The 57,671-nt window shown below is 35.2% G+C and carries 53 protein-coding genes (2 of these 53 only partly in view); 17 read left to right on the forward strand and 36 right to left on the reverse strand.

Annotated elements, in window-relative coordinates; all coding sequences use genetic code 11:
• Positions 1 to 228, reverse strand: partial view of a Xaa-Pro dipeptidyl-peptidase gene (locus A9D35_RS14015; protein WP_066224017.1) — the beginning only. The gene continues 1,608 nt to the left of window position 1, outside the view; only the first 228 of its 1,836 coding nucleotides appear in the window; it begins with the start codon at positions 226 to 228; its stop codon lies beyond the left edge, outside the window.
• A 185-nt stretch (positions 229 to 413) separates the two neighbouring features.
• On the opposite strand from A9D35_RS14015, the gene dnaG reads away from it, so the two are divergent.
• Positions 414 to 2,369: a DNA primase gene (dnaG, locus tag A9D35_RS14020; protein WP_066224020.1), complete on the forward strand. Its 1,956-nt coding sequence runs from the start codon at positions 414 to 416 to the stop codon at positions 2,367 to 2,369.
• Here the strand turns inward: dnaG and A9D35_RS14025 are convergent.
• Together A9D35_RS14025 and nadE are read right to left on the reverse strand one after the other, a co-directional pair.
• A complete protein-coding gene (locus tag A9D35_RS14025; protein ID WP_066224022.1) occupies positions 2,364 to 2,990 on the reverse strand; it encodes a response regulator transcription factor in 627 nt (208 codons plus the stop codon). The two genes, dnaG and A9D35_RS14025, sit on opposite strands and share 6 nt — an antisense overlap.
• Before the next feature lie 99 nt (positions 2,991 to 3,089).
• Complete coding sequence (nadE, locus tag A9D35_RS14030) at positions 3,090 to 3,878, reverse strand: NAD(+) synthase (RefSeq protein WP_066226117.1); 789 nt, start codon at positions 3,876 to 3,878, stop codon at positions 3,090 to 3,092.
• 91 nt (positions 3,879 to 3,969) lie between these two features.
• On the opposite strand from nadE, the gene gldB reads away from it, so the two are divergent.
• Together gldB and gldC are read left to right on the forward strand one after the other, a co-directional pair.
• Positions 3,970 to 4,935: a gliding motility lipoprotein GldB gene (gldB, locus tag A9D35_RS14035; protein WP_066224023.1), complete on the forward strand. Its 966-nt coding sequence runs from the start codon at positions 3,970 to 3,972 to the stop codon at positions 4,933 to 4,935.
• Complete coding sequence (gene gldC, locus A9D35_RS14040; RefSeq protein ID WP_066224025.1) at positions 4,935 to 5,270, forward strand: gliding motility protein GldC; 336 nt, start codon at positions 4,935 to 4,937, stop codon at positions 5,268 to 5,270. The genes gldB and gldC overlap by 1 nt, the downstream gene beginning before the upstream one ends.
• A gap of 97 nt (positions 5,271 to 5,367) precedes the next feature.
• Here gldC and A9D35_RS14045 read toward each other — a convergent pair whose 3' ends face one another.
• From A9D35_RS14045 to A9D35_RS14130, 17 genes are all read right to left on the reverse strand, one after another.
• Positions 5,368 to 6,261 (reverse strand): phospholipase A, encoded by an 894-nt coding sequence (locus A9D35_RS14045; RefSeq protein ID WP_066224027.1) that lies wholly within the window; start codon positions 6,259 to 6,261, stop codon positions 5,368 to 5,370.
• A gap of 574 nt (positions 6,262 to 6,835) precedes the next feature.
• Complete coding sequence (locus tag A9D35_RS19500) at positions 6,836 to 7,498, reverse strand: DUF3604 domain-containing protein (RefSeq protein WP_083191713.1); 663 nt, start codon at positions 7,496 to 7,498, stop codon at positions 6,836 to 6,838.
• Positions 7,381 to 8,055 (reverse strand): DUF3604 domain-containing protein, encoded by a 675-nt coding sequence (locus A9D35_RS19505; RefSeq protein ID WP_066224031.1) that lies wholly within the window; start codon positions 8,053 to 8,055, stop codon positions 7,381 to 7,383. Before A9D35_RS19505 ends, A9D35_RS19500 begins: the two co-directional genes overlap by 118 nt.
• Positions 8,028 to 8,657, reverse strand: a complete 630-nt coding sequence (locus A9D35_RS19510) for a DUF3604 domain-containing protein (RefSeq protein ID WP_066224034.1) — start codon at positions 8,655 to 8,657, stop codon at positions 8,028 to 8,030. Before A9D35_RS19510 ends, A9D35_RS19505 begins: the two co-directional genes overlap by 28 nt.
• An 81-nt stretch (positions 8,658 to 8,738) precedes the next feature.
• Positions 8,739 to 10,601: a DUF3604 domain-containing protein gene (locus A9D35_RS14070; protein ID WP_066224036.1), complete on the reverse strand. Its 1,863-nt coding sequence runs from the start codon at positions 10,599 to 10,601 to the stop codon at positions 8,739 to 8,741.
• Positions 10,602 to 10,675: 74 nt separating this feature from the next.
• Positions 10,676 to 11,830, reverse strand: coding sequence for a BamA/TamA family outer membrane protein (locus A9D35_RS14075; RefSeq protein ID WP_066224038.1), 1,155 nt, complete (start codon positions 11,828 to 11,830; stop codon positions 10,676 to 10,678).
• A 103-nt stretch (positions 11,831 to 11,933) separates the two neighbouring features.
• A complete protein-coding gene (locus A9D35_RS14080; RefSeq protein WP_218017743.1) occupies positions 11,934 to 12,869 on the reverse strand; it encodes a metal ABC transporter substrate-binding protein in 936 nt (311 codons plus the stop codon).
• 5 nt (positions 12,870 to 12,874) lie between these two features.
• Positions 12,875 to 14,053, reverse strand: a complete 1,179-nt coding sequence (locus tag A9D35_RS14085; protein ID WP_066224042.1) for an ABC transporter permease — start codon at positions 14,051 to 14,053, stop codon at positions 12,875 to 12,877.
• Positions 14,050 to 14,706, reverse strand: a complete 657-nt coding sequence (locus A9D35_RS14090) for an ABC transporter ATP-binding protein (protein ID WP_066224044.1) — start codon at positions 14,704 to 14,706, stop codon at positions 14,050 to 14,052. Before A9D35_RS14090 ends, A9D35_RS14085 begins: the two co-directional genes overlap by 4 nt.
• A complete protein-coding gene (locus A9D35_RS14095) occupies positions 14,703 to 16,874 on the reverse strand; it encodes a hypothetical protein (RefSeq protein ID WP_066224046.1) in 2,172 nt (723 codons plus the stop codon). The genes A9D35_RS14090 and A9D35_RS14095 overlap by 4 nt, the downstream gene beginning before the upstream one ends.
• Positions 16,864 to 17,718 (reverse strand): peptidylprolyl isomerase, encoded by an 855-nt coding sequence (locus A9D35_RS14100; protein WP_066224048.1) that lies wholly within the window; start codon positions 17,716 to 17,718, stop codon positions 16,864 to 16,866. Before A9D35_RS14100 ends, A9D35_RS14095 begins: the two co-directional genes overlap by 11 nt.
• Before the next feature lie 246 nt (positions 17,719 to 17,964).
• Positions 17,965 to 19,404 (reverse strand): OmpP1/FadL family transporter, encoded by a 1,440-nt coding sequence (locus tag A9D35_RS14105; protein WP_141675543.1) that lies wholly within the window; start codon positions 19,402 to 19,404, stop codon positions 17,965 to 17,967.
• An 85-nt stretch (positions 19,405 to 19,489) separates the two neighbouring features.
• On the reverse strand, positions 19,490 to 20,887 hold the full coding sequence (locus A9D35_RS14110; protein WP_066224055.1) for a TolC family protein: 1,398 nt from the start codon (positions 20,885 to 20,887) through the stop codon (positions 19,490 to 19,492).
• Position 20,888: 1 nt separating this feature from the next.
• Entirely contained in the window at positions 20,889 to 22,070 is a 1,182-nt protein-coding gene (locus tag A9D35_RS14115; RefSeq protein ID WP_066224057.1) for an HlyD family secretion protein, read from the reverse strand.
• 34 nt (positions 22,071 to 22,104) lie between these two features.
• Complete coding sequence (locus A9D35_RS14120) at positions 22,105 to 22,536, reverse strand: DUF3302 domain-containing protein (RefSeq protein WP_083191716.1); 432 nt, start codon at positions 22,534 to 22,536, stop codon at positions 22,105 to 22,107.
• Positions 22,537 to 22,825: 289 nt separating this feature from the next.
• Complete coding sequence (locus A9D35_RS14125; RefSeq protein ID WP_066224059.1) at positions 22,826 to 23,878, reverse strand: DUF6515 family protein; 1,053 nt, start codon at positions 23,876 to 23,878, stop codon at positions 22,826 to 22,828.
• A gap of 37 nt (positions 23,879 to 23,915) precedes the next feature.
• Positions 23,916 to 24,650 (reverse strand): DUF2092 domain-containing protein, encoded by a 735-nt coding sequence (locus tag A9D35_RS14130; protein WP_066226122.1) that lies wholly within the window; start codon positions 24,648 to 24,650, stop codon positions 23,916 to 23,918.
• 391 nt (positions 24,651 to 25,041) lie between these two features.
• Between A9D35_RS14130 and A9D35_RS14135 the strand changes: the two genes are divergently transcribed.
• Entirely contained in the window at positions 25,042 to 25,791 is a 750-nt protein-coding gene (locus tag A9D35_RS14135) for a DUF2490 domain-containing protein (RefSeq protein ID WP_066224061.1), read from the forward strand.
• 4 nt (positions 25,792 to 25,795) lie between these two features.
• On the opposite strand, the gene A9D35_RS14140 is transcribed toward A9D35_RS14135, so the two are convergent.
• Positions 25,796 to 28,048, reverse strand: a complete 2,253-nt coding sequence (locus A9D35_RS14140; RefSeq protein WP_141675545.1) for a beta-glucosidase — start codon at positions 28,046 to 28,048, stop codon at positions 25,796 to 25,798.
• Between the two features lie 141 nt (positions 28,049 to 28,189).
• On the reverse strand, positions 28,190 to 29,080 hold the full coding sequence (locus A9D35_RS14145; RefSeq protein WP_066224063.1) for a MerR family transcriptional regulator: 891 nt from the start codon (positions 29,078 to 29,080) through the stop codon (positions 28,190 to 28,192).
• A 158-nt stretch (positions 29,081 to 29,238) separates the two neighbouring features.
• On the opposite strand from A9D35_RS14145, the gene A9D35_RS14150 reads away from it, so the two are divergent.
• The 7 genes from A9D35_RS14150 (at position 29,239) to A9D35_RS19700 (ending at position 34,257) form a co-directional block, all read left to right on the forward strand.
• The gene (locus tag A9D35_RS14150; RefSeq protein WP_066224064.1) at positions 29,239 to 30,261 is read left to right on the forward strand and encodes a fasciclin domain-containing protein; all 1,023 of its coding nucleotides are present in this window, start codon (positions 29,239 to 29,241) and stop codon (positions 30,259 to 30,261) included.
• Between the two features lie 100 nt (positions 30,262 to 30,361).
• Complete coding sequence (gene crtID, locus A9D35_RS14155; protein WP_083191720.1) at positions 30,362 to 31,825, forward strand: bifunctional phytoene desaturase/3,4-desaturase; 1,464 nt, start codon at positions 30,362 to 30,364, stop codon at positions 31,823 to 31,825.
• Between the two features lies 1 nt (position 31,826).
• Positions 31,827 to 32,663, forward strand: coding sequence for a phytoene/squalene synthase family protein (locus tag A9D35_RS14160; protein WP_066224066.1), 837 nt, complete (start codon positions 31,827 to 31,829; stop codon positions 32,661 to 32,663).
• Positions 32,653 to 33,102, forward strand: coding sequence for a hypothetical protein (locus tag A9D35_RS14165; protein ID WP_066224068.1), 450 nt, complete (start codon positions 32,653 to 32,655; stop codon positions 33,100 to 33,102). Before A9D35_RS14160 ends, A9D35_RS14165 begins: the two co-directional genes overlap by 11 nt.
• 14 nt (positions 33,103 to 33,116) lie before the next feature.
• Positions 33,117 to 33,575, forward strand: coding sequence for a sterol desaturase family protein (locus A9D35_RS14170; RefSeq protein WP_174545284.1), 459 nt, complete (start codon positions 33,117 to 33,119; stop codon positions 33,573 to 33,575).
• Positions 33,575 to 34,084, forward strand: coding sequence for a lycopene cyclase domain-containing protein (locus tag A9D35_RS14175; protein ID WP_235817906.1), 510 nt, complete (start codon positions 33,575 to 33,577; stop codon positions 34,082 to 34,084). Before A9D35_RS14170 ends, A9D35_RS14175 begins: the two co-directional genes overlap by 1 nt.
• The gene (locus tag A9D35_RS19700; protein WP_369692175.1) at positions 34,018 to 34,257 is read left to right on the forward strand and encodes a lycopene cyclase domain-containing protein; all 240 of its coding nucleotides are present in this window, start codon (positions 34,018 to 34,020) and stop codon (positions 34,255 to 34,257) included. The genes A9D35_RS14175 and A9D35_RS19700 overlap by 67 nt, the downstream gene beginning before the upstream one ends.
• A 91-nt stretch (positions 34,258 to 34,348) precedes the next feature.
• Here the strand turns inward: A9D35_RS19700 and A9D35_RS14180 are convergent, their stop codons facing one another.
• The 10 genes from A9D35_RS14180 to purH all read right to left on the reverse strand — a co-directional run bounded on the left by A9D35_RS14180 (position 34,349) and on the right by purH (position 46,403).
• Complete coding sequence (locus tag A9D35_RS14180) at positions 34,349 to 35,626, reverse strand: cryptochrome/photolyase family protein (RefSeq protein WP_066224072.1); 1,278 nt, start codon at positions 35,624 to 35,626, stop codon at positions 34,349 to 34,351.
• A gap of 370 nt (positions 35,627 to 35,996) precedes the next feature.
• Entirely contained in the window at positions 35,997 to 36,368 is a 372-nt protein-coding gene (locus tag A9D35_RS14185; RefSeq protein WP_066224074.1) for a VOC family protein, read from the reverse strand.
• A gap of 92 nt (positions 36,369 to 36,460) precedes the next feature.
• Positions 36,461 to 37,456 (reverse strand): 2-hydroxyacid dehydrogenase, encoded by a 996-nt coding sequence (locus tag A9D35_RS14190; RefSeq protein ID WP_066224077.1) that lies wholly within the window; start codon positions 37,454 to 37,456, stop codon positions 36,461 to 36,463.
• A gap of 252 nt (positions 37,457 to 37,708) precedes the next feature.
• Entirely contained in the window at positions 37,709 to 39,130 is a 1,422-nt protein-coding gene (locus A9D35_RS14195; protein ID WP_066224079.1) for a M20/M25/M40 family metallo-hydrolase, read from the reverse strand.
• 125 nt (positions 39,131 to 39,255) lie between these two features.
• Positions 39,256 to 40,533: a rod shape-determining protein RodA gene (rodA, locus tag A9D35_RS14200; protein WP_066224080.1), complete on the reverse strand. Its 1,278-nt coding sequence runs from the start codon at positions 40,531 to 40,533 to the stop codon at positions 39,256 to 39,258.
• A gap of 1 nt (position 40,534) precedes the next feature.
• Positions 40,535 to 42,457, reverse strand: a complete 1,923-nt coding sequence (mrdA, locus tag A9D35_RS14205; protein WP_066224082.1) for a penicillin-binding protein 2 — start codon at positions 42,455 to 42,457, stop codon at positions 40,535 to 40,537.
• Positions 42,454 to 42,960 (reverse strand): rod shape-determining protein MreD, encoded by a 507-nt coding sequence (locus tag A9D35_RS14210; RefSeq protein ID WP_066224083.1) that lies wholly within the window; start codon positions 42,958 to 42,960, stop codon positions 42,454 to 42,456. Before A9D35_RS14210 ends, mrdA begins: the two co-directional genes overlap by 4 nt.
• Entirely contained in the window at positions 42,950 to 43,774 is an 825-nt protein-coding gene (gene mreC, locus A9D35_RS14215; protein ID WP_066224085.1) for a rod shape-determining protein MreC, read from the reverse strand. The genes A9D35_RS14210 and mreC overlap by 11 nt, the downstream gene beginning before the upstream one ends.
• 9 nt (positions 43,775 to 43,783) lie before the next feature.
• Positions 43,784 to 44,812: a rod shape-determining protein gene (locus A9D35_RS14220; protein ID WP_038526917.1), complete on the reverse strand. Its 1,029-nt coding sequence runs from the start codon at positions 44,810 to 44,812 to the stop codon at positions 43,784 to 43,786.
• Positions 44,813 to 44,870: 58 nt separating this feature from the next.
• Positions 44,871 to 46,403, reverse strand: a complete 1,533-nt coding sequence (gene purH, locus A9D35_RS14225) for a bifunctional phosphoribosylaminoimidazolecarboxamide formyltransferase/IMP cyclohydrolase (protein ID WP_066224086.1) — start codon at positions 46,401 to 46,403, stop codon at positions 44,871 to 44,873.
• 152 nt (positions 46,404 to 46,555) lie between these two features.
• Here purH and A9D35_RS14230 point away from each other — a divergent pair, with 152 nt between their 5' ends.
• Entirely contained in the window at positions 46,556 to 47,806 is a 1,251-nt protein-coding gene (locus A9D35_RS14230) for an ABC transporter permease (RefSeq protein WP_066224090.1), read from the forward strand.
• Between the two features lie 11 nt (positions 47,807 to 47,817).
• On the opposite strand, the gene A9D35_RS14235 is transcribed toward A9D35_RS14230, so the two are convergent.
• Entirely contained in the window at positions 47,818 to 48,273 is a 456-nt protein-coding gene (locus A9D35_RS14235) for an XrtF-associated fRMsr-like GAF protein (RefSeq protein WP_066224092.1), read from the reverse strand.
• A gap of 88 nt (positions 48,274 to 48,361) precedes the next feature.
• Between A9D35_RS14235 and xrtF the strand changes: the two genes are divergently transcribed.
• The 5 genes from xrtF to A9D35_RS14260 all read left to right on the forward strand — a co-directional run bounded on the left by xrtF (position 48,362) and on the right by A9D35_RS14260 (position 54,888).
• Positions 48,362 to 48,928: an exosortase family protein XrtF gene (gene xrtF, locus A9D35_RS14240; protein WP_066224094.1), complete on the forward strand. Its 567-nt coding sequence runs from the start codon at positions 48,362 to 48,364 to the stop codon at positions 48,926 to 48,928.
• Entirely contained in the window at positions 48,906 to 49,340 is a 435-nt protein-coding gene (locus A9D35_RS14245; RefSeq protein WP_066224095.1) for an exosortase F system-associated membrane protein, read from the forward strand. The genes xrtF and A9D35_RS14245 overlap by 23 nt, the downstream gene beginning before the upstream one ends.
• Positions 49,341 to 49,571: 231 nt before the next feature.
• Complete coding sequence (locus tag A9D35_RS14250; RefSeq protein WP_066224096.1) at positions 49,572 to 52,166, forward strand: fibronectin type III domain-containing protein; 2,595 nt, start codon at positions 49,572 to 49,574, stop codon at positions 52,164 to 52,166.
• A gap of 12 nt (positions 52,167 to 52,178) precedes the next feature.
• Positions 52,179 to 53,321, forward strand: a complete 1,143-nt coding sequence (locus tag A9D35_RS14255) for a hypothetical protein (protein WP_066224098.1) — start codon at positions 52,179 to 52,181, stop codon at positions 53,319 to 53,321.
• A 253-nt stretch (positions 53,322 to 53,574) separates the two neighbouring features.
• On the forward strand, positions 53,575 to 54,888 hold the full coding sequence (locus tag A9D35_RS14260) for a phenylacetate--CoA ligase family protein (RefSeq protein WP_066224100.1): 1,314 nt from the start codon (positions 53,575 to 53,577) through the stop codon (positions 54,886 to 54,888).
• A 285-nt stretch (positions 54,889 to 55,173) separates the two neighbouring features.
• On the opposite strand, the gene groL is transcribed toward A9D35_RS14260, so the two are convergent.
• The 3 genes from groL to secG form a co-directional block, all read right to left on the reverse strand.
• Positions 55,174 to 56,805, reverse strand: a complete 1,632-nt coding sequence (groL, locus tag A9D35_RS14265; protein ID WP_066224102.1) for a chaperonin GroEL — start codon at positions 56,803 to 56,805, stop codon at positions 55,174 to 55,176.
• A 148-nt stretch (positions 56,806 to 56,953) separates the two neighbouring features.
• Positions 56,954 to 57,232, reverse strand: a complete 279-nt coding sequence (locus tag A9D35_RS14270; protein WP_066224103.1) for a co-chaperone GroES — start codon at positions 57,230 to 57,232, stop codon at positions 56,954 to 56,956.
• A gap of 147 nt (positions 57,233 to 57,379) precedes the next feature.
• Positions 57,380 to 57,671 carry the 3' portion of a preprotein translocase subunit SecG gene (gene secG / locus A9D35_RS14275; RefSeq protein ID WP_066224104.1) on the reverse strand. The gene runs 65 nt beyond the window's last position, so the window shows 292 of its 357 coding nt (coding positions 66-357); the start codon falls outside the window, past its right edge; the stop codon is at positions 57,380 to 57,382.

The following is a 57,671-nucleotide window of genomic DNA, read 5'->3' on the forward strand; positions in this document are numbered from 1 at the left end:
CCGCGTAACATCTACATGCATACGATCTAATTTTCCGTCGCCGTCGGTGTCAAATTCGGTTTCTACCCATAAATCATGTCGAATCCAATCCTTAGGATCGTTAAAAGCTTTTACAACTTGGGCTTCACCATCTTTAAAAATTGGCGTAGCTTTTTTTTGAGCAAATGTGGTGTTTGATACTATCGAAACACATAAAATAAGGAGTAGCGAACGTAAGCTGTTTTTCATAGCGATAGAGGTTAACATGGTATGATAAGCTACTAAGTTAAGCATTTGGCAATAAAATACTAGGTGAAATACTATCCAAAATGGTATACATATATGCCAAAATTCTTGTCTGTTGCGTTTCATTTTCTGATTGGAATTAAGCTATATTTGCAATTCATTTCTTATCCTTTTAAAACACCATTTCATTGATTTCAAAATCCTCCATAGACACTGTATTTGAAGTTTCTCGATTAGAAGAAGTTATTGGCGATTTTGTTCAGCTTAAAAAAGCGGGAAGCAATTATAAAGGGTTGAGTCCCTTTAGTGATGAGCGTTCACCGAGTTTTGTTGTCTCGCCAGTAAAGCAAATTTGGAAAGATTTCTCGAGTGGAAAAGGAGGGAATGTCGTGGCCTTTCTAATGGAGCACGAACATTTTACATATCCGGAAGCCATAAAATATTTAGCTAAAAAATACGGGATTGAAATAGAAGAAACCGAGCAATCTAACGAAGAAAAAGAAAAACAAGACACGCGAGAGAGCTTGTACTTGGTTAGTGAGTTTGCCAACACCTATTTTCAAAAAACGATGCATAAAACCGATGCCGGTCAAGCTATTGGTTTAAGCTATTTTAAGGAACGCGGATTTACACCAGAAACCATAAAATTGTTTGGATTAGGGTATGCACTAGATGAATGGCAAGCCTTCTCGGACGAAGCTTTAAAAAAAGGTTACAAATTAGAATTCCTTGAAAAAACAGGTTTAACCATAGTAAAGGGCGAGAAGTATTTCGATCGCTTTAAAGGGCGGGTTATGTTTCCTATCCAGAGTATGAGTGGACGTGTTTTGGGCTTTGGTGGTCGTATTTTAACGAACGATAAAAAGGCTGCGAAGTATATGAATTCTCCCGAAAGTGAGATTTATTACAAGAGCAAAGTGTTGTATGGAATTTACCACGCCAAGCAAAGTATCGCTAAAGAAGATAATTGTTTTTTGGTAGAGGGTTATACCGATGTGATTCAGTTTCATCAAACAGGAATTACTAATGTGGTGTCGTCTTCGGGAACCGCTTTAACTCCAGAGCAAATTCGCCTAATTAATAGATTAACCAAGAATATAACTGTGTTATTTGATGGTGATGCTGCTGGAATGCGGGCCTCTATTCGTGGTATAGATTTAATTCTAGAACAGGGCATGAATGTTAGAGTCTGTTCTTTCCCTCAGGGCGAAGATCCAGATAGTTTTGCGCGACAAAATACAGAGGAAGAACTTCGTGAATATTTAGAAACGAACTCTAAAGATTTTATTCAGTTTAAAGCGGGATTGTTGGTCGAGGATTCTAAAAACGATCCTATTAAGAAAGCTGAAACCATTCGCGATATTATTCAAAGTATATCCAAGATTCCAGATCGTATTAAGCAAGAAGTGTATTTGCAGGAATGCGCCAGAATTATGGATATTAGCGAGGCTGTGTTATTTAGTTCTTTGGCTCAAATAGGAAATAAAGATCAAAAAGACCAGAAAGCGCCAGAAAAGGAACAACGATCTTTTGAAGTTATTAAAAATGAAGACCAATCTAAAAAGGTTGACGTACAATATGTTTTAGAACGAAAAATTATTGAAATTCTATTGCTGTATGGTAATCGCGAAGAAGAATTTGAAGATCTTATTTTAAAAGAAAACGATAAGGGAGAATTGGTTTTAGAGCCCGTTGTGCAACAAGCTAAAGTATTCGAAAAAATATTTTTAGACCTGCAAGAAGATGAAATGCATTTTGGGAATGAAACCTTTAAAACGCTGTATTATACAATAATAAATACGTTAAACCAGAATCCAGATTTTGTTTTAGAGCATTTTGTAAACAACCCAGATGCACATTTGTCGCAAGAAATTACGAGTATTCTTATGGAGGATGAGCGCCACACCTTACACGATTGGAAGCGCAAGGATATTTTTCCTAAAGCTAAAACCGATAGTGTAGCACAATTGGTTAGCGAAACTATTTTAAGTTTGCGCTGTTATTTAATCGATCAGAAAGTGCTAGAATTTCAGCAATCGACTTTAGGAAATGTGGGCGAAAGTAACTGGAATATCTTAGAAGAAGTAAAAGATTATTACGGTCTTAAAATGTTGTTGTCTAGAAAACTTAACCGCGTGTTATGATTCTAACAATTTCGCCTGATTTAATAAATCTACAAGATTAGATGCATGCAGCTTTTTCATTAATCGGGCTTTGTATGTACTTACGGTTTTTTCGTTAATATCTAATTCTTGTGCAATTTCTTTGTTTTTCTTTCCTATAGACAGGAGTTTAAGAACTTCGACTTCACGAGTAGATAATTTTTTGTAAAACGATCCTGTTCTATTAACACGTTCTCCAAAAGCTAAACGGTGCGTTAAATCGTTACTTAAGTAAATGCCTCCTTGATCTATTTTTAAAATAGCTTCGCGCAAGGTTAAGATATTTGCAGTTTTCGATATGTAACCCGATGCTCCCGCTTTAATAGAACTCATCGCATAAACCTCTTCCGGATGCGTGCTAAAAATTAAAACTTTTACATTTGGGTATTCCTTTTTAAGCCGCCTGAGTGCTGTTATTCCATTTAATTTAGGTAAATCAATTTCAGTTACTAAAATATCTACAGTGTGAGATTTTAGAAAATCGAAAATAGATTCACCATCATCTACGCCGCCTTCAACTTTAATTACTGGCGATGTTAAGAATAATAATTCTAGTCCTTTTCTAATAATAGGATGGTGGTCGGCTACCAACAGTTTTATCATATTTTATGAGTTTTAAAATTAATGACTGTTGGGGCGCAGATTTAGATTCTAAATCCAGTCAATGTAAATATAAAAAAAAGTATCTATTAATGAGATTTTTTATTTTAAATTATTGGGAATAACACAGATAGGTATTGGATCCATCTTATGTTTATTCGAGGTATTAAAACGTTTGTAAATGGCGAAAACGTCTCGTTCTCTACCCGTAAAATCATCAGCAGTTTTACCAGCATCGTCCATTGCCATAGCCCATTCTAATTCCGGGTAAGAAGCACCAATTTGATCTTCATCACTTCGTGCGTCTCCAAATAATCCGTCGCTAGGTGCGGCTTCCATAATAGAATTCGGAACTTGTAAAACACTTGCCAATTCGTAAACTTCAGACTTTAATAAATCGGCAATCGGACTTAAATCAACACCGCCATCGCCGTATTTCGTGTAAAAGCCAACACCAAAATCTTCTACTTTATTACCTGTACCAGCAACCAAAAGTTTTTGTAAGCCTGCGTAATAATATAAAGTCGTCATTCGCAAACGCGCTCTAGTGTTCGCTAAAGCCATAGCTACAGTGGCTTCTTGACCTTCTAAAGTGACTTCGGTTTTAAATTCTTCAAAAACAGGCGTTAAATCTACACGGGCATCTCTAACATTTTTAAACCGATCTTTAAGTTGTTTAATATGCTCTACCGCTCTAGAAACATGACTTGGAGCTTGAAGAATAGGCATCTCTACACAAAGTACATCTAAACCAGTTAAGGCGCATAAGGTAGAGGTTACAGCAGAGTCAATTCCGCCAGAAATTCCCACTACAAAACCATTTACTTTAGCATTTACTGCATAATCTTTTAACCATTTAACAATATGATCGACTGTTTTTTCTGCTTGCATTTTAAAAGGATTTAAAACAAAGAATCTTACCTTTGCCAAACAAAAATAGCGAAACGTTTTAGTAATAAAAATTAACTGCATCTTGTTTTATATGAAATATCTAAATTTTTACCTTTTAATAATATTGACACTAGTTTCTTGTAAAAATGATGAAAAAGTTAGCGATGAAATAAAAAATATTGAAATGCCTGTAAGCATTGAGCGTTTCGATGTTGCGTTTTCTAAAGCACAAGCCAGCGATTTAGAAGGATTAAAGTCCAATTACCCGTTTATGTTTTCTAAATCGTATCCAGATGAATTCTGGGTTGAAAAGATTCAAGACTCTTTGCAACAAGAACTGTCTGCGGCTGTTATAGAATCGTTTCCTGATTTAGATGCCGTTGAAGGTGAAATTTCAGATTTATTTCAACATTTAAAATATTATTATCCAGAATTTAAAGCACCACGAGTTATCTCGACCACTTCGTATGTAGATTATCGCAATAAAGTGATTGTAACAGATTCTATAGATTTGATTGCTTTAGATACGTATTTAGGACCCGACCATATGTTTTATAAAGGGGTGCAAGAATTTATAAAGGAAGGATTTAAAAAGGAATTTATTGTGGTTGATTTGGCTGATGCTTATGCAAAAAGAAGTATGTTGCCTGTTAGAAATAAGACTTTTTTAGATGAAATGGTTGCAGCAGGAAAACGGTTATACTTTAAAGATCTTATGATTCCGTTTAAAACCGATGCTGAAAAAATTGAATATTCGCCAGAACAATTAGCATGGGCAACGTCTAACGAAGCTTATATTTGGCAATATTTTATAGAACGAGAATTGTTGTTTAGTACAGATTCAAAATTACCTGCACGATTTATAAACCCAGCACCATTTTCTAAATTTTATTTAGCCGAAATAGATAACGCTTCTCCCGGACGTATTGGTGAATATATGGGTTGGCAAATTGTACGGGCGTATATGGAGCATAATAAAGAGGTGTCTTTTAAAACCATGTTAAATAAAGATGCCGAAGATATTTTTAATCATTCAAAATTTAAACCTAAGAAATAATGGCAAATCATACATCGAAAATAGAATTAGAAGTCGAGTTAGACGAAAACCGTATACCAGAAAAATTGTCATGGACAGCCCAAGATGGTGGTATTAGTAACGAAGAGGCTAAAGCCATGATGCTTTCTGTTTGGGATAGCAAAGCTCAAGAATCGTTACGTATCGACTTATGGACAAAAGATATGCCGGTAGATGAGATGAAAGTATTTTTTCATCAAACCTTAGTGGCAATGAGCGATACGTTTAAACGCGCAACGCAGGATGAAAAAATGACTGCAACCATGAAAGATTTCTGCGATTATTTTGCTGAGAAATTAGAGCTAAATAAGGAGTAGCATTACGTTTGAAACTCAAAAAGAGGTTATCTTGAAAATTAAACGTTTTAGGTGGCCTCTTTTTTTATTTTTTTAAAATTAGAACTTGAATTTTTAATTATTGAATTAAAGATAGTCCTATACCAAAGGTGGTTTGTTTGTGGTTATAATCGATTAAGCTCTCCCCATAACCTGTAAAGCATTGCACATGAAATTTTAAGTTTTCGTAAAAGCGATAGGAATAATCTAGTCTCAGACTCCCATGACTTCTATCTCCGGAGCGCAGGGAATGACGAGCGGCCAAATTAATGTAATGTTTATTCTTAATATATGTAAATAAAATTTCGCAGCGACCAATGTAATCTTCAATATTAGGGTTGTTATCTTCTACAAAATCTTCCTGTATGCGCCACCACGGATTTATAATAATATTTAAATCTTTAATCGACATACCAAAATGAAGCATAAAACGGTTCCAGCTTCTGGAGTAAGGGTTCGCTCTTCCGTTACTTTGATGGTTAAATCCTATTCCAGAAAACACACCTTTTAACCCCCAAATAGAATAACGGGTGGGAAATAGTAAAAATCCTTCGGGTTCGTAATTGGTTTCTCGAAACGGTCTTGAAAGAGGTTTGTTAAAAATTTGCCAGCGGGAAGACTGGGTATATGCCAACCAAATATCGCCACCAATTTTTTTTCCAAAGATGTTTCGTATAGCTTTAGTTTTTAAACTGAGTTGAAATTTCATTTCAACAGGATCTAAGTCTATAGCTTCGGGTACGTCGTTAACCGGGTTTTCACTAGAAGGTTGCTTGTTAATATCGGTTGAGTAGTTGGCCACTAAAATATATGTAGGGCGGTAGGGTAGAATTTTAAAGAGACTTTTTCTTCCAATGGTATCGTATAATTCCCATTGTTTTTCCAAACTTTGCTCACTTAAAGGGATACTATCTTGTGCCAAACTTTGCTGATGAATTAAAAGGCTAAAACAGAGAATAAAAAGGTATTTCATGAAAATTGGAATGAATTTTAAATTGGAATTGAAACCTCAACTAAGATTAATAGGACTTTTAGAAAACAATATAGCACAAAAAAAGGCTTCTCAAAAGTTATAGTTTGAAAAGCCTTTTTTATCACTTTTTTAGGTAAACTCAAGTCACCTTAAGTAATCTTAGGGTTTGTTGTAATCATAACAGTATTAAGATAGGTTTCAATAATTATTCACTCAAACAGGTGCTGAGGTTTTAAAACCCCAAATAAGGCATTTGAAATTTTTGTGGTTTCAGGCTCTCCAAAAAACTACTTACCGAGGCACCTGCTCCAAATATAAATCCGAACGCCGGATTTGCCCCAATTACTGGTATTGGAGTAAAATAGATATCTCCTTTTTCTGGAGGTCATGCAATTTTTACTTTTTAGCAGCTTTCTTGGCTTCTTTTTTTTTGCTTGCTTCTCAGTTAGCTCTTGTGCATAACCGGATAGATATGAAGCAAATAAAAATACAATAAGAGAAAATTTTAATATTTGTTTCATAAAATTAGAATTACGCTTTTGCAAAAAAAATAGGATGATTTTGATTCATTCGCTTAATTTGGTGCATACCAAATAGGAGATGTCCACCCGCGCTCTTGTATGGTAGTTGGTAAATCTTTTCTAGGTTCAATGCCCAGGTTTACGGCATCATAAGTGCTCCATCTAGGTGTTGGGATTTGTAACACACGAACGTAATAAAAGGCATGTTGTCCGGCATCAAAATCTGGATCTGTCCAAACCACACTAAAATGTGTTGATCCTATAGAATTGGTATAGGTCGCGGTTTTTACGTCTACCGTATTTCCAACAGGAGCTACTTTGCCGTTGGCATCTACTGTTCTGCCATCGCTTAAAGCAATATTATAAATTTTTTCGTGTGCTTTTCCGGTGGCATCTACCCAACCTTTTATCATTTGTATCCGGTCTAGATTTGCACCATCTGTCTCTTTTAAAGCATCCACAATAAAACTTGGGGCTTTATCTGTAGCTTGAGGTAAATCTCCTCCCATTGGTACACCATTATCATATGCTGTTTTTACCCAATTATTATCCTCAAGACTATTTTTATCGAAATCGTAACCAGCAAAGACACGTACTTTTAAACGTACTCCAGATGTGGCAAAGGTTTCTTTACGAAGCAGTGCTGCATAAATGGATTCACGAGTATTGGACTCTGCCCAAACTCCAGCAAGTCCACCTGAACTAAATTCTCGTATTTGTCTTGCATTTTTTCAGGGAAACCTTTTGGACCATTAAGTCTTTCATTTGGATCGTTTTCCATTCCAAACTTACCTGTGTAATTGTTTTCTTCTATAGTTGATGCCGAATTATGTGTATCTGAATCTCCAATAACCCCATATTTAAATGGATTTCCTTTACCTTCTTTCTCCAATTGTATACCACGTTTAAACGCATCTCTAGCGTATCCACCTTGTTTGTGCTCTGGAGGAAGAGCGGTCGAGGCCAAGGTATAGTCCCATATTTCAAAATTAGCAAATTCGTCCGTTGGTGATAAGGTTGGATGGGTTTCAGAGGTTCCTTTAATTTGAGTGATTTCATATAAAGGTTCATTTCGCATACGTGTTTCAGCATATTCTTTTGTTAAAGAACTACCACCATAAGATGTTTCTACAGGAAACATTAATCCGTTACTAGCATTTCCATTGTGAGGAACGGCTAAAAGCGTAGACCCATTTTCTCTTTGGGCATCCATCCATTTCCACAACTCTTCTGGATGATTTGAATTTAAAGCTGAAAAAGGTATGTCTGGCAAATGTTTAGAATTCTCAAAAGAACTACTCGGTGTAGGTTTTGAGATCCAGGATTAGAGGTCCATTCGTAGGCGGGGAATGTGGTAAACTTACCCGGTTGGTTGTGTTTATCTGCAATAGCAACCACTTCTTGCCATATAGATTTTACAATTTCAGGATCGTTTAAATTAGGATCAGGCTTACTTTCGTTAATACCATTTAAAATTTCGTTGTAAGCAGCAAAAGCCACAACCTGATCATCGGATGAGGCACGTTTGGCGATATCTAACTTACTCATAGGATTATTAGGGTCTTTTAGTTTAGGAAATATACCTAAATATTCTGCATGGTCTGAAACAGCATACCAGTCTAAAGGTTTTAGTATTTTTAGTTCTCCACCTGCGCCTCCACCAGGAATAGCCTCTCCTTGCGCCCAACGATAGGCATCTTCTGGTCCGGTGACAGAGCCATTTGTATATCCGTCAAACGACCAGCTAGTGTGCACATGGAGATTACCAAAATAGACATCTTTTAAAGGATTTTGTGTTATTTGATCTTCGCTCTCGATGGCTTCAGTTGTGTTGATATTTTCGTCTTTTTGCTTGTCATGATTTTTACAATTCATGAACAATAATCCTAGACATATTAGGAATCCGAATTTTAATTTTAAAAAAATCATAGACTATAGTTATTAATTTATACGATTCTATTTGTTAGGTGCATACCAAATAGGCGATGTCCATCCGCGTTCTTGTATGGTAGCAGGAACATCTTCTAATAAAGGTAAGCCAGCTCTAACGGCATCATAAGTAGACCATCTTGGGGTAGGTATTTCTATAACACGAACATAGTAAACTGCATTTATGTCGGGATTGAATTTTGGATCTTCCCAAAAGCCCATAAGTTGTGGGCTACCTATGGTGTTGTTGTAAGTAGCGTTATTAACATCAACCGTATTTCCAACTTCAGGAAGCTTTCCATTGGCATCTGGTTGTCTGTTGTCCGACCAAACGACATCGTAAATCTCTTCTTTAGTATCTCCGTTTTCAATCCATCCTTTAATAATTTGAATACGATCTAGATTTGCACCATCAGGATCTTTTATTGCAAATACGGAAAATACTGGCGATTTACCGTTAGCACTGCTTAAAGTTTGTCCCATAGGAATTCCGGAAGTATATCCGTCTGCAACCAAAGCATCGTAATCTTTAAGATTAGTGTCTAAATTAAAGCCTCCAAAGAAACGTACTTTTAGTCGGGTACCGCTCGTACCAAAAGTTTCTTTATTTCGTAAGGCATCCCAAATATCTTCTCGGGTATTTTTAGGTGCCCAAACGCCGGTTAATGCACCCGGGTTTAAATCTTTTCCTTCAATCCATCCTCCAACAACACCGGTACGTCTTTCTTCAATAGTACCATCTGCTTCACCATGACTTCCAAGTTCGAAATTAGATTCGGTAACGTTTGATGGGGTTCCGTTATGACTGTCTGTTCCTCCTACAATTCCGTATTTATAAGGGTTCGTTCCTAATTTAGTTTCGTATTCTAAACCTTTAATCAAGCCATAACGCACATAGTTTTCTTTTAGAGCTTTACGGCCACTAAATTGTTGCATACTATTGGCGTTTTCGAAACCAGCAAATTCGTCGTTTGTCCAGAATTTAGCATGTACTTCAGAGTTTCCTTTTATCTGCATCATTTCAATAAGAGGTTCGAAATAATTACGTGTTTTTACATATTCTTTGTCTATCGGGTTTCCTTTAGAATCGTTAGGGTTAAACATCATGCCTTTACTAGCATTGGAGTTGTGCGGTATAGCAAAAACATGCATGCCTTGTTTTTCTAATCCAGCCATCCATTCCCATAGACCTTCCTCTCTATTAATGTCTACATTACCTACAGGAACCTCGGGAAGATTCATGTCTCTAAATAATACATTTCTATGTAAATTTCCTCCTGTTGGGGCTGCACTCCATTCAAACCCAGCTATAGTTGTAAAGGTGCCTGGGTTGTAATGCTCGTTTACGGCATCTATCATTACTTGCCAACCATTTTTTACAGCAGCTTCACCAGGATAGAAGTCAGTACGTTTTGGAATTGCAGATCTGTTGTTGTTTACCACATATTTAAAAAACCATTTTTCCTCCTCTTCAAAATTGGTGAGGCTACGGAGTTCTATTAGTTTTGGGTTGTTATGGCCTTCGGCATCTTCATGATAGTTAACATACATCTCACCAATATATTCGGCATGATCTGTAACTGCACAAAAATCTAATGGTTTACTAATGGTTACATTTTTACCGTTTACTTCTACGGTTTCCCCTTTAGCAAATCTATAAGCATCGGAAGGTTTTAAGCGGGTTCCACCCAAGTAAGCATCTAAGGAATATGAAGTGTGTACGTGGAGCTCTCCAAAAAAAGCTTCTTTATTTTTAAAAAAAGGAATATCGTTTTTAGGTGTGTTTTCACTTTGTTGCACTTCAGGTTCAATAGGCTCAGATGTTTTTTTATCATCCTTACAAGAGAGCACTGATAAAGCAATGCAAGTGGTTAAAATGCTGATTCTCATGATTTTTGTAGATTGTATAGTGCTAATAAAGTTAGTGGATTAAATTGGTAAATCTAACTTTTGGCTCTATTATTTTAGAAAGCTTCGGTAAAATTAAAATAAAGTCCGGTAGAGTGTCTTCCAACACCAAAGTCTATTCTCACATTCATGCGGGGTTGTACCTCGTAACGATAACCTATTCCTGTATTTGGAACAAATCTTTTAATTTCGCTTAATTCGGGGGCAATTGTTCCTAAACCTCCCCATAATGTAACGCCATGTTTACTTAAAGTATCATCACGTTTTAAAAACGTATGACGCCATTCAGAAACAAGATACATGCCTGTTTTATCGCGATATTGTCCAATAAGATATCCGCGTAAGGCATTTGTTCCTCCAAGTGCGGTGAGTTCTTGGTAAGGTATATCGCCCTTAGTGATACGTCCGTAAAATTTAAAGGCTAAAATATTTCCTGGTCTGTGTATTTGAAAATAACTTCTAACGTCGTATTCGTAAACTTGGTAGGTGTTATTACTTCCTAAATAATTGCCATAAAACCCAGTAGAAAGGTGTGCGTACCAACCTTTCCAAGCATTTACTGTAACATCTCGGCTGTCGTAATTAACAGAGAATAACATCCCGCTGTTAAAGTTGTTTGGGCCATATTTTAGGTAGTCTGGATCTTGTGCCATTAATGGATTTACAGAAGTAACATGCGTATTATTTAAATCGACCCCAACGCCTAAATACAGATCTTTTTTTACTCGCATTAAAACCGTAGGATTAAAAACGGTATACTGTCTATTATAGGCGGTGGTTGAATCGCCTAGAGGAACGTTTTCTGCATTGTCGATACCTACTCCAAAATAATTATCCTCGGCATTAGAATACCTTAAGCGCGCATTAACTCTGAGCTTGTCTTCTAACCAAAAGGATTGTAAAGCGGTACCAATTTGAAAATTTCCTTTCGTACTTATAAAGGTGTTTATAGGTATTGATGAACGCTGAATCAGACTGTCGCTTCTATTGGTTTTAAAGGTGTACAGAAAACCACCTCCTATAAGTAAACCATTATCTGGTGTATACCCAGGACCAGCCAATATGCTTAAAAAAGGTTCGCCCGCTTCAATTTTTGCTGCTTTTTTGGCTTTACGTTCAGACATAAATTTTTTAATGCCATCAAATTGGGCATAACCCGAAAAACCAACGAGTAATAAAATAAATACTAATAGGGTTTTTAATAATTTCATATTATGGTGCACTTCCGTTACAGTGGTTTGTTAGTCGTTATAATTAAGACTCTGGTAGCCTAAACTTATATTGGCTGCAAAGGCTTTGATTTATAAAACGTAATTATAGCAATGGTTTTACTTGTAAAGGTAAGTTTTTTAAAGTTTTTAAATTTTGTTTTATACCCGATAAAAAGTCGCCTTGACTAGGTTTTCCTGATAAAGGTAAAATAACGGCACTGTAAATACCTTTATCCTGAAGTGTTTTAATGCTTTCTGCTTTGGGCTTAGCTTCCCAAATTAAGGTAGTTACAGGTGTGTTTTCTATAAGGTGTTTTAACTCATGCATTTTGTCGTGGTTTATCACATCTGTAGGTTCCCAATGTAAACTTTTTCCTTTAATTCCATAGGCGTCTTGAAAGTATTGATAAACGGGATGCGAAAAAATAACAGGATTCTGCATTTGCTCACCCACACTTTTAAATTCCTGGTCTAGTTCTAAAAGTTCTTGTGATAAGGCGTTAAAATTACTATTGAAAGTTGTTTCTAAATTAGGAAATTTTTCTGTTAATGCATTTTTTATTGCAAGCGCTTGTGCGTTAGCAAATTCTAAGTTAAGCCAAGTTGTATATGCCGTGCCGGTATGGGTGTGAGCTTTTTCATCGCCATGGCTATGTGTAAACACCTCGCCATTTCCTAATAATTGGTTTTCAAAAGATGCACCTGTGTTAATAATAATATCGTCTGGTAACGATGTATTCATTAACCATTTTTCGTAGGTCGCTCCATTAATAAAAACAAAATCGGCCTGTTGCATAGCGGCAATAGTATCTGTTTCTGGTGTCCACATGGCAGGCTCAGACAACTCACTGGCAGGAAAATGTAACTCAATAGCCAATCCTCCAATGCGATTAGCAAAATAGTATAAAGGGTAATTAGTTACATACACCACAGGGGTGTGCATGTGCTGTGTGGTTGATGTCTCTTCTGATTTTTTCTCTTGTTTACAAGAAAAAAATGATATGCTCATGATAAAAAGTAAGGCTGAAAAAAGTCTCATAATTTTTATGTTAAAAAGTTGTCTATAAGGGATTGCCCGAAATGATTTAAAAGTAAAGTGTATCCCCATGCTAAAAGTGTACTGATCCCTAAAATTAAAACAATTTCTATAGTTAATAATTGAAAAATAAATCCTCTTGCAGCACCAATTCGTTTCATGGTGTTTAATTCGGATGCGCGTAATTGAGCTGATAGTATAAACACCAAAGTACAAATAGCGAGTGTTGCTAAACCTATAGTTATTGCAGCTAAAATTAATAAATTCCGAATAGAAAATACGGTTTTAAGCAATTCTGTAATGATGTGGATCGGTGCAATCATTTGGACGTTGCCTACTTCATTTTCGTATCTGCCACGTAACATTAATCCCGATTTTTTATCTTTAGGTACGGCAATGATTGCATCTATGGGAAACTCTTTTTGATTGCCATGGAAGTGAAAAGAATCGATGTTTTCTTTTGTGATTTCTGTATAGGATAACACAGCTGAATTGGCTACTACGTTGGTTTCTGTTTTTGATATAATTAAACTATCGGCTATTTTAGTATTTAATTCTTGATGTCCATGGGCAATTCCTGCAATTACCCAAGTGGTTTTTATATCAACAAAAACAGCCTGGTCGTCTGGGGTGTTAACTTGATTTAAAACACCTACCACTTTCATTTTAAGCGGAAAACTACCAGCAATATCGAAAGCTCCTGCGGGAGAAGACAATATAAAGTCGCCCACTTTGGCATTTAAAATTGCTGATGCTTTAGCTCCTAAAACACATTCCCCCAGAATGGCCATAGGCCGTCCTGCATTAAATGTTAAGTCTCTAAATTTAAAGTAAACAGTATTTGTTCCAACTATGGGTTGATTTTTAACATTATATTTTAAATGTAACGGAATCGCTTCGGCTAAATGTGTTTTGTTGATTTTATTTACTTCGTGATAAGGAATGGGAGGTAATTGGGCGGTTTTAAAATATAAAGCACTTAAATTTAATTCTGTTGGGCTACCCTTTGCTCCAATTAATAAAGGAGTGTCTTGAGCGCGTTGTATCATGTTTTTCGACCCACTATTGGTTAAGGAATTTAAGCCTAATGGAATAAATATAATAAGACTTACCGAGAGTATAAGCACCACAGTTTTTAACTTATGGTAGTTTAAATAGCGCCATGCCATGTAGAATACTTGTATCATAAGGCAAAACGTTTTACATCAATAATACGTTCAAAACGACTTAGAATGTCTTGATCGTGTGTAACCATTACTAAAGTCGTTTTATGTGTTTTACTGTATTCAAAAAGTATATCTAAAATAAGATCGCGATTTATTGGATCTAGATTGGCTGTGGGCTCATCGCATAAGAGTATTTTAGGTTTTGTAATTAATGCACGGCATACTGCAACGCGTTGTCTTTCTCCTTGCGATAAATGTTTTGGGTAACGCAGTAGTTTATCATTTAAACCAACCATTTCAGCTAATTGTTCTGCCCGTTGTTTAAGATTAGAATGCTGTTCAAGAATAGAATTTATACGATAAGGGAGTAATATGTTATCTAAAACATTTAAATAAGTTAGCAATTCGAATTCCTGAAAAATAAGTCCCATTCTAAGTATCCTGAAATCATTTCGATCTCTTTTTTTAAAATCTGAAAGAACTATCTCATCAATGGTTACAGTGCCAGAATTTGGGGTTAACAAACTTGAAATAAGGTGAATTAAAGTTGTTTTTCCGCAGCCACTGGGGCCAATAATAGCCAATTGCTCACCTTCCGAAATTTGTAATTCGGTTATATTTAATCCAAAGGTTGTATTTGGATAGTTGAATTGTATAGCGTTACATTGTATCATGGGGTCGAGGAGGCTATGACGGTTCGGTTTTCAGAATTTAATGTTATGGCTGCAATTTTCCAAACATTATCGTTATGATGCATGGTAATAACCCCTGTATAACGATTTTGTCTGTAGTGAATGTGTTGTAAATGCTTTACACGTGCGGTAACAACCCATTCGGTTGGGTATTCAAAAGTGGTATCGTTAGGCGAAGCTTCAATTAATGAATCAACCGACTCTATTTTTACGTTTTGTACCGTAACTTCGGCACCTTCTCGGAGACCACTGTTTAATAAGCGGCGACTATCTAGATATAAATCATCAATTAAATTGTCGTCTACAGTTTTAGATAAATCGTTAAATAATTGTTCTTCATCTGTGTTGTTAAAAGCCGTATAAGTGTCGTATAGCACTTGGGTTAAAATAAGTGTCACATCCTGTTGGTTTGGTGCATGAGGAACATACCACGGATTTGCTAACTTAAATAGGATAGGTAATGAACATAGCGCAAGAGCCAAAATACCTAAGCTTATTACAGGTTTCTTACGTTGTATATTTAAAGCCTTATGTATCTTTTTATATCGCGGCCAGAAAATAATGACTACGAGTAATAAGATTAGGCTTAATGCAGGTACGGGGAGTAAACCGGAAGCTATGGTGTTTTTAATAATCGGCAGTAAGACGTCTTTACCTAATGTTATATAAAGTGTTAAAATATAAAGGATTAAAAGAGTACCTACAATTGGATATACTTTTGCAGAAACCTTTCGCTTTGAAAGTGCTGAAGTAATTGTATAGACTACAGTAAATATAAGGGCTAAAATTATGAAAAATCCTACTGTTTGTGCTGGCGCATAGGATATGGTATTTGAAGCAAAACTAGACATGTAAATCCCGCAAGCTACACTAGAACCAGCAAAAATTAATTGATGTAAGGTTGTGTTTTTAATCACATTAAATCCAAACTGTATGCACATGTATAAGGTAGCTGAAACTACAAGTGCAAGAGTGTAAAAGGACTCCTGAAGCCAAAATCCTAAAACTAGTCCAAGAACCAATGGCAGACCAAAAACCAATACCTGTTGGCTCAATTTCGCTGTTTTAGACCAACCTAGCCATCCAGCAAGTATTTTTACATAAACAATACATAAAACGGGGATGCTTGGTAATAGAGAAGGAGCGACCCAGAATATAGTACTTTCATATAGCATACATCCGCAAGCCAAAATTCCTATAATTACACTAATGTTAAACCTGTATTTTTCTAGTTTGGCGCTAGATGTTATAAGGTGAATTACATCTAAAAAAGAAAAACTCAAAGCAAAAGCTAAGGAGACTCCGATGAATATTCCGAAAAGGATAAAAATATGATATAATGTTGTATCGTGGTTGGAATACATGAGGGGAGCTGAAGTCTGTAATATAGCACTTCCGAAAGCCAAGCCTAATAAAGTAGCTACTACGATGGTTGAAGAAGCTTTAAAAGGAAATTTTTGTTGAGTGAGTGTATAAAGTACGAGAATAATTGTTAAAGTGTAGGTTAATATGGCGGGTAAATAGACCATGATTTTTACTAGCTCTTTTATGGCTAAATAATGACCGATGGCTAATGCAATAGAAAACGTTAAACCTGTAAATAGAATCGTTTTCGTTTTAATTTTAAAAGATAATAAAGCCAAGAGTAGTAATAATAATGGAGCGATAGAAAGCGGTATGCGCATGCCTTTTACAGCCGCTTCTTTTAGAATAAACCAGATAGAGGGCGCTTTCGGAATTACATAATATGGACGTATAGAACTTAAAGTTGTGTTGAATGTTCGGCCATCCAGCATTTCAATGGCTAATAAAATATCTACGGGACTTCCTTGTAATCCGTCTATGCCAATACGTTGACCTTCTAATACGACATTTGTGCAATTTATGGTCCAAGTTTGCCGTTTTGTGTTTTCATTTCCACTTATCATGGCTTCTCCGAGAGGTGAGCATAAGTCAGGAAGTAAAGGTGTTGCTTTAAGAACTTTTCCCTGCATAACGGGCAAAACATAAACCACTTGAAACACTCCAGGTTTAGTCTCTCTTAACTCAAGTCGTGCAGGAAAAACAATATCTGCTTGTACTGGGTTGGCGTATAGGAAGACATATAGGCAACTTATTATAAAGAGGACATGTTTTAAATTATTGCTCATTAATAAATGCTTTTGCTTCGCCTTCATAAATAACATCGTACTGTTGAAGTATGTCTGTGTAGAATTGATCTTTACTAGCTTGTTCTTCTTTATATCTTATTTCGTCAACAATATCGCCTTTCACTAGATCGAGAGGCAAAAGAGCAGGTGGTGTATATTCTGTAATATATATGGCGTGAAGTCCGTATGTGGAAGCAATAGGACCAACCCATTCCCCTTGAGGCAATCCTTCAAGTTTTTTTGAAAACCCTGTGCCAAAATTTCTGTCGACTTGGAAAGTGTCATAATTAGAGTAGGTGTTTTCAAGCAAAATGGGATCTCCAAATTTTAAGCCATCTTCAGGGCTTAAGCTTTTAGAATTTAAATTGGCGATTATATTTTTTGCATACGCTTCTAGAGATTCCGGATGTAAATCTTTACTAAAATATAATTGTGTAAAAGAAAATTTTGCAGGCTTTAAATACTTGTCTTGGCGCAGAGTGTAAAAGGCTTTAATATCTTCTTCAGAAATATTTTTTTGCTGATTTTGTGTGCTTGCTAAAATATCCATTTGCATAATAACGGCACGTTTTACCATGGCATTATTTTTATCTATGCCCTGCTTTAAAGCTTCTTGATAGGTAACTTCGTCTTTAATATAACTCTGTAGTAGGCCCGAAAATTCTTCTTTTGTAGGTTGACGTTGCCAGGTTCTTTGCCAAGAAGCTAAAAGGTAGGCAAATTCGGCATCGCCAATAATAATACGTCTGTCGTGTTGCGACGGTAATTTTGGGCCAAAAACAATTAGTAAAACGATGGCAAATAATACACCAAAAATTAAAATACGGATAAATGGTTTTTTCATTTAATTGGTATATAAAACGGTTTGAATTAATTAGACTAAAGTAATAATTTAGATTGGTTTAGTAGGTTTAAAATAAATTTATCGGCAAGGAAAGGATGTTTTAAAATATAAATTGAGAAGATTTTTGCTCCAAAAAAGTGTAAAAAAAATCTTATATTTTATAGCGGTCCTATGTTTTTCGATAAGTGATTTTATACTAAAGGTACGAGCAATTGATTGAGAGATTATCCTAGTGTAGCTTTGGGTTTAAAACTTTTTAAAGTGGAAGGTGTATCCTAATAATATTCCGAAGGAATTATAAGAAGCTTCGGTAATGGTTCGACTTCCTTTTAATAAGGTGTTTTCGTTAGGGTCGGTTATACTGCCTTCTTGTAAGTAGTTGTCTGTAGATCCGGTACTAAATAGAAATCCTAAACTTAAGCTACTCTGAGTTCGGTTTAAGGTGAAGCCTGTGGCAAAATGATAAATATCCCAACTGCTTATGGTTGTTTTTATACCGGGTTCGTCTCTCAGACTTTTGTCGAAATACGACATGTCTGTACGTGCGCTTAAGTATAAAAATAAATTTTCTTTTAGTTTGTACTCATATCCTAGTGCTACGTTTACTACAGATTTTGCGGCAGCTCTCACATTCATAAATTCGTCACTTGTTAATTGCGGTGCTAATTCTTCTGGGCGTACAAAAGTGTTATTGGCAACATTCATAATATTGTATTCGTCTATAGCTGCATAGTATTGTATTGAAAAACCTATATGGGAACGTGATCCTACATAATTGACACCAGCAGAAACCGATAAGGGAGATTTAAACTTCGATTTTAATTCTGTTTGGCGATCGGTAGCGACACCCGAAACCCTGTTGTCGTCTATAAGTTTTAGGTTTACAGCAGCAACATCTTCTGCCACCGAACCTATACCCATTATGTTTATTGAAGGAGTTGTAAGTGTAAGTCCTGCTCGCCATTTATCTTTTTGATAAGAGACTCCTAGTTTTGCAGCATAGCGTACATTGTAATAATCGACGTTTTGACTTATTTTTCCACTTAAAGTGGTTTCGTTACCATCGTTTAAAAATACATACGACGAGAAATTTCTGAGATATGTTTGCGATCTCACGGTAAACATATTGGTAAGTCCTACAGACCAATTATCGTTTAATTTTCTGGCCGCTCCAAAGGCTATTAAAACTTCCGAAAGTTTATCAGAAATGGCCGATTCTCCTATCAATTCTTCGGCACCTGGACTTTCAATATTATCAATAATATCATAATCGCCGTCCACTCGTGCGATTCCTTTAAAGTTAAATTGAACAGGAGCCATAAAGCCGTAGCCAATTTTCCAGCGATCGTCTTTGGTGTTAATCATACCTCCTGCAAGCAAGGGGATGGAGGCCAATTGAGAGCTTTTAAAATCGGCTTTATTCCCAATAGCATTAGCAATCTTGATGTTTTCAATACTGTAGGCATTTGCATTCACAGAGATTGACGAACTGTCTAAAAACCCTAATGCTCCAGGGTTGTAAAATAGCATGGTGTTGTCTTTTGTGCCTCCAACAACTGCGCCCGAGAGCAGGGCAGATTCAGTTCCAAATTGTTGGGTCCAATAATTCGTGTCTTGTGCCTGTGTTTTTAAACTAAAACACAAGTAAAGCGAGCAGCTTAATGTAAGGTATATAAGAGATTTCATTGTCGTTTATTTGGGTTGCATTGATTTTTGATGTTTTTATTCTGAAGCTAAATGTATTCTAGCAATGGTTTAACAGATAGACATGTTACATATCGCCTCCTAATGCCAAGAACAAGTTGGTTCTTTGTACGATTTTTTCACCTTTAATACTTAATAAATCGGTTTGAGATTTAAAGAAATCCATTTGCTGATCTATTAAATCTCGCATATCTGTTTTTCCTACTTTATATCTAATTTTTTCTAGTTCGAAAGCGCGTTCATTATTTTTTACAGATTCAAGGATGTTAACCTCTCTAGAGTCCAGGGTGTTAACAGCGTTAAGCGCACTTTCTACATCGGCCAAGGCGTTTAAAACAGTCTGGCTATATACTTCTATGGCTTGTTGTTGTTGGGTGTTCCGGATGTTAACATTAGCTTTTAAAGCACCGCCTTGATATATGGGTGCAACAAGTTTTCCTCCGATACTTCTAATAGGATTAGAAAAATTATCTGCCAATACAATTAATTGTCTAGTGTCTAATAATCCTAAACTCGCGGTTAAATTTAGTTGCGGTAATCTGGCAGCATTGGCTTCGCCCACACGGTAAAAAGCAGCATTAAATCTGTTTTGAGCAGCTAAGATATCCGGGCGTCTTTCTAAAATTTGAGCAGGTATACCGGCAGGAATATGGCCATTACTTTCTGGTAGTTCTGTATTGGTTTCAATGTCTGCACATGGGTATCTGCCAAGTAATAATTCCAAAGCCCGTAACTGATTGTTATACGCCAATTCCAACTGAAAAAGGGCGTCATTAAATTTATTTAATGTGGCTTTAGAAAGCGCAATATCAATCTCGGTACCTATACCCACATCAAAACGGTTTTGGGAAATGGTTTCCATGTCTTGCGAAAGTTTAATCATTTCTTTCGCTAAATTAATTTGAAGATACGTTTCTGTTGCTAAATAATAAGTTTTTGTAATCATAGCAGCTATAGATAATTGCGCAAAAGAATTTTCGTTAGCGATAGCCTCATAGTTTGCTATTTCTGCACTTCTCGCACTTCTTAGTTTTCCCCAAATATCGAGTTCCCAAGATGCAGCAAAAATTCCGCCGTTAAGACCATTACTACCAAGATCTCCTCCTAATTTTGTCGATTCGTTTCCTAAAATAGATAGGGCAGGTCTTAACGCTGCTCGAGCCGATTCTACATAACCATTCGCTTCTGTAACTCTTAGGCTGCTAATGCGTAAATCTTGATTGTAAATTAAAGCTTCCTGAACTAAAGAGTCTAAAGTAGGGTTGTTAAAGGTGCTTAACCAATTGTTGTTAATTTGTAGCGTGTCGATACTGTTTTGCCATGTAGAGGGCAATATAAAATTGGCGAAAGCTTCTTTCTGTAAATCTTCACTTTCTGTAGGTTGTTTTACAGCGCAAGTATAGAAGCAGCCACAGCAAGCCAAAACCAATAATAACTTTAATATACCATGTAAACCCTTTTGCATATTAATGAAGTTTTAGTACTAGCCAATCTAGTTTCGTGCTTACTCTTACAATGACCTTTCTTACTAAATGAATTAGTTTCCCGTGCTCGGTATAAATAGCTCCTGCACCAACGGCTCCAGGGGCTAGAAATAAATCTTTATCGTCCTCTAAAACTTTTAATCGAACAGCAAATCGGCCTTCTTCAAAATGTGTTTCTTGGGTGTCGGGTAGTTTTCCGCTTGCCGTTATTTGACCTTGTGCATTTGCCCAAACGATATGCTCGACTTCGCATTTTATAATATGATTAGGATAGGTTCGTAAAGCAACTTCTGCTGGATCCCCATGTTTTACATATCGTATTTCATTCTGACTATAGAGAGCAACTAACCATTGTTCATCCTCAATAAAGGTCATAACAGGTTTTAAAGGTAATTGTACCGCCATTGCTCCAGGACGTAATTGTAGGTTCACCACACGGCCATCTGCAGGGGCGTAAAATACGGTTTGAGTTAATTTCCATTGGGCTTCTCTTAGCTCAACTTTGGCTTGTTCTAGATCGGCTCTTGCTTGAGTGATTTCGGAAAGTTCGCCATCTGAAGACACTGCAGATATTTTTTGTAAATATTGTAAACGTTGCGATTGGGCTACAGCTTTTTGGGCTTGTAGGTTTCTTAAATTGGCTTGTGCTTGTTCGTAGTCGAATTTAGATCCCGCTCCTAAAGTAGCCAGTTCTTGTGTTTGTTGCTCTCGTTTTATTGCGAGTTCTAATTGTGCATCTATCACACTAATATTGCTTGTCGCTGCTGCTATTTGTTGTTCTAATTCTTTGTCGTATGCTTTGGCACTAATAACTTTTGCCTCTAAATACGGAATACGAGCCTCTAGGTTGTTAATTTTTAGTTGAAATGGTTCTGGATCTATTTTAAATAATACATCGCCCTTTTTTACATGTTGATTAGGCTTTACAGGAACCTCTATAACTTTACCCGTTACCGTTGGTACCACTTCAACATTATAATTTAATACCCGAACATCGTGTGAGGATGGCGCGACTATATTTAAAAATAAAATTAATAGACTAATAGCTACTACTGGTATAATGTATACAATAACTTGAGTTACCGTATTCCAAGGTAAAAGTTTGAATTTAAAAAAGATGAGCCAAACAATGCCGGCATATATTAGGAGTAATAATATTTCCATAAGTTAGTTTTAAGAGGTGGTTACTTTAAAAATGTTATTCTGGAGTTTCTTCTAAAGGAGGATTCGTTTTTTGATCTTCTTTCTTTTCTTTAAATTCTTTAAGTGTTTCTTCGTGATAATGTCCTTGGTCTGTGCCATAAGCCATTTTGTAAAAAACAGGTTTGCTATAGGCCCACAACCAAGCTAAAGGCCAAAGTAATCCTCCAAAAATTAGAGATAAAATACATAAGATTTTAATAGCTTCAGCCTGCGGATGATTTCGCTTTTCTGCAACTTTCTCAGGAAGTACATGAACAAATAAGAATAAACAAATACCCGCTATAGGAGCTACAATTAAGGCTACCCAGCTTATAGCCTCGGCTATAGTATCTTCTAGACCACCACCATGTTCGTTTGCAGAACTAATTAGAGGGATAAAAAGAAAACTAAGAAAAAGATAGGTTTTTTTTAAAGGAAGTAGATGCATACGAGTTGGTTTTTGATAATAGGTTGTTATGCTTTGGTTCCTATAAATATAAATTATTTTTTCGGGAATTGAACATGTAACTCCCTTGAATATAAATATTTAATTGCTGAGGTTGAGCTTATGTCTAGTAAAGGCTGTAAAAAGTTAAATCTTTAGATTTTTGAACGTTATTACGGGCTTGATTACATAATTTATCATTATTGAATTCTGTCAGCAAAAAATAAAGTTCAAAAAAAAGCAAGCCTATAAATTTATAAGCTTGCTTTTGTGTATCTCTAGGAATATGTTCTTATTCCTCTTTGACTTCTACGATTTCGTACATGTCTTTTCCGTCAACTTGGATAGGTTGGTAGTAAGTGTCACCAAATTGAACGTAAGTTTGGTCTCCAATTTTGGTTTCTTCTCCACCTTCAGGTAAACTTGGTACAATGGTACCTGCTGTTGCAGGAACTACCGTGTAGCCTTCAGCACTTTTTTCGTAATAAGCTCCACCGTAATAGTAGTTATTGGTAGTTTCTGTTACCGCTACGGTTTGTGCTTCTGCTGGTAGAGTTTGTACAGTGGCCCCAACAGGTGCTTGTACTACGGTGTACCCGCCATTTCCTGCTTGATAATATACCCCGTTATCGTAATGGTATTGTTGGTTTTCTATGCTAACTATAATGGCTGTAGTGGCTATACTAGCAACAAAGAATCCCCATGGGTGCCAAGCTGGTCCCCAATAAAACGGACGGTAAGGGTGGTAGTAGTACGGTCTGTGACAATAATATCCACGTCCGCCATATCGGTATGGTGGTCTAGAATAATGTCTCGGGCTATTTCTTACTCGTGTGTTGTGTTGGTTATTAAGTCTAACATTTTTACTGTTGTCAACGTTTATATTTACGTTTCTCTTGCTTTTGTCTATGTTAACCTTATTACCACTCTTGTTTTTAATATTCGAGGTTTTTTTATTACCTATGTTAGAAGTTTTCTTGTTTCCAATAGAGGTGTTTTTATTTCTATTGGTAGTCGATGTTTTAGATTTTATACCCGAATTACTTGCCTTATTACCAATTTTAGACTTCGATGTTGTAGACGTTTTTGGTAAAGAACGGTTAGATGATTTGTTAAACCCTCCGTTAATACTTGATCTTTTTGCAGATGAAGTAGATGTTTTTGGTCTGCTTATATTTCCAGACGATCTTGAAGGTGCATGTGTTGTTGCTCTACCGCCGCCACCTCGTGAGGCACCGCCACCGTGATTAAAACGTTGCGCTTGAATTTCTGAAGGCAACAAAAAGGTTAGTAAAACGGCAAGGAAACCGATTTTAAACTGAGTTTGTATATTTTGAATTTTCATGAGATGAGTTTTTTAATTTAGTAATTAATAATTCGTTTTAAGATTTAGCAATTAAAACGCTAATTAATCGGGCACTTGCTGGCGGTGCAAATTCGAAAATATCATCATTCAATTCTGGGTTTAATTGCCAGTCACTAAATGATGCATGGTATTTCATATCGTCTTTTTTCTTATAGGTAATTTCAAATTGCTTAGGAAGCGAATGTGCCTCATCAGAAATCCAAATCTTTCCTAACATGTTGTCGTTTTCAACAGTAATAAGGGCACATTCTTCACCGCCTACAACCTCAAGGCCTTCGTAAGAAATACGGTTAAAGTGTTCTATTAAATCATCTGTAAACGATGGGTAAAAGAAATCTGCCGCAGGGAAATCCATTTCAAATTTATCATGCATAAAATCAATCATGCTAATGATGTTATCTGGAGCCTCAACTGTTATGTAATTGTTTTCACTGTAAGAGTAAAATGTAATTAACTCTCCGTTATACCAATACCCACGGTGCTTATCTATACTATGCGTTTTAACTAACATTTTATCTGGACCCGCCATTTTAATATCGCATTCTGTGGCATGTTGCGTTACTTTTTTATCGGCGTCAAGAACATCGTTAATAATGCTTAAATGGAAAGATACCGTGCTTAACTCTCCAATGGCTTCACCCATTTGGTCTAGAAGTACAATAGCATCTAGGTCAATTTGTTTTTCCGAACTCTGTGCAGACACAAGGCAAGGTAAAATGCTTAAAACAAATACTATAATGTGTTTTTTCATTGTTTTCATTTTTAATAAATTATAATTTGGTTTATAAAATTCGTAATAAATAAGGTGCTTTTTGCTATTTCCATTCAAAGAGTTAATGTCTATGTGGTTCAAAAAGAACTTATGTAAATATAATTTAAAATTTCAAAAACCTATTAACTCTTAAATTTAATAGACGAACTGTTATAAAGTTAGTGTAAAATGTAGGGATATAAAAAAAAGATAAAAATTGTAATTTGAATTTAGGATAAATTTTATTTTTATGGGTGAAGGGAGTGAATAAAAATTGTTAGTTTCTATTATTTTGATACCTTTAATTTTTAAAACGGATAATTTAATTTATTTATAAATGCACTTTAGTAAGCTTGATTTTAATGACTGTTTTAGGCATGTATTGAAGATAATGGCATGGGTGTTTTTATTTGTTTTATTACTTTTTGTTACCAGCCTGAGTGCAAAAGCACAAGTTAATGAAGATTCTGGTATCGAGGATAATGATTTTACCCAACAATTGTGGTTTGATTTTGATCCGAGTTGGGATGTAGGAGATAACCAGAAAATTATGGGCGAATTTGGGTATCGTACCATTTGGCCCAAAAGTTGGCATAGATATATTGTAAGAGCATCCTATCAATATGATTCAGATGGTATGATTTTTAAAAAATTCAAGCATACCGAATCTCTAACATTTGGTACAGGTTTATTTCTTTTAACCAGTAAAACCAGTCATAATTCTTTCGAAATTAGACCGTATCAAGGCTATAAATTTGCATTCGATTTACGTCCGAGAGTGCAATTACAACAATATATAAGACTAGAAGAACGCTTTGTTTTTTCTAATGAGGAAGATAACCAAGTTTTTGGTATGCGTTTGAGATATCAAATTAAAGCCATATTTAATTTACAAGGATTTATGTTTGTTGAGGGTAGAGGTTTCTATTTACCAGTATCGGTAGAAGGTTTCTTTAATATGGTACAAGCTTCCGAATTTAACGACGTTATTAGGATAACGCCTGGAATGGGATATCAGTTTGATCCTGATTTTAAAGTTGAAGGCACTTTAGGATATCACTATACAAGGCAAGATGCCGATAAATTAGTAAGAACTAACGACATCGTATTTAGATTCCGAATTATTAAAACATTTAGATAATAAACTATTCTGTAACCCTTATTTTTTGTTTTGATACTATGTTTCTTGAAGAATTTCCGACTTGTAAAATATAAACTCCTTTTTCTACCTCCCAAGATTTTGTGTCAACATTATAAAACGCCAATTCTTTAATCGGAATTTCAAGGGATACCGTTTGCGTTTTACCAGAATCCACATGTACTTTTGTAAAGGCTTTTAATGCTTTTGAAGCTCTTTCAACCTTCGAGTTGGGCTTGCTAACATATACCTGAACTACTTCTTTACCATCAAATTTTCCTGTGTTTTCTATAGTCACTTTTATAGACAAGATATCGGTGTCTGTGTATTCTGTTTGGTTTGTTTTAATATCGGAAAATTCAAAGGAGGTATAAGATAAACCATAGCCAAATGGGTATAATGGTTCAATATGTTTTGTGTCAAACCAACGGTAACCAACCAAAAGGCCTTCCTTGTAGCGTACACTTTCGTTGCCCGGAAAACTATTGGTGGCATGAGCAGGCGAATCGTTAATGTGTTTTGGCATAGTCCAAGGTAATTTTCCAGACGGATTTATGGTACCTAGAAGGACATCGGCCAAAGCATTTCCACCTTCCGAGCCGTTAAACCAACTCCAAACCAAAGTATGCGATTTGTCTTTAATAGTCCCTAAATCGTAAGGTGCACCAGCAATCATTACCACTATAGTGTTTGGGTTAACCTCTAACACTTTTTGTATAAGCTCTTCCTGACCGAAGGGTAGATTTAGATTTTGTCTATCTGAAGCTTCGGTTTCATAATCTCGATTAGAGCCAGCAAAAATAATAGCAATATCAGAGGTTTTAGCGGCGGTTAACGCTTCTTCAAGTTTTGTGGCATCTAATTGGTCTATAGTTGTTGGTCCTTGAAGGGTGACCTCTTCTTTTTGGTCGTTTTCATTTTTAGAATACCGCTCTAAGTAGCCTTCGGCGTATTGTATGGTAATGCCTTTAGGAAGCCTATTTTGTAATCCTTCTAAAGGTGTGACTTCTCGATTGGTTTTAACACCTGCACCAAAACCGCCTAAAGCATTTTTTTTGGTAGCGTTATTGCCTATAACCGCAATAGATTTTACACCCTCTAGTTGAAGTGGTAATGTGTTGTTCTCGTTTTTTAATAAAATAATCGATTCTGCAGCAATATCGTAAGCATCTTTAAAATGCGCTTGAGTAGCAAGGCTTCCTTGGGTTCTTCCTGTGCTATCTATCGCTTTTACTTGGTGTAGTACGTTTAATATACGTTTAACGTGTTTGTCTATCTCTGTTTCAGAAATTTCGCCAGCTTTTGCCGCAGCAATTAATTTATCGGCTAAAAAGAATTCATGGAAAGGTTTTGGAGTTCCCATTTCTATATCTAAACCATTTTCTAAAGTTTTTACGGTTGAGTGTACGGCTGCCCAGTCCGATACTATGATGCCTTTAAATCCCCATTCGTCGCGTAAAATAGTGTTCAACATATAATCATTCTCGCATAAATAATCGCCTCTAAATTTATTGTAAGCCCCCATCATACTATAAGCATTGGCTTTCTTTACAGTCGCTTCAAAAGCAGGGAGGTAAATTTCACGAAGTGTGCGTTCGTCTACCAAAACATCTACAGTTCCTCGGTTGGTTTCCTGGTTGTTCACTGCAAAATGCTTTACACAGGCCATAACATCGTTATCCTGAATGCCAATTACAAAAGGTACGGCTAGTGTTTTGTTTAAAAAAGGGTCTTCGGTAAAATACTCATATGTGCGACCTCCAAGTGGTGTTCTTATAATGTTTATAGCTGGCGATAAAACCATGTCTTTATGTCGGGCTCTTGCTTCTTGGCCAACACTATTTCCAAAAGTATAAGCTAACTCCGGATTCCATGTGGCAGCTAAACTTCCAGCGGCAGGATAGTAGGTGGCAAAGTCGTTAGTCCATCCTGCTGGCGACCAATTATCTTCAGATATTTCTTCGCGAATACCTAAAGGGCCATCGGCCATTCTGAGTTCTGGAACACCTAATCGTTCTACACCACCATTGGCAAACATGCTATTTCCATGAAGCATACCAACCTTTTCTTCTAAGGTCATTTGTGATATTAAAGTATCCACATGGCTCTCGAAATCAGAGATGTTAAAAGGTTTTGGCTGGTGGGCCGAGGTAATTGGTTTTTCAGGTTGGGAGATCTGTACTTCTGATTTTGTTTCAGATTTACAGCAGCTTAGGAGAAAAACTAAAACCAAAAGCGAATATGGGTATATATGTTTCATCTCAATATGTTTTAAAACTTTAGAATGTAATTAAAGTTGGTTGTTGAAATGAATAAAAGTAAAATAAATGCAGCTTGTTAGGTAATAGCTAATAATCGAATCCTGATATTATTTTTCTTTTAATGTACAATTTTAGTGTTTTCAAGAAGAGCGATTAGTATTCATGTTCTGTAATAGCGGAATAAATTCATCTGGTTTGCTTAAATAATGAATAAGCGGGGATAATGCTGTTAAGGATTTAGGATCTTCAATATATCCCGAAACAACTAGAGGTATATTTATAGTTTTAATAAGTTGCGTGAGTCTAGTAGGTATCGATTTAGAATGTTGTGTTATAAACATAGTAACCAGTAGGTCTGGTTTGGTTATGTCGGTCACCATTTTAATATTTTCGTCGGGTACATTTTGTCCAAGATAAAATACGCGCCAACCTATGTGTTGTGCCATGTAGGATGCTAGTAATAATCCAATTTCATGATCTTCATTTTCAGGTAAAAACAAAACGGCTTTAGGGGCATTCGCTAGAGGTTTTGGTAATAACTCTATGGCCGAAAATATTTTTTGCCGAATTAAATTCGATATAAAATGCTCTTGAGCCGGCATCACCTTATTTACTCCCCAGAGCACACCAACTTGAGCTAGAAAGGGATAGATAAGTCCTGTAATAGTTGAAATTAATCCGGTTTTTAAAATTTGAGCATTCATTACAAGGTCAAATTCATCCTCATTGAAGTTGATAGTGCTTAATATAAGAGCACTGACCTCGTCTTCGGGAGCTCCTTTCAACAAAATCTTAGACACTTGGGTGTTAATTTCCTCGTCTGTAAGCTTGTCAACTTGAGAAATTCTAAACCCATTACGTGTTAAAATACTAATGTTCAATAATTTTTTTAATTGCTCATCGGTATAATACCTAATGTTAGTGTCTGTACGTAAGGGTTCTATAAAGTTATAACGGCTTTCCCACTTCCTTAAAGTATGCGATTTTATGCCTGTTAAAGACACAATCTGAGCCATTGAATAATTACTCATGTCTAAGTGTTTGTAGGGCAAAGCTAAACAAAAAATCCAATTTAATCCTTGCTTTTTACATATTTGATGAACTTTATTGTCTAATTAAAATTAAAATAAGTTGGACAAATAAAATAAAATATATAGTTTTGTATAAGTTTAATTGCAAAAACATAGACATGAAAAACAAAATGAAATACCTAGTAGTATTATTTAGTTTGTTCATTGTTACTGTATCCTGTAATAATGATGACGATTCGAATGATATGGACCCCGCTCCAACACAGAATATTATTAAACTAGCACAAGACACCGATAACCTAAGTAGTTTGGTGGCGGCCTTAACTTTAGCAGATACCGAGCCGGGATCTGATTTAATAGGCACTTTAAGTGGCGATGGTCCCTTTACCGTTTTTGCGCCATCTAACCAGGCCTTTACAGATTTGTTAAATACTTTAGAAGATTATAATAGCCTTTCAGATTTTGATACTCCAGAAGGAAGAATAATGTTGGCTACTATACTAAAGTACCATGCTGTATCTGGAGCAACTGTGTTATCTAGTCAGTTAGAAGATAATCAAGAAATCACCACTGTTCAGGGAGAGACCTTAATGGTAGACATAAATGACGGAGTATTTCTGGAAGATGCTACCGAAACAAAATCGCAAGTTACGGTTGCCGATGTTATGGCGACTAACGGAGTTGTTCATATAGTAAATAAAGTACTTGTGCCACAAGCAGTTTTAGATGAAATTAATCGTGGAACCTTGGTAGATATTGCTTTAGGTAACGACGATTTATCTATTCTTGCCGCTGTAGTTGTAAAAACAGGATTGGTAGATGTCCTTAATAGCGACGGACCTTTTACGGTGTTTGCTCCTACAAATGAAGCTTTTGTAAATCTGTTAGATGCCTTAGGTAACGATTATAATAGTTTAGACGATTTTGATACGGAAGCAGAAATAGAGCTGTTACGAAATATTGTGTTGTATCACGCTATTCCTTCGGCAATCTATGCTACAGATTTGACTGAAACTTCGGTAGAAACGGCTTTTTCTGGTAATAATTTAGACGTTGTAAAATCTGGTGATACTTATGTTATTCAAGATGCAACAGGAGAAAATGCGAACATAATAATAGCCGATGTTAAGGCATCTAATGGTGTGGCTCATGTGATTGACCGTGTGTTGTTGCCCAATTAATTCCATTAAAATATATAATAATTAGTAGTTGGTTAGTAGTGTTTCCGGCAATCGATTAATACAGATTGCCGGTTTCTAAAAACAGTTTCAGTTTTAAAATATGATAAAAAAGAAGATTGTAATAATAGGTTCGGGATTTTCATCTTTAGCAGCGAGTTGTTATCTGGCTAAGGCAGGCTTCGATGTGACTGTTCTAGAAAAGAATGCTACTATTGGCGGACGAGCAAGACAGCTAAAAAAAGAAGGGTTTGTGTTCGATATTGGTCCGACGTTTTATTGGATGCCAGATGTTTTTGAGTCCTTCTTTAATGATTTCAATACCAAACCTTCAGATTTTTACAGATTAGAAAAATTAAATCCTGCCTACAAAATTTATTTCGATACCCATGATGCTATTAGTATTGAAAATGAATTTGATAAGATAAAAGCCACTTTCGAGAGTATAGAGCCGGGAAGTAGTAAAGCTTTACAAGGGTTTATAGACAATGCAGAATCGCATTATAATATTGCCATAAAAGATTTGGTGTATAACCCAGGAGAAAACCTAATGGAAATTGTGAACTTAAAAACCATAACCAAAATTAATGGATTTTTAACCACGATAAAAAAGCAAGTTTCCCGTTATGTTACGCATAAAAATCTTCAAAAAGTATTAGAATTTCCCGTTCTGTTTTTAGGAGCTAAACCTAGCAATACTCCCTCGTTTTATAATTTCATGAATTATGCCGATTTTAAACTAGGCACTTGGCATCCGTTAGGTGGTATGTATCAGGTGGTAAAAGCCATCGAAGATTTAGCACTTAGCTTGGGCGTAAAGATTGAAACCAATAGGGCAGTTACTAAGATTAATCTAGACGGAAAAAGAGTTAAATCTATTTCTACTGAAAACCAAGAGTATAGTTGCGATATCCTATTAAGCGGTGCCGATTATCACCATACAGAAACTTTATTACCAGAGAAATTTAGACAATATTCTGAAGCGTATTGGAATAAAAAAACATTCGCACCTTCGGCTTTATTATTCTTTGTAGGGTTCGATAAAAAAATAGAGAAGGTTTCGCATCATACCTTGTTTTTCGATACCGATTTTGAGACACATGCAGAAACCATTTACGACACCAAAACATGGCCAGATAAACCTTTGTTTTATGCCAGTTTTCCTAGTAAAACAGATGCAGTTGCGGCTCCCGAAGGTAAAGAGGCAGGCATTTTTTTAGTGCCTATAGCACCCGATTTAGAAGATACTCCACAAGTACGCGAACACTATTTTAAAACCTTAATAGATCGTTTAGAGAACATCGTTGGTGTAGAAGTTAAATCGCATATCCTGTTTAAAGAATCGTATTGTGTAAATGATTTCAAAGAAGACTATAGCTCCTATAAAGGGAATGCCTATGGTTTGGCAAATACCTTAACACAAACCCATGTGTTACGACCAAAATTAAAAAGTAAAAAAGTAGATAATTTATATTTCTGCGGACAATTAACTGTACCTGGACCTGGCGTACCACCGTCTTTAATTTCAGGTAAAATTGTCAGCGATTTAATCTTAAAATACACCTAGTATGAAAGCATTATTCGATACTTCTAGTTTAAAATGTAGTAAGATTGTAACTCAAGAATATAGCACGTCGTTTTCTTGGGGAATCAGACTTTTTGCACCTTCTATTCGTCCTGCGATTTATGCCATTTATGGTTTTGTACGCTATGCCGACGAGATTGTAGATTCTTTTAACAACTATAATCAGGAGGAATTATTTCATGAATTTGTTGCCGATTATCACAAAGCTATAGAGCGCAAAATAAGTTTAAATCCTATTTTACATGCCTTTCAAGAGGTGGTTTTAAAATATGATTTGCAAGATTTTGTTGAAGATTTTCTGAAACGGATGGAATACGATTTAAATGTAAGCGACTATACTACCGAAGAAGCTTATAAAAACTACATTTATGGTTCTGCCGATGTGGTAGGCCTTATGTGTTTACGAGTGTTTGTTAATAACGACGAAGCGCAATTCAATCATTTAAAAACCTCTGCAAAATATTTGGGTTCGGCCTTTCAAAAGGTTAACTTTTTAAGAGATATTAAAGATGATACCGAAATTTTAGGACGTTCGTATTTTCCAAATGTCAATACAAACGGATTGAGCAATGTAGCCAAAGAAGATATAATTAAAGATATACAATTCGATTTTACTGAAGCTTATAAGGGCATTGTGCAATTACCAATCGAGAGTAGGTTAGGGGTGTATTTGGCTTATAAGTATTATATGAAATTATTGCATAAATTAGAGCGAATGGATTCTAAACGCTTACTATATGAACGTATTCGAATTTCGAATCCTTTAAAACTCGTAATTTTAACCAAAGCCTATATCCGATTTAAACTCAATGTTATATAAAATAATCATATTAACTCTGATGGTTTTGGTACATCCTATTTCAAGTTGCGACGATATGGATGCGATCAGGTGGTCGTATCACGAGGTAAAAAGTGAAGCAGAATTAAATCAGCTTTTAAAGGAAATAGAGGGTTTAGATTGCGACAAAAAGATCCCGTATTTGGCCTCTTTAATTATGCGACAAGCCGAATTTACAAGTTGGCCGCATAAAAAATTAGGCTATTTTAACGATGGAAAAAAAATGTTAGAAAACTATTTGTCTGCTTATCCTAACAGCATTGAAGCGCATTATATAAGATTGCTCACGCAAAAGAATGTGCCTAGTCTTTTAAATTATAAGCAAAATATTTTAGAGGATAAACAGTTTGTAGAGCAACACTTAAAATCTGCAGATTTATCTGAAGATTATAAACGTATAATGGCACAAAATATTCATTAAAAACACAATAAATGATGCAAATTGTAATGTACATAGCAGTTACTATAGCGACATTTTTAGTCATGGAATGTATTACCTGGTTAACCCATAAATATGTTATGCACGGTTTTTTATGGTATTTACATGCCGATCATCACGAACCGAAATACCCACACGTATTCGAGAAAAATGATGCCTTCTTTGTTATTTTTGCAATTCCTAGTATTGCTCTATTTTATTTTGGAGTTCATCCCGAATTAAATGTTCTATTCTTTATTGGTTTAGGAATTTTATGTTATGGGATTGCTTATTTTTTGGTTCACGATGTGCTTATTCATCAGCGTTTTAAATGGTTTAAAAATGTGAAAAACAAGTATTTAATTGGCTTGCGGAAGGCTCATAAAGTACACCATAAACATTTAGATAAAGAAGATGGGGAATGTTTTGGGATGTTATTTGTACCCAAGAAATATCATAAAACCTATAAAAAGTAATGCAGTCTTATACCTATTTGCTCATCGATTTGGCTTGCATTTGTATTCCCTTCTTAGCTAGTTTTTACCCTAAGCATGCCTTTTTTAAGCAATGGAAATCGTTTTTTAAAGCAAATGTTTTAGTATCGATAGCCTTTCTGATTTGGGACTATTACTTCACCGAAATGGGCATTTGGGGGTTTAACCCGGATTACCTTTTAGGGCTCTATATAGGAAATTTACCTGTAGAAGAACTTCTGTTCTTTATCTGTATTCCGTTTGCTTGTGTATTCACTTTTTTTGCTCTAAAATTCTTAATTAAAACATCACCTTTTTTTAAGTCGCAACGGTATATCACACTCGTATTTATTAGTGTGTTTAGTCTTTTAGCTATATTACATTACCATAAATGGTACACGTTTACAGCTTGCGGTTTTACAGCGTTGTATTTAATGTTTTTAAAATGGAAACAAGTCGATTTAAGTTTTCATTACCTTACTTATTTCTTGATTCTTCCTTTTTTCTTTTGAGTAATGGTTTGTTAACAGGATCCTTTTTAGAGGCTCCCATTGTGTGGTATAACGATGCCGAAAATTTAGGGTTTAGACTGTTTACCATTCCCATAGAAGATAGCATTTACGGCCTGTTACTCATTTTTTTAAATATTGAAGGCTTTAGATATTTTCAAACAAAGTTGAATTAAATCGAGCTCCCAAACCTACTTCAGTAGTCTTAAAGAGGCTGATTAATTGATAGGTTTTTATCTAGATTTGAAGGCTTACATGGAAAAAAAATTAAGGTTTAATTCCCGCTTTATAAACTTCTAAAGCACGTAATCGTGCTGACTTATGGTCTACTAAGGGATCGGGATAATCTTTAGTGCCATACTCAGGAATCCATTGTTTGATGTAGTCCAGATTTTTATCAAATTTCTCTAATTGTGTAATTGGATTAAATATCCGGAAATAAGGTGCTGCATCGCAACCCGTTCCTGCTGCCCATTGCCAGTTCCCGTTGTTGGAAGCCAATTCGTAATCTAACAATTTTTTAGCGAAATAAGCTTCACCCCATTGCCAGTGTATAAGTAGGTGTTTACATAAAAAACTAGCGGTTACCATACGCACACGGTTGTGCATGTATCCGGTTGTGTTTAATTGGCGCATACCGGCATCGACTAAGGGGTATCCGGTTTTGCCTTGGCACCATAATTTAAACTCAGTTTCATTATTTCTCCATGCAATGCCGTCGTATTTTCTTCTGAAATTTTGAGAGACCACGTTAGGAAAATGGTATAAAATCTGCATAAAAAATTCACGCCAAATCAATTCATTTAAAAAGGTTTGGTCTTCGGGTTTTAATGCCGAAATAATGCTGCGAATACTAACAGTTCCAAATCGTAAATGCGGACCTAAATAACTCCCAATGTCTTGAGATGGATAATCACGATATTTAGCATACTTCCCAATATCGCCTAAGTTATAAGGTTTCACTTTAATTGAGGAAGGCTTAAATCCGAAACTCTCCAAAGTAGGGAACTCAAACTGATTTTTGTGAACGTTTTCAAAAGATACATCAGAAAACACTTCAACTCCCGAAAAACGTTCTAGCCATTTGTTTTTATATGGTGTGTAAACCGTGTAAGGAGTGTTATCCTGTTTAAGAATTTCATGGGGTTCAAAAATAACTTGATCTTTAAAGGTATGAACCTCTATGTTTTTCGACTTTAAAAATGTTGACACTTTAGCGTCCCGTTCACGGGCATACGGTTCGTAATCGGTGTTCGTGTAAACAGCCTCTATGGTATAGGTTTCGGTTAGTTGTTTCCAAATATCTAGCACTTGTCCTTTTAAACAGAGTAAGGATGAATTATGACGGTTTAATTCAGAGTTTATAGTTTTTAATTGGTTGTAAATAAAAGATACTCTAGCATCATCTGGAGGTAATTCATTTAAAATATTGTCATCAAAAATAAAAATAGGGAGAACTAGGGTGTCACGGTTTAAAGCTTCTAAAAGCCCTGTGTTATCTGTTAATCGTAAATCGCGTCGAAACCAAAATATGGTATATGTCATAAGAAAAATGATCTAAAAAAAGCAAATGAATTGGGTACTTAAATGTAATAGGTCCTGTTCTACAAAACAAGAGATTTGTAACTTAAACCTAAAACAAAACAGACATAAATTTAAAATGTTTAAGAGCTTTTATAGTTAGGCTATTACTGAACATTTTATAATGCCCTAAACCATATACTTAATCCATTTTTTTGTTGACTGAATGTAATGTTCTCCACCGTTTTAAGGGTATACATACCTGAAAAACTATCAATAGTGTGTTGAGGTTTTAATTATTTATATATAAGATGCTGAAATAATTAAAACATTGATTTATAGAATTTAGAGAGTGTTGTCTAGGTTTGAAATTTTGGATTTTAGCTAATTAAAATTACACATGTTGATCTAATAAAATCGGGTTACCATCGGGGTCCATGATAATAATATTTCCAGGACCTTTGGTATTTTCATCAACCTCTGTAGATAAGGTTACACCTTGATCTTTTAATTGTTTTTGAATAGCTCTTATGTCATCAAAATCTTTCAAGGTTTTGGCATCTTGATCCCATCCCGGATTGAATGTGAGGATGTTTTTATCGAACATGCCTTGAAACAGACCAATTAACGTTGGACCATTTTTCATGATGAGGTAATTTTTTTCCAAATCGCCAGCAAAAACCGTAAACCCTAGAGTTTCGTAAAACTGTTTAGAAATGTTTATGTTTTTTACGTTTAAACTAATGGAAAAAGCACCTAATGTCATGTGTATGTAATTATGATTAATATGTGTGATTAAGGAAAAAGTAGGTAGAGCTCTTGCTAAAGATACAGGGAATTTAACAGAATTTAAAGTCTTTACTCTGTTAACTTTACCTCGTTTTCTAGTGCTTCTCCCTTTTCAAAGGCCTCTAAATTGTTTAGCGTAACCAATGCAATTTGGTCTAAAGCTTCGTGGGTTAAAAAACCTTGATGCGATGTAATTAATACATTTGGAAACGAAATTAAGCGAGAAATCACATCGTCCATAATAATGTTTTCTGAAAGATCTTGGAAAAACAATTTTTCTTCTTGCTCGTAAACATCAATACCAAAATACTCAAGGGTTTTATTTTTTAAAGCCTCAATGGCTTCAACCGTATCAATTAGAGCACCTCGGCTGGTGTTAATTAACATGGCGCCTTTTTTCATTTTAGAAAAAGCTGTTTTATCAATAATATGATGGGTGTCTTCTGTTAGTGGACAATGTAAAGAAATAATATCTGATGTTTTTAATAGGTCGTCCATACTCACATAGGTGACTCCTAGAGCCTTTAATTCTTCTGAAGGGTAAAGATCGAATGCAATAACCTTACAACCAAAACCTAGCATGATTTTACTAAAAAACTGACCAATTTTACCTGTTCCTACCACACCTACGGTTTTTCCAAATAAATCGAAACCGGTTAATCGTTCTAACGAAAAATTTCCTTCACGAACGCGGTTATACGCCTTATGTGTTTTTCTGTTCAAAGTTAAAATTAAGGCTGTGGCATGCTCGGCAACCGCCATAGGGGAATACGATGGTACACGAACAATTTTTATGTTTTGAGCTTGAGCCGCCTTTAAATCGACATTGTTAAATCCTGCACAACGCATAGCGACAAGTTTTATGCCGTTTAGTTTGAGTTTCTCTAGAATGTCAGCATCTAAATGATCGTTAACAAACGCGCAAACGGCATCGAAACCTTGGGTTAAATTAACCGTATGTTTGTTTAATGAGGCTTCGTAATAGGTGATGTCTTGGTGATTGGTGTTATGCGCATCAAAACTTTCGCGATCGTAAGATTTTGTGCTGAAGAAGGCTATTTTCATAGGTGAAGCTTTTGGTTTTTATTGAATAATAAGGATTAAATATAAATGAAAATTTCGGACTTTTAATTTGGTGTAGAATTTCTTAGAATAATGTTAACAGTTAGTGGGGACAAATGTGGAAATTAATAGGAACCATTACATTAGATTTTAATCAAAGTATAAAACCAAGATTAATTCATTGCCAATATCTACTTCACTGAATTTGAAAAAGGAAATGTACAAATGAGGTTTAATGTTTTAGGAAAGGCATTTTTACAAACTAAAACATCCTTTTATAAAATCAATATACGTTTGCATCCCTTTGCTTAAAACGCCTCGTGGAATACGTTCGTTAGTGTTGTGAATACGCTCTAAATAGTGTCGGTCTAGTTGTATTGGGGTAAAACAAAAAGAGTTAATGCCTTGGGCTCTAAAATAACTCACATCGTTATAATTAGGTACCGAAGCACTTAAGGTGCTAGATTGTGGGTAGTTCTTTTTAACCGCCTCTTTAATTTTGGCAAAAAAGATAGATTTATCGCTAGACGGAGGGATAATAGGCATTTCTCTTATCACCTTAACCTCTATATTTGTATTGTCTAATTTGTCTTTTAAACCTGCTATAAACTCTTCATTTGTTTTATGCGGAAGTAATCTGCAGTCTAATAATGCCGTAATTTCTTCAGGAATAACATTAACAACATCGTTATGGCTATTCACACTAGTTAGGGTTATTGAATTTGAAAACAATGAAAATAATTCTGGCTTTTTTCTTAATTGAGGCACTATAAAGACTTTAAAAAGTCGAGGGTGCTTTAATGCGAGAGCAGAAATCCCTTTTTCCCATTGGCCTAATTGCTTTAAAATATTAATATTTGTTTCGTTATAGACTACTTTTTGCGGCTCTCCAATAATGTTGTCTAAAGCTTCAATCATGTCTTTATTGGCGTAGTTTAAAGGCGAGATTGAGCCGTGAGCCGATGTTTTAACTTTTAAAGATAACTCTAACCACAATGGCCGTTTATTAGTAATAGAAATACCAAATAAATTTTGCTCTGGATGCGATTTTAAAACATCGTTAAAAGCAGGTGGACCTTCGCCTAAAACTACTGCAGGGTTAAGTGCTTTAAAATAATTTTGCGTAACGTATGTTGCACCGCCTTCGCACTGCGTTTCCTCGCAAGAGACGGCTAAAAAGGTCACATTATAAGGCATGTTTTTATTGCCGTATTCCTGTGCAATTTTAATGGTACTAAATAAATGCATAATGCCATTCCCTTTATTGTCGAAAGCACCTCGTCCCCAAATTTCGGTTTCGGTAATATCTCCAGAAAAGGGTCCGTGCTCCCATTTTGAGACATCTCCAGATGGAATAACATCAATATGATTTAATAAAATAATGTTGGGTAACCCGCTACTTAAAGGGTAAATAGAAGCAGCAAAATTATAATTATTATTGGTATCGCCCATTTGGGTAACATATAGACCATTTTTAAGGCACAAATTTTTTAGCCATTCTCCAGCTTCTTTTTCGTTTCCGCTAATCGATTTAAATTGAAGATATTTACTAAGAGCCTGTTCAATAGTTATATCGCCTTCCTCTGATAGGATGGTGTATTCCGAAACTTTATTTTGACTTTGTATGTGTACAGAAAGAAAAATAAAGAAGAAAAGCAACGTAAAGTTTCGACTCATAATAACATATTTATAATAAAACGGCCGGTTTAAAGGCCTCTTAAAATTAGTGTTTTGCCAATAACTTACAATTAAATTCTATGGTTTTTTTTGAAAATAAGGTCTAACCAATTCGTATTAAGGGCTTACCATTCGTTAATTCTGTTGGAATCTAATTTTATGAAAATGAAAAGTAGGATGGTGAATCCCCAAAGTCCAGACCCTCCGTAGCTAAAGAAAGGCAATGGAATACCAATAGTAGGAATTAGGCCCATAACCATGCCTATATTAATCATAAAGTGCAGAAACATAATAGAGGCTACAGAGTAACCATACACTCTGCTAAATTGAGATTTTTGCAATTCAGCTAAATGAAGAATGCGTAGCATAAGCAACACGAATAAAATAACTACCATGGCGCTACCTACAAAGCCCCATTCTTCTCCAACAGTACTAAAAATATAGTCGGTGTGTTGTTCTGGAACAAATTTTCCAGTAGTTCGTGTGCCTTCTAGAAATCCTCTTCCTCCAATTCCACCAGAGCTAATGGCCTTTTCAGATTCGTATAAATTATAAAGAATGTCTCGGCGCATCTCTGCCAATTTAGCTGGGTCTTTTTCTAGTCGGAGCCATAAGCTTATCCTGTCTTTTTGATGCGGTTGAAGCACCGAATCGTAAAAGAAATGCACCCCAACAGACATCACTACAGCTAACAATGTAATTAGTATGGGTTGTAAAATGACTGGTTTTTTTTTGCTGATAAAATATTGAGTAAATACAACCCCTGCCGCAAGAATAGATGTAATTATTGGGCCAAATTTTAATGAAAAAATAGAAATACAAAGCACACTAACCGCTAAGGTTAAATAAATTTTTGGCAGGCCTTCGCGATATAGTACGAAAAAGAAAGCGCCATAAACAATAGTACTTCCCGCATCGTTTTGCAATAGAATTAAAAATGCAGGAATTAGTATTATAATAAAAGTTTTAATTTGATCTGGGAACCTGCGAATATCGGTTTGTAAATCACTTACGTATTTCGCTACAGCCAAGGCCGTTGCCGCTTTAGCAAATTCACTGGGTTGTAAGGTCATACCTCCAATGCCATACCACGAGGTGGCTCCGTTAACATTTTTACCAAAAATAAATAGCCCGACCAAAGAGAGCATGGATACCACATAAATAACACTAGCAAACCGTTCGTAAAATTTGGCTTCTATGGCTAAAATAATAACGATTAAGCCTAGTGTTAAACCAATAAACATGAGTTGTTTACCGTAGGCTTGAGAAAAATCAAAATAATCTACTGTTTCTCCTATATGAGATGCAGATACGATATTTAGCCAGCCAAACCCTACAAGCATCATGAAAATTATGATGGTTATCCAATCGAAAGAAAAATGTCTGTTAGTTTCTCTAATCATATTAAGGCGTTACGGGTGCTAAATGGTCGTTCTTTATTAGTTTTGGTTCCACAGTTTCTAATGTTGTTCCGCGATTAATTTTAAAAGGTTCTCCAGAATATGGTTTTTCGTATTCATGTTCTAAACTATGAGAAAGGATCCATGTTTCCATATCGGTTCTGGTAATACTGCCACGTAAATATTTTTCGATCATTAAGCTGGCAATTCTACCTGCAAATCGGCTACCCCAATACCCGTTTTCAACAAACACCGCAATGGCAATTTTAGGGTTGTCTTTTGGTGCAAAAGCTACGAAAATAGAATGGTCTGTTAACTGGGTTTTCTTGCCGTCTATTTTTACAAAATTTTCGGCAGTACCCGTTTTTCCACAAATTTCAATGCCTTTAACTTGAAGACTTGCCGCGGTACCTTTATTGTAAACATCGAACATACCTTGAATTACAGGTTCAAAATTTTCCTTATCGATAGTGGTATGCCTAGGCGTTGTAAAATGAGCATCTATTTCTTGACCTTCTATAGACTTTATAATGTGAGGGGTATAAAAATAACCGCGATTGGCAATGGCAGCAACCATATTTGCCAACTGAATAGGTGTTGCCTCTATTTCTCCCTGACCAATGGCATTCGATAGGGTAAAGGTAGTTCGCCATCGGTTTTTACCGTACCATTTATCGTAAAAGTCACCACTCGGAATTCGTCCCGGACTTCCAATTTTTAGGTCATATCCTAAATAATCTCCAAGACCAAAACTTGTTACATGCTTGTTCCATACATTCATCCCTTCATAAGGCGTGTCGTATTTTTCAATGATTCGTCTATATACATTTGCAAAATAAGCATTGCAAGATTCGTAAATTCCAACATTCATGGCTAACGGACTAGCGTGCGAGTGACACCCCATTTTTCGGTTTCCGTAACTATACCCATGGTGGCAAGTAAATTGATCTTTGGTGGTAACCACACCTTCTTGTAAACCTATAAGCGCGTTTAATACTTTAAAAGGTGACCCTGGAGGATATTGCGCTAATAAGCCGCGATCGTATAGCGGTTTGGCTATAGAATCGTTGTATAATTTTGTGAAATTTCTAGATCGTTTTCTCCCTACTAAAGAATTAGGATCGTAGGTAGGCGCAGAAATCATAGTTAAAATTTCGCCGGTACTAGGTTCTATGGCTATAATTCCGCCGTGTTTATGTTGCATTAATTGTTCGCCATAGGCTTGTAAGGTGGCATCAATTGTAATCTTTACATCTTTTCCAGGTTCGGGAAGCGTGTCAAATTTCCCTTCTTTATAGGGGCCTATGTTTTTGTTGAATCGGTTTTTCTGAATAAACTTAATTCCTTTTTTTCCGCGTAATTCTTCTTCATAAGACAATTCAATGCCTTGCTTGCCTATTAAATCTCCCATTTTGTAATAGGGCTGTTTTTTAATGATGGCATTGTTAACTTCACCAATATCGCCTAAAACATTAGCTCCAATAGAAGCTTCATAATGGCGAAGCGAGCGTTTTTGAATATAAAATCCTTCAAATTTTCGCATTTTTTCTTGAAGTACAGCATAGTCTTCTTTAGACAGATGAGACACAAAAACCGAAGGTAGTCGTGGTGAATAGTGGTAAGCTTTATTATAGGTTTTTATAAATTGTGCTTTGTCTATTTTTAAAAGATTGCAAAACTCTACCGTGTCTAAGGGTTTAACTTCGCGAGGAATAACCATAACATCGTAAGACGATTGGTTAGAAACTAAAAGCGTTCCGTTTCTGTCGTAAACAAAGCCTCGTTTTGGGTAATCGTAAACTTTTCTGATGGCATTATCGGCATATAAATCGTTCGCAGACGAATTGTAAACCTGAAGGTAAAACAGTCTCGAAATAAAGATAATTCCAACAAAAATAATGGTGAAAAATAATAAAAATTGCCTCATTTAGTGCGCTTGCTAAAAATAATAGTAACTATAATACACAGAAGAATGGTAAAGATACTAGAAAATAACGTTTTTTGAAGCGTTAAAAGTATTTCGGAAAAGTTAAATACTTCTAAAAGAAATAGGATGAGGTGATGTACCACGGTTAGTATACTTATATACATAAGTTTAGAGCCAAAATCGACATTGTTAAATTTAATGGTTTGGTGTTCGTAAACAGTACCAAATGACCATTTTAAAACTAAAGGACGAATATAAGCGATGGTTACACAAGCTGCAGCATGAATTCCGCCAGAGTCAGAAAAAATATCGACCAATATTCCTAACAAGAAACTTAACAGCAAAAATACAATACGGTCGTTTTTAATAGGATACAATACAATAAATAAGATGTATAAATACGGATTTATATATCCCAAAAAATTAATATGATTTAGAATTACAACCTGTACTAGTACCAGTAAAAGGAACTTGAATATTTGAGATATAACGCTACTGTTCATTCGATAAATTTAGTAAGTTATTAATCTCGGGAGCATCTAAATGTTCTATAATATAGGCGTGTTCAATGTTTGTCATGTCGTTAAACAGCGTCACATTAATTTCGAAATTATTCTCGGCATCATCCAATTCAAAACTTTCAATAGTTCCTATTTGAATGCCTTTAGGGAAAATTACAGACCGCCCAGAAGTAACAATGGTATCTCCAATGGCAATAGGCGCAATTTTAGGAATATCTATAAGTTGTACCGTTCTAGGGGAATATCCGTCCCAGGTTAAGGTTCCAAAATGATTGGTCTTTTTTAGCTGTGCACTAATTCTACTTTTAGAATTTAAAATTGAAATTACTGTGGCGTAATTTCCACTTGTTTTGTCTACAATACCCAGAATCCCCTTTGGGGTAATAAGTCCGAAGTCTTCCTTAATGCTATCGTTACTTCCTTTATCTATAAGTAAGATATTTGTTGTAGCCGAATAGCTGTTTTTTATAACGCGTACAGGTCTATACAAGTACGATCCGTTAAAACTCGTGGTGTCTACAAAAGTGTTTTCTAACGATAAATGATAGTTTTGAAGCCGATTGCGAAGTCTCGCATTTTCTTGTGCTAAATTTTCGTTTTGTGTTTGTAAGTTTAAATACTGATTGATATTATTTAAACGTGTATAAATTCCGCCGCTTAAAAAATTAGCCGAATTTATAAATTTACTTTTGTGATACGAATGGGTTTGAATTGTAAAAAATACGGCCAACGAAAACAGCAGCAAATACAACAAAAAGTTTTTGTTACGTATTATAAAGTTTAAAATTTGCTGCATGCTTTAAGGCTATTTAATCAATACGCTCTTAAACTTAGGTAAGTTTTTAAGCGTGATTCCAGTTCCGCGAACTACGGCACGTAACGGATCTTCAGCAATGTATACAGGAAGATCTGTTTTTTGAGATAGACGTTTGTCTAAACCACGTAACATAGAACCTCCACCAGCTAGGTAAATACCGGTATTGTAAATATCGGCAGCTAATTCTGGAGGTGTTTGCGATAAGGTTTCCATAACAGCATCTTCAATTCTAAGAATAGATTTGTCTAATGCTTTCGCGATCTCGCGATACGAAATTTGAACTTGTTTTGGTTTCCCGGTAAGTAAGTCACGGCCTTGCACACTCATGTCGTCTGGTGGCGTTTCTAAATCCTCGGTAGCAGCACCAATTTGAATTTTAATTTTTTCGGCAGTACGTTCACCTACATATAAGTTGTGTTGCGTACGCATATAATAAATAATATCGTTTGTAAAGACATCTCCGGCAATTTTAACCGATTTGTCGCAAACAATACCTCCTAAAGCTATTACTGCAATTTCGGTAGTACCACCACCTATATCTACAATCATATTTCCTTTAGGTTGCATAATATCTACACCAATACCTATGGCCGCAGCCATAGGTTCGTGTATTAAATAAACTTCTTTTCCGTTTACACGCTCGCAAGATTCCTTTACAGCTCGCATTTCTACTTCTGTAATTCCAGAAGGAATACAAACCACCATGCGAAGTGCAGGGGTAAACATTTTTTTCTTTAAAGCGGGAATGTTTTTAATAAACAAACTTATCATTTGTTCAGAGGCATCAAAATCTGCAATTACACCATCTTTTAATGGTCTAATGGTTTTAATATTCTCGTGAGTCTTTCCTTGCATCATACTCGCTTCTTTACCAACAGCAATAATTTTACCGCTAACGCGATCGCGAGCAACTATAGAAGGGCTATCCACCACAACTTTATCATTATGAATAATAAGAGTATTGGCTGTTCCTAAGTCAATAGCTATTTCTTCTGTAAGGAAGTCAAAAAATCCCATGCTTTATATGTCTTTTTTTGCTTTAATTATAAAATCGGTTGTCGTAAAAGTAATGAAATTAATGCTTAAAATGACGTGTTCCAGTAAATACCATGGCCACATTATTTTCGTTACAATAATCGATGCTTAATTGATCTTTTATAGATCCACCTGGCTGAATAACCGCAGTAATTCCAGCGTTTTTAGCAATCTCTACACAATCAGGGAATGGGAAAAACGCATCGCTCGCCATAACTGCACCATTTAAATCGAAATTAAAAGATTGTGCTTTATGTATAGCTTGATTAAGAGCATCTACACGGCTTGTTTGTCCTGTTCCACTAGCACAAAGCTGGTTGTTTTTTACTAAAACAATCGTGTTTGATTTGGTGTGTTTACAGATTTTTGAAGCAAAGATTAAATCATTTAACTCACTTTCTGTAGGATTATTGTTAGTTGCGTTTTTTAAATCTTCTAAACGATCTGTTTTGTTGTTAGCATCCTGAACTAAAACACCATTTAAACAAGATCTTACATTTGTTTTAGGTAATTCGATATCGTGAAGAATTAAAAGAATTCTGTTTTTCTTTCCTTTTAATAATTCTACAGCTTCAGATGAAAATGAAGGTGCGATTACAACTTCGCAGAATAAACTATGAATTTCTTCGGCAGTAGCTAAATCAATTTCAGTATTACAAATTAATACCCCTCCAAAAGCAGAAACTGGATCTCCAGCTAATGCGTCTAAATAGGCGTCTTTAAGGGTGTCGCGTTGTGCAACTCCACAAGCGTTATTATGCTTTAAGATGGCAAACGTAGGTTTATCTCCTTTAAATTCTTTAATTAAATTAACGGCAGCATCAACATCTAAAAGGTTATTATAGCTTAACTCTTTTCCGTTAAGTTTTGTGAAGATGTCATCAAAATTTCCGTAGAAAAATCCTTTTTGGTGAGGGTTTTCTCCATAACGTAATACTTGGCCGTTTTGTTCGCTTATTTTTAAAACTGTTTCTTCCTGATTTTGGTTGAAGTAATTAAAAATAGCAGTATCGTAATGAGAAGATACATTAAATGATTTTCTTGCAAAATCTTTTCTTTGGTCTAAAGATAAAATTCCGTGTTGGTTAGAAATAATGTCTAAAAATTCTGCATAATCGTTAACCGAAGATACACAAACCACATCGGCGTAGTTTTTTGCAGCGGCACGAATTAATGAAATTCCACCGATATCAATTTTCTCTATAATATCTTGTTCGCTAGCACCAGAAGCCACAGTTTTTTCAAACGGGTAAAGGTCTACAATAACTAAGTCGATTTGAGGGATGTCAAATTCTGCTAATTCAGCATGGTCTTGTGGGTTATCCTGGCGATTTAAGATACCTCCAAAAACTTTTGGATGTAAAGTTTTTACACGTCCACCCAAAATAGAAGGGTAAGATGTTACATCTTCTACAGGAACAACATCTATTCCTAAATCGTTAATAAAAGCTTGTGTTCCTCCAGTAGAATAGAGGGTTACACCTAGGTCATTTAACTTTTTGATAATAGGTTCTAAACCATCCTTGCTAAATACAGAAATTAATGCAGATTTGATTGTTTTCTCGTTACTCATTATAGTTGCGTTATATTAATGGGCAAAAGTACGGATTTACATTAAAATTTTTATAGTTTGTTTGCTGTTTTGTTTTTATTTTTTTTGTAACAAAACTATTAGGAAAACGTCCTATCTTTAAATTCTCATATTTTTAATAAAATCGCTTCTAAATGATCTTATATTTAAGACTTTTTAAAGAAAGTTTTTCGTTTGCAATCAATGCATTACGTAATAATAAATTGCGAACTTTTTTATCGCTATTAGGGGTTACCATTGGTATCTTTTCTATTATAGCGGTACTTGCAGCGGTCGATTCTTTAGATCAGAGCATAAAGAGTCAGTTAGCAGGCTTAGACAAAAACACCATTTACTTAACCAAGTTTTCTTTTGGACCTACCGATGTGCCTAGGTGGCAACGCGATAATTTTCCGCAGACAGAAAATGACGATTATGAATTTGTAAAGCGAAATATTCCAAATATTAAGTCGAGTGCCTATGTTATTTTTGGAAATTCGGAAACCATAAAATATCAAGATAATACCATTACTAACGTAAATGTCACGCCGGTATCTTATGGAATTTACGATGTTGAAGATTTGAAAATAGGGAAGGGTCGATTTTATTCTGAATCTGAATCGTCTACTGGGGCGGCAGTTGTGGTGATAGGAGCAGAGTTGGCCGAAAATTTATTCGAGTCCGAAGATCCTATTGGTAAGCAAGTGCGTTTATATGGTAGAAAGGTTACCGTAATAGGGGTGCTTAAAAAGATAGGAACATCGCTGTTTGATACGCCCGATGAAAAAGCTTTTGTACCATCAAATTTTGTGAGACAGTTTACAAACGGCGGTACAGGAGGAATTCCTGGAGCTGTGATTATTAAGCCTGAAGCAGGTGTAGATATTGATGCGTTTGAGCAGACCTTAAAACAAAAGTTTAGAGCTTATCGCGGATTAAAAGCTGATGAACCCGATAATTTTTTCGTAAATAAACTGTCGGGAATGACAGATGCTATAGATAATATTATAGGTGTTCTTAATTTAGCTGGGTGGATTATTAGCGGATTTTCACTGCTTGTTGGAGGTTTTGGTATTGCTAATATTATGTTTGTTAGTGTAAAAGAACGTACAAACTTAATTGGTATTCAAAAATCGCTTGGTGCGAAAAATCGCTTTATATTATTTCAGTTTTTATTCGAGGCTATAATTTTAGCGGTTATTGGAGGGTTAATCGGCCTGACACTCGTTTGGATAGTCGCCATGATAGCATCGCAAGTTGTGGAAGATTTTGAGTTTGTATTATCGTTTTGGAACATGTTTATCGGGTTCTCCCTTTCAACATTAATCGGATTAATTTCAGGGGTATTGCCAGCGATATCGGCTTCGAAATTAGATCCGGTAGAAGCTATTAGAACCGGAATGTAGTAAGACGATAATTAAAGTATTTCCGAAACTTTAGCGCAAACAAATTCTAGAAAACGCTCGTCGGCTTCAGTAAATGGGTCTGGGGTGTTCGAGTCGATGTCTATTTGTCCTATATTTTCGCCGTTAACAAAAATAGGAATAACAATTTCTGCCTTAACGGTAATGCTACAGGCAATATAGTTGTCTTGAGCAGTAACATCTGGAACAACGAAATTTTTATTACTTACAGCAACTTGCCCACAAATTCCTTTTCCGAACGGGATAATTGTATGATCTGTTGGGGCGCCCACATACGGACCTAGTTTTAGTTCGTTTTTATCTCCGTTTTTAAAATAAAATCCCACCCAATTATAATAAGGTACTTGTGCTTCTAATAATTCGCAAACGGCCAAAAGACGATCGTCTACTGTATTTTTAGAATTAGAAAGAATAGTTTCTACTTGTGGTTTTAAAGTTGTTAAAGGCATGGATTTAAATTTTTTGTAAAAGTATTTAAATTGCTGCGATAATCGAAGTTCGTTTTTATAAATTTAACAACTAAAATTTAATCTAGAATTGAAGACATTATTCCAGACATACAAGCCCGTAATCCGGTTTATCTTAACCTTTCTAGTGGTGTATTTTGTTTTGGCCTTTGCGTATAAATGGTATCTGGAGTACTCTAAAACTTCTGCCTACCAGCCAGATTATATTACGTACCATGTGGCAAATCAATCGCAAATACTTTTAAATGCTATGGGGTTCGAGTCGGATATTGCTTTACACCAAGGGGAGCCTTGGGTGCGCTTGCTTTTAAATGGAACGTATATAGTTAGAATAATAGAAGGTTGTAATGCAGTAAGTGTTATTATATTATTTATTGCTTTTATTGTGGCCTTTGCTTCGGGCTTAAAAAAAACAATACTCTATATTATCGCTGGATCGGTTTTAATTTATGTAGCAAATGTATTGCGTATTGCGATATTGACTATAGGGCTGTACAAATACCCACAATTTGAACATATTTTGCATGGTGTTGTTTTTCCGTTACTCATTTACGGCATGGTATTTTTGTTGTGGGTAGTATGGGTTAATTATTTTGTGAAACAAAAAAAGAAACATGAGAAACCTGCTACGTTATAGTCTTATTCTTATTTTGGTTTTCGGGTTGATTTTAATTCGAGGTTTTGAAGCACATTTGTTTTATGATCCATTTTTAGATTTTTTTAAAAATGATTATTTGTATCTAGATGCCCCTAAGTTTGATGTTTTTAAATTAATCGGTTCTACTTCGCTTCGGTACTTATTAAACTCTGTATTGTCTTTGGGTATTATTTATTTAGTATTCAGAAATAAAGGCGCTGTTAAATTTTCCGCGTTAATTTTCGGGCTTGCTTACCTTATTTTAATAAGTGTATTTGTTTTCTTGGTTTTACATGCGAAAAAGGAAAATTATTATATTCTCTTTAATATACGCAGGTTTTTAATTCAACCTATACTTCTGCTATTGCTTTTACCAGCGTTTTATTATCAGAAGGCAAGAAGTGTTATGTAATCGGCTTGTTGTCAGTAGGTAAGAAGGTTGTGTGGTTGTGGTATATTTATTACATTATTAGCTCTTGGACGAAGTTTTAAGGTAAATACAGGTTATATTTTTGTGAATTAATATTTTGTTTCTATATTTATATAGAGAAAGATTTAAAAATCCTTTTTCACTTCTTTTCAGAAGATTAATAGCACTCTAAAATTTAATTAATATTAATCTATAATTTATAGACAAGAGGCTATGAAATATTTTCATCTTTTATTTTTTATGTTTTCATTCTGCGGAATGTATTCACAGAATTTGCATAATCAGTCTAATGCTGCGTCAATAACAAATGAGGCGAATACTACTACAGGTTGGGTTGGTGCCGGGAATATAACGTCTAGCTCAAATAACCCTCATTCTGGAAATTTTTCTTTAAGTGTTAGTAGAACTGGAGTAAATGGAAGAGATGCTGGATATACTTTTAATGCAGTTATTGGACAAATTTATACAATTAGTATTTGGGCAAGATTAGGAGATTCTAATTTTCAACCAGCATTTGCAAATTGGGTTGGGTTAAATGGTTTTAATACAACTCTTATTAATAGTAATAATTGGACAGAGTATACCTGGACTGTAACGGCTACAAATAGTAATCCTCAAATTAGAGTCTATGCAGCACCTTATTCAGGAGGGCAAATTGGAAATGAGGTGTTACTAGATAATGTTAATATACAATTATTAGATGAAACCCCTCCAAGTATACCAGCAGGATTAGTTTCGAGTAATATAACTTCCAATAGTTTAGATTTAAGTTGGTCAGTTTCCACAGATAATGTAGGAGTTACAGATTATGAGGTGTTTATGGACGGGATTAGTCAAGGCTTAAGTAGTGGATTATTAACACAGTCCATAACGGGATTATCCCCAAACACTTCATACAGTTTTACTGTTTTGGCTGTAGATGGATCAGGAAATCGGTCAGGACAGAGTACAGGGTTAACAGTGACGACGTTAGAGTTATTAGATGAGGTCCCGCCAAGTATACCAACCGGATTAGTCTCGAGTAATATAACTTCCAATAGTTTAGATTTAAGTTGGTCAGCTTCCACAGATAATGTAGGAGTTACAGATTATGAGGTGTTTATGGACGGGATTAGTCAAGGCTTAAGTAGTGGATTATTAACACAGTCCATAACGGGATTATCCCCAAACACTTCATACAGTTTTACTGTTTTGGCTGTAGACGGATCAGGAAATCGGTCAGGACAGAGTACAGGGTTAACAGTGGCAACGTTAGAGTTATTAGATGAGACCCCTCCAAGTATACCAATAGGATTAGTCTCGAGTAATATAACTTCCAATAGTTTAGATTTAAGTTGGTCAGCTTCCACAGATAATGTAGGAGTTACAGATTATGAGGTGTTTATGGACGGGATTAGTCAAGGCTTAAGTGGTGGATTATTAACACAGTCCATAACGGGATTATCCCCAAACACTTCATACAGTTTTACTGTTTTGGCTGTAGACGGATCAGGAAATCGGTCAGGACAGAGTACAGGGTTAACAGTGGCAACGTTAGAGTTATTAGATGAGACCCCTCCAAGTATACCAACCGGATTAGTCTCGAGTAATATAACTTCCAATAGTTTAGATTTAATTTGGTCAGCTTCCACAGATAATGTAGGAGTTACAGATTATGAGGTGTTTATGGACGGGATTAGTCAAGGCTTAAGTAGTGGATTATTAACACAGTCCATAACGGGATTATCCCCAAACACTTCATACAGTTTTACTGTTTTGGCTGTAGACGGATCAGGAAATCGGTCAGGACAGAGTACAGGGTTAACAGTGGCAACGTTAGAGTTATTAGATGAGACCCCTCCAAGTATACCAATAGGATTAGTCTCGAGTAATATAACTTCCAATAGTTTAGATTTAAGTTGGTCAGCTTCCACAGATAATGTAGGAGTTACAGATTATGAGGTGTTTATGGACGGGATTAGTCAAGGCTTAAGTGGTGGATTATTAACACAGTCCATAACGGGATTATCCCCAAACACTTCATACAGTTTTACTGTTTTGGCTGTAGACGGATCAGGAAATCGGTCAGGACAGAGTACAGGGTTAACAGTGGCGACGTTAGAGTTATTAGATGAGACCCCTCCAAGTATACCAACCGGATTAGTCTCGAGTAATATAACTTCCAATAGTTTAGATTTAATTTGGACTGCATCAACTGATAATGTAGGAGTTACAGATTATGAGGTGTTTATGGACGGGATTAGTCAAGGCTTAAGTGGTGGATTATTAACACAGTCCATAACGGGATTATCCCCAAACACTTCATACAGTTTTACTGTTTTGGCTGTAGACGGATCAGGAAATCGGTCAGGACAGAGTACAGGGTTAACAGTGATGACGTTAGGAAATGAAATAAACTATACCAATTTGAATGCAAATCTATCGACGGTAGATTGGGTGGCTCGTAATTTGTTTTCTGCAGGAAATATTGGAATTGGTACAGAGAATACTGAGGGTTATAGGTTAGCCGTTGCAGGTAATGTAGTTGCAGAAGAGATAAAAGTGGCTCTGCAAACATCTTGGCCAGATTATGTTTTTGAAAGAACATATAATTTGCCAACATTGGAAGAGGTTTATCGTCATATAAAAGAAAAAGGACATTTGATAAATGTTCCTAGTGCTAGTGAAGTAGCTAAAAGAGGTATTAGGTTAGGGGAAATGAACGCTGTTTTACTTGAAAAAATTGAAGAGCTCACTTTATATATTTTACAACAAGAGAAACGAATAAGTAAACTAGAGAGGGCATTAAAAACAAGTGGTAAAAAATAATTACTATATTCTATGAAATTCAAGAAGACATTGTTTTTTGTGTTTTTATTTTTGATGCAACAAGTTTTTTCTCGAAGCATTAATAAGGTTTATATGAGTAATGCGCCTTATATTCAAGTTGAATTAGTTAATGCTTTTTATGAACTTCGGGAGGGGGTAGAACTAATAGCAGGATTAGCTCGTATTTATGAACCTTTTTTTTACTTCGAAAGTGCTCAAGAACCTACCCAAAGAGATATACATTTTAATCTTCCAGATGAACCTGAACGGCAAATTTTTGAAGAGGAACAAGCTATGCAAGTCATTAATCCCATTATTAGTATGCCATGGTGGGATTCCTCCATGGAACAATCTATCAATTCACCTTTATTGGAGAGTTCTTTTATGGGGCAATTTAATATAGATTGGGGGCTAAATATAAACTATTTTACAGTAAATAATGTCAGGTCATTGCCAATATCTACCGATATTATTGATATACAGTCTGATAGAGCCTCCTTAGATTATTCTATTAATAAGGAGAGGGGTAGGGTTCAAGCTGGATCAGATAGGTGGATAAGCGGAGTCATACCAGCACCTATTTTATACCTACATCACTGTTTTAAAGATAAATTATGGGATGATTGGGAGCAAACACATTTCGGAGGACCTTGTCATATTTCGACCTCTAAGTTGAGATTTGATGGAACTTATAGTTTTGATGGTCAAATAATACTCTTGGTAGATCCTGATAATATTGTTGAGAGTAAATCTTTAGGTGTTTTTTATGGAGAAAACGGGTTAGCGGAATTGGAAGATTGTATTGTGTCTAACATATATCTCGACTTAGAAAGTTTTTATTATCAATATTTAATAACACTCGGGAATGAATTTATAGTGCCAATTAATACAAATTGTCAACTAGAATCTTTTATGAAGATAAGCATGTTATCTGGATTTATATTTGAGAAAGGAAATGCATTAGCAGCTGAAAAAGATTCAGGAGTTGAACAAATGTCTAGAATGAGTATGTCTAAACTTGTTTCAAAAGGAAGTAGGGTTAATTTATTTGAATATCATCCTGCTCTTATAGTTATTAATTTCTATGTCACCAGTGAGTTTATTTCAAATTTCATGGAAGTTTCGATTTTATCAAATCGCTTTAAAGTATATTAAATCTTAGTTTAAAAAGCATTGTATTAAATTAAGAAATAGTTGTCTATGAATTGTCTTAACGTATTTTATCAAGAAAAACACACATATATAATATAATTAAATTGTTATTGAGTAGTTGAATCATTTGAACATAGGTGTTTAAAATGTTGAGTTGTATGCTGATTCCAATGTCATTATTAGAAAGAAGATTATAAGGGATTAGAGAAGTAAATTTATTGTAAGTTTTAATTTTTTTTGTAAAAACCTAGAAAGTATGTTGAATGTAATGAGAAAAACATTGTTTTGGACTGTTGATTTTATTAAGGGTTCTCGAATAAAAACGGAGTATTCTGAAATAAGAAATATTCTTGAAAACCTCAATTCTAAAGAGGTTAAAATCTTACAAGAATATAATTTGAAAAAAATATTGAGACATGCAAAAGAAACGACAATGTATTATAAAAACATTGAAACATGTGATCAATTATCAAACTATCCCGTAATAGATAAAAATGTAATTAAGGAACATTATGAAAAATTTAAATCAAGCATGTTTTTAGATAAATCTAATATTTCAGCATATACAAGTGGATCTACCGGTACGCCTTTTAAAATATATCAGAATCAGCATAAAAAATATAGGAATACTGCCGATGTTATTTATTTTGCAGAATTGTCTGGATTTGAAATAGGTGATAAATTATTCTACATTCGACATTGGGATGAATATAATAGTAAAACTCCTTTTGAAGCTTGGAAACGAAATATTACTATGCATCCAGTTTCTAAATTGTCAGAAACGGATGTTAAAAATTTACTTGATGAAATTCAAAAAAATAATTCTAGAAAGGGAATAATAATATATGCCTCTGCATTAAATGTAATTAGAGATTACATTTTAAAATTTAATTTAAAACCAATTAGAAATTCAGGGGTAACATCTATTATAGCTATTGCAGAAGCTTTAAATGAACGAACTAAACTTATTGTTCAGGAATATTTTGGTGTAAAAGTCGTCTCGAGATATTCTAACGTGGAGAATGGTATTATAGCTCAACAATTTCTAGGTAAAAGCAATAATTTTTATATTAACTGGGCAAGTTATTTTGTTGAAATTTTAAAATTAAATAGTGATGATCCAGTTGAAAAAGGTGAATTAGGACGTATTGTTGTTACGGATCTTTTTAATTATTGTATGCCAATGATTAGGTATGACACAGGGGATATAGGAATGATGAACTATGAAGATAATCTTGATAATGACTACCCTGTTTTAATGAGAATTGAGGGGCGTAAAATGGATATGATTTTTGATGCAAATGGGAATCATATTTCGTCTTATATGGTTTATAATATTTTAAAATACCCATTTATAAAGCAATATCAATTTATACAAATTGATGATAAAAAATACCTGTTTAAGTTAAATGTAGAAGAAGAATTTCATTCCGAAAAAGATATTAAAAATGAGTTCCTTAATTTATTAGGCTCGAATGCTGAAATAGAATTTACTTATGTTAATGAAATCCCATTATTGTCTTCTGGGAAAAGAAAATATGTAGTTAATAAAACACAAAAAAAATCATAGAATATGGATAAATGGAGCTTAAGTAATTGTTGAATAATATCTATATTGAGAAATCCTTCTTTTTTTGACTTAGACACTTTTTTGGAAAGTATCACCACATATAGCAAATAATGTGCTAACTCCAACACAAATGAAACAACAAAATGTTTTAAAACAAAAACGACATAAATCAAAAAAAACCTGAACAATAAAAATTTATTGTTCAGGTTTAATTAATTATTTTTAATCATTAAATAATCTGTATCGGTTATTCAAGACTAGACGTTTATATGCCGAAACTTTCGATTACATCATGCCTGGCATTCCGCCACCTCCCATTGGAGGCATAGCAGGAGCATCTTCTTTAATGTCGATTAACGCACACTCTGTAGTAAGAATCATTCCGGCAACAGATGCTGCGTTTTCTAACGCAATACGTGTTACTTTTTTAGGGTCGATAATACCTGCAGAAAGCATGTCTACATAAGTTTCAGTTTTAGCGTCGTAACCAAAGTTTTCTTTACCTTCTAAAACTTTAGATACTACAACACTACCTTCTCCACCCGCGTTTTCAACGATTGTTCTTAAAGGAGATTCAATAGCACGTGCTACAATTTGAATACCTGTTGTTTCGTCTAAGTTTTCGGTAGTAATAGCTTCTAATACTGCTTTAGCTCTAACTAAAGCAACACCTCCACCAGCAACAATACCCTCTTCTACAGCTGCTCTTGTAGCATGTAAAGCATCATCTACACGGTCTTTTTTCTCTTTCATTTCAACTTCACTTGCAGCACCTACATATAGTACAGCAACTCCACCTGCTAATTTAGCAAGACGTTCTTGAAGTTTTTCTTTATCGTAATCACTAGTTGTAGATTCGATTTGAGATTTAATTTGATTCACACGATTTTTAATCATGTCTTTATCTCCAGAACCATTTACAAGTGTTGTGTTGTCTTTATCGATAGAGATACGTTCTGTAGTTCCTAACATATCGATAGTTGCATTTTCTAAAGTAAATCCTCGTTCTTCAGAAATTACAGTACCACCAGTTAGAATAGCAATATCTTCTAACATCGCTTTACGTCTGTCTCCAAATCCTGGAGCTTTAACAGCTGCGATTTTAAGGGATCCACGTAATTTGTTAACTACTAAAGTAGCTAAAGCTTCTCCGTCTACATCTTCAGCGATAATTAATAAAGGTTTGCCAGATTGAGCAACAGGCTCAAGAACTGGTAATAAATCCTTCATTGTAGATACTTTTTTATCGTATAATAAAATGTATGGATTCTCTAATTCTGTTATCATTTTTTCGCTATCTGTAACGAAATAAGGCGATAAATAGCCTCGGTCAAATTGCATACCTTCAACAACATCTACATACGTATCTGTTCCTTTAGCTTCTTCAACAGTGATTACACCTTCTTTACCAACTTTTCCGAAAGCCATGGCAATTAAATCACCAATAATATCGTCGTTGTTAGCAGAAATTGCAGCAACTTGCTTTATTTTTTCTGAAGAATCTCCAACTTGTTTTGTTTGTTTAGCTAGGTCTGCAACAATAGCTTCTACAGCTTTGTCGATACCGCGTTTTAAATCCATTGGATTTGCACCGGCAGCAACGTTTTTAAGACCCTCTTTTACGATTGCTTGTGCTAAAACAGTAGCTGTTGTTGTACCGTCTCCAGCAAGATCGTTGGTTTTAGAAGCAACTTCTTTAACCATTTGTGCGCCCATATTCTCTAAAGCGTCTTCTAATTCGATTTCTTTAGCTACAGAAACACCATCTTTAGTTACTACTGGAGCTCCAAAAGAACGACCAATAATTACGTTACGACCTTTAGGTCCTAAAGTTACTTTTACTGCATTTGCTAAAGCGTCTACACCGCGTTTTAATCCGTCGCGAGCTTCAATATCAAATTTTATATCTTTTGCCATTTTTATAAAGTTTTGTAGTAGGCAATATGCTATAGGCATTAAGCTTTGGGCTTCATGCTTTAAGTATTATGCTTACTTTTTTAATTTTTATTAATGTTTTTGTTTAAATTTCTAATCGACAAAAAAGAATAGTCGATGGTTAAGGAATTTAGATAATAGCCATAATGTCGTCTTCACGCATCATTAGGTATTCTGTGCCTTCTAATTTTAATTCTGAACCTGAGTATTTTCCATAAAGTACTTTGTCGCCAACTTTTACGGTAAGTGGTTCATCTTTTTTACCCGTACCAACAGCAACAACAATACCTTTATGTTGTTTTTCTTGTGCAGAATCTGGAATAAATAATCCTGAAGCTGTTTGAGTTTCTGCAGGAAGTGGTTCAACTAGAACGCGGTCTGCAAGTGGTGTGATGTTTACTTTACTCATATTATTATAAATTTATTAGTAGTTTATTATTTGCGGTATTAGTTTCTAAAATTGTGCCAAGGCAATAAAACTGACAAACTTTCAGCAACAAAAAATGCCAACTGTAAAAGTTGGCATTTATAATTGTATATATGTATTTTTTTTGATTTATTCTGCAGCTTCTTCTGTTGGTGTAACAGGAGTTGTTGCTGGTGCAGCAGGAAGTGGTGCCGGTAATGGTTGCGCTGTAGATTCTGTGTCTAAAGCTTTAGATTCCATAGTACTAGACCCTCTGTTAATTGCTACATTAGAAAGTAAGATTAAAACTAACATTAATCCTGCTAATGTCCAGGTACTTTTATCTAAAAAGTCAGTGGTCTTTTTTACACCACCAATTTGTTGAGAACCACCTCCTCCAAAAGAAGAAGATAATCCGCCTCCTTTAGGGTTTTGTACCATT

Origin of the sequence: Formosa haliotis, from assembly GCF_001685485.1 — a bacterium.
Taxonomy (GTDB): Bacteria; Bacteroidota; Bacteroidia; order Flavobacteriales; family Flavobacteriaceae; genus Formosa; species Formosa haliotis.

Excerpts from the sequence above, each read along its gene's own strand:
- A9D35_RS14025 (WP_066224022.1), bottom strand. The coding sequence starts at position 2,990 with ATGATAAAACTGTTGGTAGCCGACCACCATCCTATTATTAGAAAAGGA.
- nadE (WP_066226117.1), bottom strand. The coding sequence starts at position 3,878 with ATGCAAGCAGAAAAAACAGTCGATCATATTGTTAAATGGTTAAAAGAT.
- gldB (WP_066224023.1), top strand. The coding sequence starts at position 3,970 with ATGAAATATCTAAATTTTTACCTTTTAATAATATTGACACTAGTTTCT.
- gldC (WP_066224025.1), top strand. The coding sequence starts at position 4,935 with ATGGCAAATCATACATCGAAAATAGAATTAGAAGTCGAGTTAGACGAA.
- A9D35_RS14045 (WP_066224027.1), bottom strand. The coding sequence starts at position 6,261 with ATGAAATACCTTTTTATTCTCTGTTTTAGCCTTTTAATTCATCAGCAA.
- A9D35_RS19510 (WP_066224034.1), bottom strand. The coding sequence starts at position 8,657 with ATGAATTGTAAAAATCATGACAAGCAAAAAGACGAAAATATCAACACA.
- A9D35_RS14070 (WP_066224036.1), bottom strand. The coding sequence starts at position 10,601 with ATGAGAATCAGCATTTTAACCACTTGCATTGCTTTATCAGTGCTCTCT.
- A9D35_RS14075 (WP_066224038.1), bottom strand. The coding sequence starts at position 11,830 with ATGAAATTATTAAAAACCCTATTAGTATTTATTTTATTACTCGTTGGT.
- A9D35_RS14080 (WP_218017743.1), bottom strand. The coding sequence starts at position 12,869 with ATGAGACTTTTTTCAGCCTTACTTTTTATCATGAGCATATCATTTTTT.
- A9D35_RS14085 (WP_066224042.1), bottom strand. The coding sequence starts at position 14,053 with ATGATACAAGTATTCTACATGGCATGGCGCTATTTAAACTACCATAAG.
- A9D35_RS14090 (WP_066224044.1), bottom strand. The coding sequence starts at position 14,706 with ATGATACAATGTAACGCTATACAATTCAACTATCCAAATACAACCTTT.
- A9D35_RS14095 (WP_066224046.1), bottom strand. The coding sequence starts at position 16,874 with ATGAGCAATAATTTAAAACATGTCCTCTTTATAATAAGTTGCCTATAT.
- A9D35_RS14100 (WP_066224048.1), bottom strand. The coding sequence starts at position 17,718 with ATGAAAAAACCATTTATCCGTATTTTAATTTTTGGTGTATTATTTGCC.
- A9D35_RS14105 (WP_141675543.1), bottom strand. The coding sequence starts at position 19,404 with ATGAAATCTCTTATATACCTTACATTAAGCTGCTCGCTTTACTTGTGT.
- A9D35_RS14110 (WP_066224055.1), bottom strand. The coding sequence starts at position 20,887 with ATGCAAAAGGGTTTACATGGTATATTAAAGTTATTATTGGTTTTGGCT.
- A9D35_RS14115 (WP_066224057.1), bottom strand. The coding sequence starts at position 22,070 with ATGGAAATATTATTACTCCTAATATATGCCGGCATTGTTTGGCTCATC.
- A9D35_RS14120 (WP_083191716.1), bottom strand. The coding sequence starts at position 22,536 with ATGCATCTACTTCCTTTAAAAAAAACCTATCTTTTTCTTAGTTTTCTT.
- A9D35_RS14125 (WP_066224059.1), bottom strand. The coding sequence starts at position 23,878 with ATGAAAATTCAAAATATACAAACTCAGTTTAAAATCGGTTTCCTTGCC.
- A9D35_RS14130 (WP_066226122.1), bottom strand. The coding sequence starts at position 24,650 with ATGAAAAAACACATTATAGTATTTGTTTTAAGCATTTTACCTTGCCTT.
- A9D35_RS14135 (WP_066224061.1), top strand. The coding sequence starts at position 25,042 with ATGGCATGGGTGTTTTTATTTGTTTTATTACTTTTTGTTACCAGCCTG.
- A9D35_RS14140 (WP_141675545.1), bottom strand. The coding sequence starts at position 28,048 with ATGAAACATATATACCCATATTCGCTTTTGGTTTTAGTTTTTCTCCTA.
- A9D35_RS14145 (WP_066224063.1), bottom strand. The coding sequence starts at position 29,080 with ATGAGTAATTATTCAATGGCTCAGATTGTGTCTTTAACAGGCATAAAA.
- A9D35_RS14150 (WP_066224064.1), top strand. The coding sequence starts at position 29,239 with ATGAAAAACAAAATGAAATACCTAGTAGTATTATTTAGTTTGTTCATT.
- crtID (WP_083191720.1), top strand. The coding sequence starts at position 30,362 with ATGATAAAAAAGAAGATTGTAATAATAGGTTCGGGATTTTCATCTTTA.
- A9D35_RS14160 (WP_066224066.1), top strand. The coding sequence starts at position 31,827 with ATGAAAGCATTATTCGATACTTCTAGTTTAAAATGTAGTAAGATTGTA.
- A9D35_RS14165 (WP_066224068.1), top strand. The coding sequence starts at position 32,653 with ATGTTATATAAAATAATCATATTAACTCTGATGGTTTTGGTACATCCT.
- A9D35_RS14170 (WP_174545284.1), top strand. The coding sequence starts at position 33,117 with ATGCAAATTGTAATGTACATAGCAGTTACTATAGCGACATTTTTAGTC.
- A9D35_RS14175 (WP_235817906.1), top strand. The coding sequence starts at position 33,575 with ATGCAGTCTTATACCTATTTGCTCATCGATTTGGCTTGCATTTGTATT.
- A9D35_RS19700 (WP_369692175.1), top strand. The coding sequence starts at position 34,018 with ATGGAAACAAGTCGATTTAAGTTTTCATTACCTTACTTATTTCTTGAT.
- A9D35_RS14180 (WP_066224072.1), bottom strand. The coding sequence starts at position 35,626 with ATGACATATACCATATTTTGGTTTCGACGCGATTTACGATTAACAGAT.
- A9D35_RS14185 (WP_066224074.1), bottom strand. The coding sequence starts at position 36,368 with ATGACATTAGGTGCTTTTTCCATTAGTTTAAACGTAAAAAACATAAAC.
- A9D35_RS14190 (WP_066224077.1), bottom strand. The coding sequence starts at position 37,456 with ATGAAAATAGCCTTCTTCAGCACAAAATCTTACGATCGCGAAAGTTTT.
- A9D35_RS14195 (WP_066224079.1), bottom strand. The coding sequence starts at position 39,130 with ATGAGTCGAAACTTTACGTTGCTTTTCTTCTTTATTTTTCTTTCTGTA.
- rodA (WP_066224080.1), bottom strand. The coding sequence starts at position 40,533 with ATGATTAGAGAAACTAACAGACATTTTTCTTTCGATTGGATAACCATC.
- mrdA (WP_066224082.1), bottom strand. The coding sequence starts at position 42,457 with ATGAGGCAATTTTTATTATTTTTCACCATTATTTTTGTTGGAATTATC.
- A9D35_RS14210 (WP_066224083.1), bottom strand. The coding sequence starts at position 42,960 with ATGAACAGTAGCGTTATATCTCAAATATTCAAGTTCCTTTTACTGGTA.
- mreC (WP_066224085.1), bottom strand. The coding sequence starts at position 43,774 with ATGCAGCAAATTTTAAACTTTATAATACGTAACAAAAACTTTTTGTTG.
- A9D35_RS14220 (WP_038526917.1), bottom strand. The coding sequence starts at position 44,812 with ATGGGATTTTTTGACTTCCTTACAGAAGAAATAGCTATTGACTTAGGA.
- purH (WP_066224086.1), bottom strand. The coding sequence starts at position 46,403 with ATGAGTAACGAGAAAACAATCAAATCTGCATTAATTTCTGTATTTAGC.
- A9D35_RS14230 (WP_066224090.1), top strand. The coding sequence starts at position 46,556 with ATGATCTTATATTTAAGACTTTTTAAAGAAAGTTTTTCGTTTGCAATC.
- A9D35_RS14235 (WP_066224092.1), bottom strand. The coding sequence starts at position 48,273 with ATGCCTTTAACAACTTTAAAACCACAAGTAGAAACTATTCTTTCTAAT.
- A9D35_RS14245 (WP_066224095.1), top strand. The coding sequence starts at position 48,906 with ATGAGAAACCTGCTACGTTATAGTCTTATTCTTATTTTGGTTTTCGGG.
- A9D35_RS14250 (WP_066224096.1), top strand. The coding sequence starts at position 49,572 with ATGAAATATTTTCATCTTTTATTTTTTATGTTTTCATTCTGCGGAATG.
- A9D35_RS14255 (WP_066224098.1), top strand. The coding sequence starts at position 52,179 with ATGAAATTCAAGAAGACATTGTTTTTTGTGTTTTTATTTTTGATGCAA.
- A9D35_RS14260 (WP_066224100.1), top strand. The coding sequence starts at position 53,575 with ATGTTGAATGTAATGAGAAAAACATTGTTTTGGACTGTTGATTTTATT.
- groL (WP_066224102.1), bottom strand. The coding sequence starts at position 56,805 with ATGGCAAAAGATATAAAATTTGATATTGAAGCTCGCGACGGATTAAAA.
- A9D35_RS14270 (WP_066224103.1), bottom strand. The coding sequence starts at position 57,232 with ATGAGTAAAGTAAACATCACACCACTTGCAGACCGCGTTCTAGTTGAA.